This window comes from Burkholderia arboris (genome assembly GCF_902499125.1).
Taxonomy (GTDB): Bacteria; Pseudomonadota; Gammaproteobacteria; order Burkholderiales; family Burkholderiaceae; genus Burkholderia; species Burkholderia arboris.
In genome coordinates, this window is the sequence record NZ_CABVPX010000047.1 from 1 (window position 1) to 46,714 (window position 46,714).

Annotated in this window: 40 protein-coding genes; 29 read left to right on the forward strand and 11 right to left on the reverse strand. The window is 66.9% G+C overall.

Going from position 1 to position 46,714, the window contains the following annotated elements; all coding sequences use genetic code 11:
* Positions 1–168: 168 nt before the first annotated feature.
* A complete protein-coding gene (locus BLA15945_RS35030) occupies positions 169–1,434 on the reverse strand; it encodes an SGNH/GDSL hydrolase family protein (RefSeq protein ID WP_174994512.1) in 1,266 nt (421 codons plus the stop codon).
* 199 nt (positions 1,435–1,633) lie between these two features.
* Between BLA15945_RS35030 and paaA the strand changes: the two genes are divergently transcribed.
* From paaA to BLA15945_RS35070, 8 genes are all read left to right on the forward strand, one after another.
* On the forward strand, positions 1,634–2,632 hold the full coding sequence (gene paaA, locus BLA15945_RS35035; RefSeq protein WP_059232625.1) for a 1,2-phenylacetyl-CoA epoxidase subunit PaaA: 999 nt from the start codon (positions 1,634–1,636) through the stop codon (positions 2,630–2,632).
* 36 nt (positions 2,633–2,668) lie between these two features.
* Positions 2,669–2,953: a 1,2-phenylacetyl-CoA epoxidase subunit PaaB gene (paaB, locus tag BLA15945_RS35040; RefSeq protein ID WP_034188015.1), complete on the forward strand. Its 285-nt coding sequence runs from the start codon at positions 2,669–2,671 to the stop codon at positions 2,951–2,953.
* Between the two features lie 10 nt (positions 2,954–2,963).
* Entirely contained in the window at positions 2,964–3,767 is an 804-nt protein-coding gene (gene paaC, locus BLA15945_RS35045; RefSeq protein WP_059232626.1) for a 1,2-phenylacetyl-CoA epoxidase subunit PaaC, read from the forward strand.
* A gap of 25 nt (positions 3,768–3,792) precedes the next feature.
* A complete protein-coding gene (gene paaD / locus BLA15945_RS35050) occupies positions 3,793–4,356 on the forward strand; it encodes a 1,2-phenylacetyl-CoA epoxidase subunit PaaD (protein WP_174994513.1) in 564 nt (187 codons plus the stop codon).
* A 2-nt stretch (positions 4,357–4,358) separates the two neighbouring features.
* Positions 4,359–5,447 (forward strand): 1,2-phenylacetyl-CoA epoxidase subunit PaaE, encoded by a 1,089-nt coding sequence (gene paaE / locus BLA15945_RS35055; protein WP_059232628.1) that lies wholly within the window; start codon positions 4,359–4,361, stop codon positions 5,445–5,447.
* Between the two features lie 128 nt (positions 5,448–5,575).
* Positions 5,576–6,400: a DUF1835 domain-containing protein gene (locus BLA15945_RS35060; protein ID WP_059232629.1), complete on the forward strand. Its 825-nt coding sequence runs from the start codon at positions 5,576–5,578 to the stop codon at positions 6,398–6,400.
* A 16-nt stretch (positions 6,401–6,416) separates the two neighbouring features.
* Complete coding sequence (locus BLA15945_RS35065) at positions 6,417–7,022, forward strand: TetR/AcrR family transcriptional regulator (protein WP_006482923.1); 606 nt, start codon at positions 6,417–6,419, stop codon at positions 7,020–7,022.
* A 234-nt stretch (positions 7,023–7,256) separates the two neighbouring features.
* Complete coding sequence (locus tag BLA15945_RS35070; protein ID WP_059232630.1) at positions 7,257–7,904, forward strand: GNAT family N-acetyltransferase; 648 nt, start codon at positions 7,257–7,259, stop codon at positions 7,902–7,904.
* 56 nt (positions 7,905–7,960) lie between these two features.
* On the opposite strand, the gene BLA15945_RS35075 is transcribed toward BLA15945_RS35070, so the two are convergent.
* Positions 7,961–8,485 carry an Lrp/AsnC family transcriptional regulator gene (locus BLA15945_RS35075; protein WP_059528294.1) on the reverse strand — a complete coding sequence of 175 codons (525 nt, stop codon included), beginning with the start codon at positions 8,483–8,485 and terminating at the stop codon, positions 7,961–7,963.
* 203 nt (positions 8,486–8,688) lie between these two features.
* Between BLA15945_RS35075 and hppD the strand changes: the two genes are divergently transcribed.
* Positions 8,689–9,786: a 4-hydroxyphenylpyruvate dioxygenase gene (hppD, locus tag BLA15945_RS35080; RefSeq protein WP_059232632.1), complete on the forward strand. Its 1,098-nt coding sequence runs from the start codon at positions 8,689–8,691 to the stop codon at positions 9,784–9,786.
* A gap of 133 nt (positions 9,787–9,919) precedes the next feature.
* Here hppD and BLA15945_RS35085 read toward each other — a convergent pair whose 3' ends face one another.
* Positions 9,920–10,114: a hypothetical protein gene (locus BLA15945_RS35085; RefSeq protein WP_174994514.1), complete on the reverse strand. Its 195-nt coding sequence runs from the start codon at positions 10,112–10,114 to the stop codon at positions 9,920–9,922.
* A 330-nt stretch (positions 10,115–10,444) separates the two neighbouring features.
* On the opposite strand from BLA15945_RS35085, the gene BLA15945_RS35090 reads away from it, so the two are divergent.
* Entirely contained in the window at positions 10,445–14,035 is a 3,591-nt protein-coding gene (locus BLA15945_RS35090; RefSeq protein ID WP_174994515.1) for an indolepyruvate ferredoxin oxidoreductase family protein, read from the forward strand.
* Positions 14,036–14,183: 148 nt separating this feature from the next.
* Here the strand turns inward: BLA15945_RS35090 and BLA15945_RS35095 are convergent, their stop codons facing one another.
* A complete protein-coding gene (locus tag BLA15945_RS35095; protein WP_059232635.1) occupies positions 14,184–16,454 on the reverse strand; it encodes an NADP-dependent malic enzyme in 2,271 nt (756 codons plus the stop codon).
* A 460-nt stretch (positions 16,455–16,914) separates the two neighbouring features.
* On the opposite strand from BLA15945_RS35095, the gene BLA15945_RS35100 reads away from it, so the two are divergent.
* From BLA15945_RS35100 to BLA15945_RS35130, 7 genes are all read left to right on the forward strand, one after another.
* Positions 16,915–17,601 carry an orotate phosphoribosyltransferase gene (locus BLA15945_RS35100; RefSeq protein ID WP_059232636.1) on the forward strand — a complete coding sequence of 229 codons (687 nt, stop codon included), beginning with the start codon at positions 16,915–16,917 and terminating at the stop codon, positions 17,599–17,601.
* Between the two features lie 252 nt (positions 17,602–17,853).
* Positions 17,854–18,450, forward strand: a complete 597-nt coding sequence (locus BLA15945_RS35105) for a YbhB/YbcL family Raf kinase inhibitor-like protein (protein ID WP_174994516.1) — start codon at positions 17,854–17,856, stop codon at positions 18,448–18,450.
* Between the two features lie 210 nt (positions 18,451–18,660).
* Complete coding sequence (locus BLA15945_RS35110; protein ID WP_059232638.1) at positions 18,661–19,233, forward strand: flavodoxin family protein; 573 nt, start codon at positions 18,661–18,663, stop codon at positions 19,231–19,233.
* 163 nt (positions 19,234–19,396) lie between these two features.
* Positions 19,397–20,347: an N-acetyl-gamma-glutamyl-phosphate reductase gene (gene argC, locus BLA15945_RS35115; protein ID WP_174994517.1), complete on the forward strand. Its 951-nt coding sequence runs from the start codon at positions 19,397–19,399 to the stop codon at positions 20,345–20,347.
* A gap of 434 nt (positions 20,348–20,781) precedes the next feature.
* Positions 20,782–22,197 (forward strand): DUF2957 domain-containing protein, encoded by a 1,416-nt coding sequence (locus BLA15945_RS35120; RefSeq protein ID WP_059232640.1) that lies wholly within the window; start codon positions 20,782–20,784, stop codon positions 22,195–22,197.
* Positions 22,198–22,352: 155 nt separating this feature from the next.
* Positions 22,353–23,594, forward strand: coding sequence for a DUF2957 domain-containing protein (locus tag BLA15945_RS35125; protein ID WP_059232641.1), 1,242 nt, complete (start codon positions 22,353–22,355; stop codon positions 23,592–23,594).
* An 18-nt stretch (positions 23,595–23,612) separates the two neighbouring features.
* Positions 23,613–24,446 (forward strand): OmpW/AlkL family protein, encoded by an 834-nt coding sequence (locus tag BLA15945_RS35130; protein ID WP_059232642.1) that lies wholly within the window; start codon positions 23,613–23,615, stop codon positions 24,444–24,446.
* A 184-nt stretch (positions 24,447–24,630) separates the two neighbouring features.
* On the opposite strand, the gene BLA15945_RS35135 is transcribed toward BLA15945_RS35130, so the two are convergent.
* Positions 24,631–25,560, reverse strand: a complete 930-nt coding sequence (locus BLA15945_RS35135) for a LysR family transcriptional regulator (protein ID WP_174994518.1) — start codon at positions 25,558–25,560, stop codon at positions 24,631–24,633.
* Between the two features lie 97 nt (positions 25,561–25,657).
* Here BLA15945_RS35135 and BLA15945_RS35140 point away from each other — a divergent pair, with 97 nt between their 5' ends.
* Positions 25,658–26,941, forward strand: coding sequence for an MFS transporter (locus BLA15945_RS35140; protein WP_059232644.1), 1,284 nt, complete (start codon positions 25,658–25,660; stop codon positions 26,939–26,941).
* 90 nt (positions 26,942–27,031) lie between these two features.
* Here the strand turns inward: BLA15945_RS35140 and BLA15945_RS35145 are convergent, their stop codons facing one another.
* Positions 27,032–27,670 carry a LysE family translocator gene (locus BLA15945_RS35145; protein ID WP_059232645.1) on the reverse strand — a complete coding sequence of 213 codons (639 nt, stop codon included), beginning with the start codon at positions 27,668–27,670 and terminating at the stop codon, positions 27,032–27,034.
* A 71-nt stretch (positions 27,671–27,741) separates the two neighbouring features.
* Entirely contained in the window at positions 27,742–28,818 is a 1,077-nt protein-coding gene (locus tag BLA15945_RS35150; protein WP_320205754.1) for an NAD(P)-dependent oxidoreductase, read from the reverse strand.
* Between BLA15945_RS35150 and BLA15945_RS35155 the strand changes: the two genes are divergently transcribed.
* Complete coding sequence (locus BLA15945_RS35155) at positions 28,708–29,478, forward strand: Mut7-C RNAse domain-containing protein (RefSeq protein ID WP_174994519.1); 771 nt, start codon at positions 28,708–28,710, stop codon at positions 29,476–29,478. The genes BLA15945_RS35150 and BLA15945_RS35155 overlap by 111 nt on opposite strands.
* A gap of 77 nt (positions 29,479–29,555) precedes the next feature.
* Here the strand turns inward: BLA15945_RS35155 and BLA15945_RS35160 are convergent, their stop codons facing one another.
* Positions 29,556–29,789 carry a hypothetical protein gene (locus BLA15945_RS35160; RefSeq protein ID WP_059232648.1) on the reverse strand — a complete coding sequence of 78 codons (234 nt, stop codon included), beginning with the start codon at positions 29,787–29,789 and terminating at the stop codon, positions 29,556–29,558.
* Between the two features lie 358 nt (positions 29,790–30,147).
* Here BLA15945_RS35160 and BLA15945_RS35165 point away from each other — a divergent pair, with 358 nt between their 5' ends.
* The 5 genes from BLA15945_RS35165 to BLA15945_RS35185 all read left to right on the forward strand — a co-directional run bounded on the left by BLA15945_RS35165 (position 30,148) and on the right by BLA15945_RS35185 (position 37,593).
* Positions 30,148–31,353 carry an efflux RND transporter periplasmic adaptor subunit gene (locus BLA15945_RS35165; protein WP_174994520.1) on the forward strand — a complete coding sequence of 402 codons (1,206 nt, stop codon included), beginning with the start codon at positions 30,148–30,150 and terminating at the stop codon, positions 31,351–31,353.
* A gap of 7 nt (positions 31,354–31,360) precedes the next feature.
* Complete coding sequence (locus BLA15945_RS35170) at positions 31,361–32,059, forward strand: ABC transporter ATP-binding protein (RefSeq protein ID WP_059232650.1); 699 nt, start codon at positions 31,361–31,363, stop codon at positions 32,057–32,059.
* A 21-nt stretch (positions 32,060–32,080) separates the two neighbouring features.
* Entirely contained in the window at positions 32,081–33,235 is a 1,155-nt protein-coding gene (locus BLA15945_RS35175) for an ABC transporter permease (RefSeq protein WP_174994521.1), read from the forward strand.
* Positions 33,236–33,243: 8 nt separating this feature from the next.
* Complete coding sequence (locus BLA15945_RS35180; protein WP_174994522.1) at positions 33,244–34,410, forward strand: ABC transporter permease; 1,167 nt, start codon at positions 33,244–33,246, stop codon at positions 34,408–34,410.
* 111 nt (positions 34,411–34,521) lie between these two features.
* Positions 34,522–37,593, forward strand: coding sequence for a metallophosphoesterase (locus tag BLA15945_RS35185; RefSeq protein WP_059232653.1), 3,072 nt, complete (start codon positions 34,522–34,524; stop codon positions 37,591–37,593).
* A gap of 22 nt (positions 37,594–37,615) precedes the next feature.
* Here BLA15945_RS35185 and BLA15945_RS35190 read toward each other — a convergent pair whose 3' ends face one another.
* The 3 genes from BLA15945_RS35190 to BLA15945_RS35200 all read right to left on the reverse strand — a co-directional run bounded on the left by BLA15945_RS35190 (position 37,616) and on the right by BLA15945_RS35200 (position 40,444).
* Positions 37,616–38,947 carry a carotenoid oxygenase family protein gene (locus tag BLA15945_RS35190; RefSeq protein ID WP_174994523.1) on the reverse strand — a complete coding sequence of 444 codons (1,332 nt, stop codon included), beginning with the start codon at positions 38,945–38,947 and terminating at the stop codon, positions 37,616–37,618.
* Between the two features lie 15 nt (positions 38,948–38,962).
* Complete coding sequence (locus BLA15945_RS35195) at positions 38,963–39,586, reverse strand: DUF2239 family protein (RefSeq protein ID WP_059232655.1); 624 nt, start codon at positions 39,584–39,586, stop codon at positions 38,963–38,965.
* Positions 39,587–39,712: 126 nt separating this feature from the next.
* Positions 39,713–40,444 carry a glutathione S-transferase family protein gene (locus BLA15945_RS35200; protein ID WP_174994524.1) on the reverse strand — a complete coding sequence of 244 codons (732 nt, stop codon included), beginning with the start codon at positions 40,442–40,444 and terminating at the stop codon, positions 39,713–39,715.
* A gap of 40 nt (positions 40,445–40,484) precedes the next feature.
* Between BLA15945_RS35200 and BLA15945_RS35205 the strand changes: the two genes are divergently transcribed.
* The 5 genes from BLA15945_RS35205 (at position 40,485) to BLA15945_RS35225 (ending at position 46,172) form a co-directional block, all read left to right on the forward strand.
* Positions 40,485–41,459, forward strand: coding sequence for a LysR substrate-binding domain-containing protein (locus BLA15945_RS35205; RefSeq protein ID WP_174994525.1), 975 nt, complete (start codon positions 40,485–40,487; stop codon positions 41,457–41,459).
* 212 nt (positions 41,460–41,671) lie between these two features.
* Positions 41,672–43,012, forward strand: coding sequence for an MFS transporter (locus BLA15945_RS35210; RefSeq protein WP_059232658.1), 1,341 nt, complete (start codon positions 41,672–41,674; stop codon positions 43,010–43,012).
* A gap of 62 nt (positions 43,013–43,074) precedes the next feature.
* On the forward strand, positions 43,075–44,472 hold the full coding sequence (locus tag BLA15945_RS35215) for an enolase C-terminal domain-like protein (RefSeq protein ID WP_174994526.1): 1,398 nt from the start codon (positions 43,075–43,077) through the stop codon (positions 44,470–44,472).
* Between the two features lie 125 nt (positions 44,473–44,597).
* A complete protein-coding gene (locus BLA15945_RS35220; RefSeq protein ID WP_059232659.1) occupies positions 44,598–44,909 on the forward strand; it encodes a hypothetical protein in 312 nt (103 codons plus the stop codon).
* Positions 44,910–45,113: 204 nt separating this feature from the next.
* Entirely contained in the window at positions 45,114–46,172 is a 1,059-nt protein-coding gene (locus tag BLA15945_RS35225; RefSeq protein ID WP_174994527.1) for a tyrosine-type recombinase/integrase, read from the forward strand.
* Positions 46,173–46,714: the final 542 nt, after the last annotated feature.

The window sequence follows — 46,714 nt, forward strand, 5'->3', positions numbered from 1 at the left end:
AGAGGCGTGATTCTAAGCATCTGCCCCGATCTACGCAAGCCCCTTTGTGAAGAAATTTGAAAAAGCCCCCGTGCGCTGCCGCGCACGGGGGCTTGGGGCTCGGCGGGCCGCGTGACGCCACTGACCTCCTCGCCGCCGGCAACACTTCCCTCTATATATAGAGGCGTGTCACTTGCCGCCCACGGCAGCCTGCAGTTGCTCGACCGGCACCGCGTCGGCCATCGCCGCGTAGCCGGCGTCGCTCGGGTGAATGCCGTCGCCGCTATCGTATCGGCGCTGCAGCACGCTCGGGCGAGCCGGATCGCGCAGCATCGCATCGAAGTCGACCACACCATCGAACCCGCCACCGCTCCGGATCCACCGGTTCACCTCGAGCCGGATCGCCTCGCGGCCGGCCGGCAACGCAGCCGGCGTGAGCGTCGCACCGAAGACCTTCACGCCCTGGCGGTGCGCCGCCTCGATCAACCGGCGATAGCCGTCGATCAGCGACGCAGCCGTGACTTGCGTATGCGGGTGGTCGCAATCGAGCCCCGCGCGCGGCGGCATCGTCGCGAAGTTGATGTCGTTGATCCCGATCAGCACGACCGCCGCCTTCACGCCCGCACGCGACAGCGCATCGCGCTCGAACCGCGACGCCAGCGACGTGCCGTAGCACGCGGAATCGCTGAGCAGCCGGTTCCCGCTGATACCCAGATTCACGACGCCGATCGAACCGGCGCCCGACGTCGCCAGCCGGCGCGCGAGCGCGTCAGGCCAGCGGCGGTTCCGGTTCACGCTGGAGCGCAGGCCGTCGGTGATCGAATCGCCGATCGCGGCGACACTGGCGCGCGCGGGGCCCGCCTCGACCGCCAGCTCGGTCACCCAGGCATATTGGGTAAAACGGGTACGGAACGCAGCCGGCCCCGGATCGCTCACGTGATCGCCCGGCGCCGACACGTAGTTGAACTGGTTCGACACGCGGTGCCAGACCGTCATCCGCTGGTTCGGCCCCATCTGGAGGCTGATCGCATACGGCTGCGCGGACGTCACGTCGATGGCCACCGGATCGCTTTCGAGCTCCTGCCCTGCCGCGAGCGTCACCGACGACTTGCCGCCGAACCGGACCGGCACGGCCGCGCCGCCGGCGAGCGCCGCACCCTCACCGGCGCGCGCGAGGCTCGCCGCCTCGACGACCAGCGGCGCGCGGCCGTATGCATTGCTGACGCGAATCCGCGCGGCGCGGCCCGACACCGCCGGATAGACGATCTGGCGCACCGTCCGCCCGGCCACGTCAGGTGCGCGGTAAAGCGGCGGCGGCGCAGCAAGGTCGGGAATCGGCTGCAGCGCCGTTGCCCACGCGGCAACCCATCCGGCCGGCGCGGCCGACGCAGCAAGCGGCGACACGAAAACGACCGCACCCAGCACGGCCGCGGCGAAACTGCTTCGGAATGACATCGGCAAAATCCTCATCGGAAAGCGGGCATTGTGCCGCAGAAGACGCGAGACTCACGTGCGGGACCACGCTGGCCCCGCTCGATCGCGCCCCGACATCTCTCGTTTACCCGAGCCTCACTGCAAATCCGCAAGAAATTTATTAACCGACCGGTCGGTTGGTTTATACTTCGCACACATTCAACCGGACGAGAACCTCGCCATGTACACGCAATCCCTCGACATCCCCGGCAACGTCGCGCCGCTCGACGCCGCAGCCGAGTCGCCCGAGCAGGCGCGGTTCGACGCGGTGATGGCGGCCGACGGCAAGATCGAACCGCAGGACTGGATGCCCGACGCGTACCGCAAGACGCTGGTGCGCCAGATCTCGCAGCACGCCCATTCGGAAATCGTCGGCATGCTGCCGGAAGGCAACTGGATCTCGCGCGCGCCGAGCCTGAAGCGCAAGGCGATCCTGCTCGCGAAGGTCCAGGACGAAGCCGGCCACGGCCTCTATCTGTACAGCGCAGCCGAAACGCTCGGCGTGTCGCGCGATTCGCTGATCGACGCGCTGCATGCCGGCAAGGCGAAATACTCGAGCATCTTCAACTACCCGACGCCGACCTGGGCCGACGTCGGCGTGATCGGCTGGCTCGTCGACGGCGCCGCGATCATGAACCAGATTCCGCTGTGCCGCTGCACGTACGGCCCGTACGCACGCGCGATGATCCGCGTGTGCAAGGAAGAGTCGTTCCACCAGCGCCAGGGTTTCGACGCGCTGCTGTCGATGATGAAAGGCAGCGATGCGCAGCGCGCGATGGTCCAGCAGGCCGTGGACCGCTGGTGGTGGCCGGTGCTGATGATGTTCGGCCCGAGCGACGCCGATTCGGTCCACAGCAGCCAGTCCGCGAAATGGGGCATCAAGCGGATCTCGAACGACGACCTGCGCCAGAAATTCGTCGACGCGACGGTCGACCAGGCGAAGGTGCTCGGCGTGACGCTGCCCGACCCCGACCTGAAATGGAACGAAGCGCGCGGCCATCACGACTACGGCACGATCGACTGGGACGAATTCTGGCGCGTGGTCAACGGCGACGGCCCGTGCAACAAGGAACGCCTCGCGACCCGCGTGAAAGCGCACGACGACGGCGCATGGGTGCGCGAAGCCGCGCTCGCGCACGAAGCGAAGCGCCAGGCCCGCGCCGAACAGCACGCCGCCTGAGCGGCAAGACTCGAATTCAGGAATCAGGAGAAAGTGATGAACAAGGAATGGCCGATCTGGGAAGTGTTCGTGCGCAGCAAGCAGGGCCTCGACCACAAGCATTGCGGCAGCCTGCACGCCGCCGACGCGACGATGGCGCTGCGCATGGCGCGCGACGTCTACACGCGCCGCCAGGAAGGCGTGAGCATCTGGGTGGTGCCGTCGTCGGCGATCACCGCGTCGGACCCGAACGAGAAGGCCGAACTGTTCGAACCGGCGGGCGACAAGATCTACCGTCACCCGACGTTCTACACGCTGCCCGACGAAGTCAACCACATGTAATGCCCGCGCCATGACGATCACGCCCGAACACCTCTCCTACGTGCTGCGCCTCGCGGACAACGCGCTGATCCTCGGTCAGCGCAACGCCGAATGGTGCGGCCACGGCCCGATCCTCGAGGAAGACATCGCGCTCACCAACATGAGCCTCGACCTCATCGGCCAGGCGCGCATGCTGTACACGCACGCAGCCGACCTCGAGCGCCAGCTCAACGGCGCGACGAAGACCGAGGACGACTACGCGTACTTCCGTACCGAGCGCGAATTCGCGAACTTCACGCTTGCCGAGTTGCCGCACTACGGCCCGGTCGCCGGCACCGCGCACGCCGACAAGGACTACGCGGTCACGATCGTGCGCAACTTCCTGTACGCAGCGCTGATGCTGCACGTGTGGAGCGCGCTGGAAACGTCGACCGACACGCAGCTCGCCGCGATCGCCGCGAAGTCGGTGAAGGAAACCCGCTATCACGTGCAGCACGCTCGCGAATGGCTCGTGCGCCTCGGCGATGGCACCGACGCATCGCACCGCCGTGCGCAGGACGCGCTCGACTACCTGATGCCGTACACGCGCGAATTCTTCGCGGCCGATGCGATCGACGACGCGATCGCCGCGCCGGGCATCGGCCCGGCGCCGGCCGCGCTCGAAGCCGCGTGGCGCGCGGACGTGGACGATGCGCTCGCCGAGGCGACGCTCACGCCGCCGGCACCCGTGAAGCACGTGACGACCGGCAAGCAGGGCGAGCACTCGGAGCACATGGGCTACCTGCTTGCGGAAATGCAGAGCCTCGCGCGCCAGCATCCCGGCGCGACCTGGTAACCGGCCCACGCCACGGAGCCCGACGATGTCCGTCCAGACCGCTGCCCCTGCCCACGCCGAATCCGCGGTGCGCCACGACGATCCGCTGCTCGCCCGCGCGTGGGACGTGCTGGAAGCCGTGCCCGATCCGGAGATCCCGGTCGTGTCGATCCGCGAGCTCGGCATCCTGCGCGATGTCCGCCGCGCGGACGACGGCCAGCTCGAAGTCGTCATCACGCCGACCTACTCAGGCTGCCCGGCCATGTCGCAGATCGCGGAGGACATCGCCGCCGCGCTGCAGGCCGCCGACCTGCCGCCGCACCGGATCGAAACGGTGCTCGCGCCCGCGTGGACGACCGACTGGATCACGCAGGAAGCGCGCGACAAGTTGCGTGCGTACGGTATCGCGCCGCCGGTCGGCCAGTGCGGCAGCGCCGCGCCGCGGGAAAACGTCGTGCGTTTCGTGCCGCGGCCGGTCGCGGCGCCCACCTGCCCACGCTGCGGCTCCGCCCGCACCGAGCGTCTCGCGCAATTCGCGTCCACGGCCTGCAAGGCACTGTATCGCTGCGTCGACTGCCGCGAACCCTTCGACTACTTCAAACCTTATTGACCATGGCGACCCCGCAATTTCACCCGCTGCGTATCCGCGACGTGCGACCCGAGACCGCCGACGCCGTTACCGTCTCCTTCGACGTGCCGCCCGAGCTGCGCGACGCGTACCGCTTCACGCAAGGCCAGTTCGTCACGCTGAAGACCCATATCGACGGCGAGGAAACGCGCCGCTCGTATTCGATCTGCGTCGGCACGACGGACTACGACCGTGACGGCGAACTGCGCATCGGCATCAAGCGCGTGCGCGGCGGCCGCTTCTCGAACTTCGCGTTCGACTCGCTGAAGCCCGGCCACACGATCGACGTGATGACGCCGGACGGCCGCTTCTTCACACACCTGAACGCCGATCACGGCAAGCAGTACGTCGCGTTTTCGGGCGGCTCGGGGATCACGCCGGTGCTCGCGATCGTGAAGACGACGCTCGAGCTCGAGCCGCGCAGCACGTTCACGCTGATCTACGGGAACCGCAGCGTCGACGCGATCATGTTCGCGGAGGAGCTCGAGGACCTGAAGAACCGCTACATGAACCGCTTCGTCCTGTATCACGTGCTGTCGGACGACCTGCAGGACGTCGAGTTGTTCAACGGCGTGCTCGACCAGGCGAAATGCGCGGAATTCCTCGACACGCTGACGCCGGCCGACGCGATCGACGAAGCGTTCATCTGCGGCCCGGCGCCGATGATGGACGCGGCCGAAGCCGCACTGAAGGCAGCCGGCGTGCCGCCGGCGAAGGTGCATGTCGAGCGTTTCGGCACGCCGCTGCCGCAAGCCGGCACGCCGGTCGTCGAAATCACCGACCAGACACCGGCCGCGGATCTCGAAATCGTGCTCGACGGCAAGAAGCGCAAGCTGCGCCTGCCGTATGAAGGCGTGAGCCTGCTCGATGTCGGCCTGCGCGCGGGCCTCGCGCTGCCGTACGCGTGCAAGGGCGGCGTGTGCTGCACGTGCCGCGCGAAGGTGATCGAAGGCGAAGTGCGGATGGAGAAGAACTACACGCTCGAGGAGCACGAAGTGAAGGACGGTTTCGTGCTCACGTGCCAGTGCCACCCGATCAGCGACAAGGTCGTCGTGAGCTACGACGAGCGTTGAGCGGCATCGCGTCGCGGCGCCGGACGGTTTCTCGCCGTCACACATCTCGCTTACACTAGGGGCCGCCGGCCGGCTGGACGTCGCAACGTCCGCCCGGCCGGCGGTTTTCTTTTGTTGACGACAGGCCGATGAGTACCATTCATGTGATTCAGGGCGGCACCGCCGCCGCGTCGCTGCGCGAAGCCCTTGCGCAAGCCGGACGCGACGAGCACGTCGTCGGATTGCTCGACGATCTCGGCGTCGGGCCGCTCAAGGGCGCCGACGAGACGCCCGATACGCGCGCCGCCTTCTGGCAGCACGTGCTCGGCGACCAGATCCCCGACTGGAACGCGGAAATCGAAGGCGAGTTCGCGCGTCTCGACCAGCTCGCGATGGATACGGGCCAGGTGGTCGTGTGGCACGCGCCGAGCGTCGGCGACAAGCTGCTGCTGCGCCGCGTCGCCTATCACCTGCGCAACGTGCCGCAGCGCCTGAACGAGGTGCGGCTGTCGGCCGCCGACCTCGACACCGCGCAGCGCGCGTCGCTGTCGCGCACCGACCAGGCCTGCTCGACCGGGATGTTCTCGCCCGCGGAACTGGCGCGCAAGCGGCCGGTGGCCGCGCCGATCTCGGTACTGCGCATCGGCCGCCTCGCGCTCGAATGGCAGGAGGCGAAACACCTGAACGCCGAATTGCGTTATTGGGTCAGCAACACGATCAAGAGCGGCCATTTCGCCGATCTCGACGCGCTGATCGTCGCGCGCGCGGAAACCGACTGGCTGCCCGCGCGGCGCCTCGTCGGCAGCATCATGGCCGCCGCCGATCGCGGCGGGCTGTTCGTCAGCGATTCGATCGCCTGGTGGCGCTGCCGCGAACTCGCGGCCGCCGGCCGGCTCGAGCTGCAGGACGACACCCCCGACGCCCTTTCCTCCACGCAGGTGCGCGCGGCCCGCGCGGCCACCACGCACCGCTAATCTTCCGCATTCGACCATGGCCCGTACCCGAGCGCCCGATCACGAATCCCAACGCGAACAGATCCTCGATCTGGCCGCCGAGAAATTCGCGCAGACGAGCTACCCGAGCACGTCGATGTCCGATCTCGCGACCGCGAGCGGCACGTCGAAGGCACGCCTCTATCACTACTACGAGAGCAAGGAAGCGATCCTGTTCGACCTGCTCGACCGCTACACGAAACGGCTGATGCTGATCATCGCCGAGGTCGAAGGCGCGAGCCAGCGGCGCGGCCTCAGCGAGCGCGACGCGTTCGCCGAGCTCGTGCGCGCGTTCCTCGCCGAGTACGAGACGTCGCACAGCCGTCATGTCGCGCTGCTCAACGACGTGAAGTATCTCGAGGATGCTCAGCGCGAAATCGTGCTCGACCGCCAGCGCGACATCGTCGCGGCGTTCACGCGGCAGCTCGCCCGCGCGTACCCGGACCGCATCTCGAAGGAAAACCAGACATCGGTGACGATGATGGTGTTCGGGATGATCAACTGGACCTTCACGTGGCTGAAGCCGGGCGGCCGTCTCGGCTACCGCGACTTCGCCGAGCAGGTGATCGACCTGATCGAGCGCGGGCTGTCGACGGCAGCCTGATTGCCGCGCAGCAGCATGCGTTGCGCGACGGGCACACTGCGACCGCCCGCCGCGCATTTCATATGATGAATTTTAAATCTATTAAAAATCAAATAGATAGCCTGACAATTAAGCAGGTTTAGAATTCATCCTCAACGCGAGATACGGGTTTTCCCCAATCCGAGGGGCCGCAGTCGGGTAAAATGCTGTTGCATTGCACAACCCGCTGTACGGTCACACATTGAGGAACCCACGATGAACACGCAATTCAACGGCACTGCCGATGTCGTCGGCAACGCCGGTAGTGCGCCGGTTCTCGTCAGGGAACTGGCTTCCAAAGACCGTGAGCAGATGCTCACCCACTTTCTCTCGCTCGACGAAGAGGACCGCCTGCTGCGCTTCGGCCAGATGGTGCCTGACCACGTGGTCGAGAACTACGTCCGCACGATCGACTTCGGTCGCGACACCGTGTTCGGCGTGTTCGACCACGACCTCGAACTGATCGGCGTCGGCCACCTGGCCTACCTGCCGGCCGAGGGCGACAAGCGTACGGCCGAATTCGGCGTGTCGGTGCTCGAAAGCGCGCGCGGCCGCGGCGTCGGCTCGAAGCTGTTCGAGCGCGCGGCGATCCGCAGCCGCAACACGCGCGTGACGATGCTGTACATGCATTGCCTGTCGCGCAACGCGACGATGATGCACATCGCGAAGAAATCCGGGATGCGGATCGAGTACGCGTACGGCGAAGCCGATGCGTACCTGTCGCTGCCACCGGCCGACCACTCGACGATCATCGCCGAGATGCTGCAGGAACAGGCCGCGGTGTTCGATTACGCGATGAAGCGCCAGACGCGCCGCACGACGAAGTTCATCGAATCGCTGATGCCTGCCGCGCTGACGGCGTAACATCGGCCAGCCGGGCCGCGCCAGTGGCGCGCCCGGCCCCTGCCTTCCCCTCCACGCTAGCGCACCGAGCGAATCGGCAGCGCCGTCGTCTCCTTGAAGCATTCCAGCGAGAAGCTCGTCTTCACGTCGATCACCGACGGGTGATGCAGCAGGTGCTCCTGCACGAAGCGGGAGAAATGCGCCATGTCCTCCACCTGCACGCGCAGCAGGTAATCCATGTCTCCCGTCATCGCGTGACACGCGACCACTTCCGGCCAGGTCTGCACGGCCGCGCGGAACAGCTCCGCATGGGTCGCGCCCGCGCGCGCCGACGTCTCGTCGACCCGCACCGGCGCGAGGCCGCCGCGCTTTTCGAGCCGCACGCTCACGTACGCGAGCAGGTCGAGCCCGAGTTTCTGCGGGTTCAGCAGCGCGACATAGCCGGTGATCACGCCGATCTCCTCGAGCCGCCGGATCCGCCGCAGGCACGGGCTCGGCGACAGGTTCACGCGCTCGGCGATCTCCTGGTTCGACAGGCGCCCGTTCTCCTGAAGAATCGCGAGAATTCGCCGGTCGATGGCATCCAATTCGGCTTGCGCCATCTTCTGCCCTCCAATGATTATTTCAAGACTGGAAATTGCGCCATCGTAGGGGCTGGCGATTAAATTCGCAAATTTCCGCTCGCGGCCGCCCGCTACACTCTGTCGCATGCATCGACTCGCTGCGCACGCGCGGCCGTCGACATCGAACCAGGTCGGGCAGGCGCACGTCGCCCCGGCCGATCGCCCCGCACAGGAGACACGACATGCAGATCCCCAACTGGGACAACCCCGTCGGCACCGACGGCTTCGAATTCATCGAATACACGGCACCGGACCCGAAAGCGCTCGGACAACTGTTCGAACGGATGGGTTTCACCGCGATCGCACGTCACCGCCACAAGGACGTGACGGTGTACCGCCAGGGCGACATCAACTTCATCATCAACGCCGAACCCGATTCGTTCGCGCAACGCTTCGCGCGCCTGCATGGCCCGTCGATCTGCGCGATCGCGTTCCGCGTGCAGGATGCCGCGAAGGCGTACCGGCGCGCGCTCGACCTCGGCGCCTGGGGCTTCGACAACAAGACGGGCCCGATGGAGCTGAACATCCCGGCAATCAAGGGCATCGGCGATTCGCTGATCTATTTCGTCGACCGCTGGCGCGGCAAGAACGGTGCGCAGCCGGGCGCGATCGGCGACATCAGCATCTATGACGTCGACTTCGAGCCGATCGCCGGCGCGAACCCGAACCCGGTCGGCCACGGCCTGACGTACATCGACCACCTGACGCACAACGTGCACCGCGGCCGCATGCAGGAATGGGCCGAGTTCTACGAACGCCTGTTCAACTTCCGCGAAGTGCGCTACTTCGACATCGAAGGCAAGGTGACGGGCGTGAAGTCGAAGGCGATGACGTCGCCGTGCGGCAAGATCCGCATCCCGATCAACGAGGAAGGCTCGGAAACGGCCGGCCAGATCCAGGAATACCTCGACGCGTATCACGGCGAAGGCATCCAGCACATCGCGCTCGGCGCGAGCGACATCTACCGGGCGGTCGACGGCCTGCGCGGCAAGGAAGTGAAGCTGCTCGACACGATCGACACGTATTACGAGCTGGTCGACCGCCGCGTGCCGAACCACGGCGAATCGCTGGACGAGCTGAAGAAGCGCAAGATCCTGATCGACGGCGCGCAGGACGACCTGCTGCTGCAGATCTTCACCGAGAACCAGATCGGGCCGATCTTCTTCGAGATCATCCAGCGCAAGGGCAACCAGGGCTTCGGCGAAGGCAACTTCAAGGCACTGTTCGAATCGATCGAACTCGACCAGATCCGCCGCGGCGTCGTGCAGGACAAGGCCTGACGCATCCGGCCAGCGGCCGCCGCGGGCAACCGGGCCGGCCGCATCATCCGTGCGGTACAACGAAAAAGGGCGGGAATCCGAGGATTCCCGCCCTTTTTTCATTCCGGCGCGGCCTGCTGGCCGCGCGACCGGATCAACGCGCGTTCGCCTTCGACGCGGCGGACCGCACGGCCGACGGCTGCGCGACGGCGTCCTGGGCCGGCACGATCTGACGCATCTGCGCGCCGGCTGCCGCCAGTGCGCTCGCACCTTGCGCGCGCACCGGGCCGGTCATCGCGAAAAACGCGGCGGACACGATCAGGAAACTCTGGATATGACGTGTGTTCATTGCACCTCCTGTAAAACTGCCGGCGCCTCCCCGATTGCGTCGAAACGAACCAACGCGACCGGGCACCTCCGGCAGGCCGACAAGATTAACGGCAATTGCCCGCAGATGGACGCGGCTTTACATGCTTTTACATGATGTAACGCATCATCACGCCCTGTTTTCTGGTGCGCCGCCGCAATTTGACCCGGATTCCAACCGATGGGCGGCGGGTTTGCCCCAGTGCTACCATCGCTTAAAACCGGCGAATATGCCGGCCACTGCCGACGCGTCCACAAGACGCCCGAAGCAGTCGAGTTTTGGTGATCCCAAACTGGGTGGAGGAGACAGTTAATGAATGCCCCGCTAGACGCAGGCCAACGCGCGTCGCTAGAAGCCGCGCTGAAGTCCGTCACGCTAGATGACAAATACACACTGGAACGCGGTCGCGCGTACATGAGCGGCATCCAGGCCCTCGTGCGCCTGCCGATGCTCCAGCAGGAACGCGACCGCGCCGCCGGTCTCAATACGGCCGGTTTCATCTCCGGCTACCGCGGCTCGCCGCTCGGCGGCCTCGATCTGTCGCTCTGGAAGGCCAAGCAGCACCTGGCCGCCCACCAGATCGTCTTCCAGCCCGGTCTCAACGAAGATCTAGCCGCCACCGCCGTGTGGGGCTCGCAGCAGGTGAACCTGTACCCAGGCGCGAAGCACGACGGCGTGTTCGGCATGTGGTACGGCAAGGGCCCGGGCGTCGACCGCACCGGCGACGTCTTCAAGCACGCGAACTCGGCCGGCTCGTCGCAGCACGGCGGCGTGCTGGTGCTCGCCGGCGACGACCACGCGGCGAAATCGTCGACCCTCGCGCACCAGTCCGAACACATCTTCAAGGCCTGCGGGCTGCCCGTGCTGTTCCCGTCCAACGTGCAGGAATATCTCGATTTCGGCCTGCACGGCTGGGCGATGAGCCGTTATTCGGGCCTGTGGGTCGCGCTCAAGTGCGTGACGGACGTCGTCGAATCGTCGGCGTCGGTCGACATCGACCCGCATCGCACCGAGATCGTGCTGCCGACCGACTTCATCGTGCCGGAGGGCGGGCTGAACATCCGCTGGCCCGACCCGCCGCTCGTGCAGGAAGCACGGCTGCTCGACTACAAGTGGTACGCGGCGCTCGCCTATGTGCGCGCGAACAAGCTCGACCGGATCGAGATCGATTCGCCGAACGCGCGCTTCGGGATCATGACGGGCGGCAAGGCGTACCTCGACGTGCGCCAGGCGCTGACCGACCTCGGCCTCGACGACGAAACCTGCGCGCGGATCGGCATCCGGCTCTACAAGGTCGGCTGCGTGTGGCCGCTCGAAGCGCAGGGCGCGCAGGCATTTGCGCGCGGCCTCGACGAAATCCTGGTCGTCGAGGAAAAGCGCCAGATCCTCGAATACGCGATCAAGGAAGAGCTGTACAACTGGCCGGACGGCCAGCGGCCGCGCGTGTTCGGCAAGTTCGACGAGAAAGACGGTGCCGGCGGCGAATGGTCGGTGCCGATGGGCAACTGGCTGCTGCCCGCGCACTACGAACTGTCGCCCGCGATCATCGCGAAGGCGATTGCGACGCGCCTCGAGAAGTTCGAGCTGCCGTCCGACGTGCGCGCGCGCATCGCCGCGCGGCTCGCGGTGATCAACGCGAAGGAAATGGCGCTCGCGAAGCCGCACGTGCAGACCGAGCGCAAGCCGTGGTTCTGCTCGGGCTGCCCGCACAACACGTCGACCAACGTACCGGAAGGCTCGCGCGCGATCGCCGGCATCGGCTGCCACTACATGACCGTGTGGATGGACCGCAGCACGAGCACCTTCAGCCAGATGGGCGGCGAAGGCGTACCGTGGATCGGCCAGGCGCCGTTCACGGACGAGAAGCACGTGTTCGCGAACCTCGGCGACGGCACCTACTTCCACTCGGGCCTGCTGGCCGTGCGCGCGGCGATTTCGTCGAAGGCGAACATCACCTACAAGATTCTCTACAACGACGCCGTCGCGATGACGGGCGGCCAGCCGGTCGACGGCGTGCTGACGGTGCCGCAGATCACGCACCAGCTCGCGTCCGAAGGCGCGAAGAAGATCGTGATCGTCACCGACGAGCCGGAGAAGTACGACAGCCAGAAAGCGCTGCTCGCGCCGGGCGTGACGATCCATCACCGCGACCAGCTCGACGACGTGCAGCGCGAGCTGCGCGAGATCGAAGGCACGACGATCCTGATCTACGACCAGACCTGCGCAACCGAGAAGCGTCGCCGCCGCAAACGCGGCACGTATCCGGATCCGGCCAAGCGCGTCGTGATCAACGACGCGGTGTGCGAAGGCTGCGGCGACTGCTCGGTGCAATCGAACTGCCTGTCGGTCGAGCCGCTGGAAACCGAATTCGGCACGAAGCGCCAGATCAACCAGTCGAGCTGCAACAAGGACTTCTCGTGCGTGAAGGGCTTCTGCCCGAGCTTCGTCACGGTCGAGGGCGGCCAGCTGAAGAAGCCGAAGGCCGTGTCGGTCGACGGCAACGCGCTGCCGCCGATGCCGGAACCGACGCTGCCGGACATCGACCGCGCGTACGGCGTGCTCGTCACCGGCGTCGGCGGCACGGGCGTCGTCACGATCGGCGCGCTGCTCGGGATGGCCGCGCACCTGGAAAACAAGGGCGTGACCGTGCTCGACGTCACCGGCCTCGCGCAGAAAGGCGGCGCGGTGATGAGCCACGTGCAGATCTCGCACGCGCCGACCGACATCCATGCGACGCGGATCGCGATGGGCGAAGCCGACCTCGTGATCGGCTGCGACGCGCTCGTTACGGCAGGCGACGAGTGCACGTCGCGGATGCGGCACGACACGACGCGCGTGGTCGTCAACAGCGCGCAGACGCCGACCGCCGAGTTCATCAAGAACCCGAACTGGGCGTTCCCGGGTCTGTCCGCGGAGAACGACATCCGCGCGGCAGCGGGCGTTGCCGTCGACTTCATCGACGCGAACCGATTCGCGGTCGCGCTGCTCGGCGACGCGATCTACACGAACCCGTTCGTGCTCGGCTACGCGTGGCAGAAAGGCTGGCTGCCGCTCACGCTCGTGTCGCTCGAACGCGCGATCGAGCTGAATGCGGTGTCGGTCGAGAAGAACCGCGCGGCGTTCGACTGGGGCCGCCGCGCCGCGTACGACCTGGCCAGCGTGAAGCAGGCCGCGGCTGGCGACGCACGCCCCGCGCAAGGCGCGACGGTAATCGCGCTGCACACGAAGAAGGCGGTCGACGCGTTGATCGCGAAACGCGTGGAATTCCTCACTGCGTACCAGAACGCCGCGTACGCATCGCGCTATGCGGCGTTCGTCGACAAGGTGCGCGCCGCCGAGCGCGCGCTGGCGGACGGCGATACGGTGCAGGAGCAACTGACCGAAGCGGTCGCGCGCAACCTGTTCAAGCTGATGGCGTACAAGGACGAATACGAGGTCGCACGGCTGCAGTCCGACCCCGCGTTCCTCGCGCGCCTGACCGCGCAGTTCGAAGGCGACTGGAAGCTGAAATTCCACCTCGCACCGCCGCTGTTCGCGAAGACGGACGCCCACGGCCATCTCGTGAAGAAGGCGTACGGCCCGTGGATGATGTCGGCGTTCCGGCTGCTCGCGAAGGCGAAGTTCCTGCGCGGCACCGGGCTCGACCCGTTCGGCCGCACCGACGAGCGTCGCACCGAGCGCGCACTGATCGGCGAGTACGAAGCGCTGATCGGCGAGGTGATGGCCAAGCTGAACGCGGCCAACCGCCCGCTCGCGCTCGAGCTCGCGGCGCTGCCGGACGGCATTCGCGGCTACGGCCACGTGAAGGAGAACAACCTGCGCGCGGTACGCCTGAAGTGGGACACGCTGCTCGCGAAGTGGCGTTCCCCGGCGGGCGGCCAGTCGCACCAGCAGGTCGCGTAACGGCACGCGGCGGGCGAGGCGTTCGCGGCCAGGACGCCCCGCCCGCGCCGCCCGTTACGATTCATGCGAAAAAAAACGCCACGGAACGCAGGTTCCGTGGCGTTTTTCATTGCGCCGCGCCTTGAGCGCGGCGCACGCGGGCGTGGACTTACTTCGTGTTCACGTTCGCGGCGGCAACGGCCGTCATGTTGATGATCCGGCGCACGGTCGCAGCCGGCGTCAGGATGTGGACCGGCTTCGCTGCGCCGAGCAGGAACGGGCCGACCGTCACGCCTTCGCCGCCGACCATCTTCAGCAGGTTGTACGCGATGTTCGCCGCTTCGACGTTCGGCATGATCAGCAGGTTCGCTTCGCCCGACAGCGTCGTGCCCGGGAACGCCTGCTTGCGGATCACTTCCGACAGCGCCGCGTCGCCGTGCATTTCACCGTCGACTTCCAGGTTCGGCGCACGTTCGACGATCAGCTTGCGGGCCTCGGCCATCCGGCGCGACGACGCCGACGGCGCGCTGCCGAAGTTCGAGTTCGACAGCAGCGCGGCCTTCGGCGCGATGCCGAAGCGCTCGATCTCGGCCGCAGCCTGGATCGTCATGTCGGCGAGCTGTTCGGCGCTCGGCAGTTCGTTCACGTACGTGTCGCACACGAACAGGTTGCGGCCCGGCAGCATCAGCAGGTTCATCGCGGCGAAGTGCTCGGCGCCCTTCGCGCGGCCCAGCACCTGCTCGATGAACTTCAGGTGGCTGTGGAACGTGTCGATCATCCCGCAGATCATCCCGTCCGCATCGCCCAGGTGCACGAGCATCGCGCCGATCAGCGTGTTGAACTTGCGCATCGCGGCCTTCGCGACTTCCGGCGTCACGCCGTCACGCGCGCCGATCTCCTGATACGCCTGCCAGTAGCGGTGGTAGCGTGCATCGTCTTCCGGATCGACGATTTCGAAATCGGTGCCGGCCTTCAGCTTCGAGCCGATCTTCTGCAGGCGCATGTCGACGACCGACGGACGGCCGACGATGATCGGCTTCGCGATCTTTTCCTGCAGCACGAACTGCGCGGCGCGCAGCACGCGCTCGTCCTCGCCCTCGGCGAACACGATGCGGGCCTGCTTCTGCTTCGCGGTCGCGAACACCGGGCGCATCACCATGCCGGTGCGGTAGACGGTCGCGCCGAGCTGCTCGCGGTACGCGTCCATGTCCTGGATCGGGCGCGTGGCGACGCCCGAATCCATCGCGGCTTGCGCGACGGCCGGCGCGATCTTGATGATCAGGCGCGGATCGAACGGCTTCGGAATCAGGTAGTCCGGCCCGAATTCGAGCGAGTGGCCTTCATACGCCTTCGCGACTTCTTCGCTCTGGTCGGTTTCCTGGGCCAGTTCGGCGATCGCGCGCACGCACGCGAGCTTCATTTCTTCCGTGATCGTCGTCGCGCCGACGTCGAGCGCGCCGCGGAAGATGAACGGGAAGCACAGCACGTTGTTGACCTGGTTCGGGTAGTCCGAACGGCCGGTCGCGACGATCGCGTCCGGGCGCACGGCCTTCGCGTCTTCCGGGCGGATTTCCGGTTCCGGGTTCGCGAGCGCCAGGATCAGCGGCTTGTCGCCCATCGTCTTGACCATGTCCTGCTTCAGCACGCCCGCGCTCGAGCAGCCGAGGAACACGTCCGCGCCGACGATCGCGTCGGCGAGCGTGCGTGCGTCGGTGGTCGCCGCATAGCGCTGCTTCGACGGATCGAGGTTGCCGCGCCCTTCGTAGATCACGCCCTTCGAATCGGCGACGAGGATGTTCGACTTCGTCAGGCCGAGGTTCACCAGCAGGTCCAGACACGCGATGGCCGCGGCGCCGGCGCCCGAGCACACGAGCTTCACTTCGGACAGCTGCTTGCCGACGACCTTCAGGCCGTTCAGGATCGCGGCCGACGCGATGATCGCGGTGCCGTGCTGGTCATCGTGGAAGACGGGGATCTTCATGCGCTCGCGCAGCTTCTGCTCGATGTAGAAGCACTCCGGCGCCTTGATGTCCTCGAGGTTGATGCCGCCGAGCGTCGGCTCGAGCATCGCGATCGCCTCGACCAGCTTGTCGGGGTCGGACTCCGACAGTTCGATGTCGAACACGTCGATGCCCGCGAATTTCTTGAAGAGGCAGCCCTTGCCTTCCATCACCGGCTTCGCGGCAAGCGGGCCGATGTTGCCGAGGCCCAGCACGGCCGTGCCGTTCGTGATGACGCCGACGAGGTTGCCGCGCGACGTGTACTTCTGCGCGTCGAGCGGATCGGCGTGGATCGCTTCGCACGCAGCGGCAACGCCCGGCGAATACGCGAGCGACAGATCGAGCTGGTTCGACAGCGGCTTGGTCGGGGTGACCGAAATCTTGCCGGGTTTCGGGTTCAGGTGATAAGCGAGAGCGGCCTGCTTCAGTTGTTCGTCCATGATTGACCTGCGAGAGACATGCGAAATATTGACGGCTCAGTACACAGCACCTTCGGCCGCGTCTGCTTGGATCGAGGGGATGGTCGACTGCGAGACGGCACGCGACGCGCCGGGTCGGCACGCCATCGAACCTTGGCGGGTGGCAAGAGGAAAGTACAAAGTACTGAACGATTTCTAAGGGTCGCCTAGTGTACACCCCCTAAATGACGTCCGTTGGTGCAGCGCCGCATCCTTGGCATCAGCGTCGGGTTGGTCGCGCCCCGTTTGTTTCGCCGGTGGTGAGCGGCACGGCGAACCTGCGCGAATTCCGCCGAAAACCGGCCTGAATCGGGTAAAATAGCGGGCTACGCGCGCAGCGATGCGATTGGCCCTCCGATCGCGCCCCCGCCCCCTGGGCAGGTTCCCCTTGCTGCGCCACCGGGCCCGCGCCCGCTCCTCGCTCAACACCCAAGGAATGCCCATGACAGGCTACGATCGTCAGTCGATCTCGGATACGACCGCCAAAATCCTGCTCGAAGTGCAGGCGGTGCACTTCAACGCCGAAAAACCGTTCATCTTCACGTCCGGCTGGGCAAGCCCCGTCTATATCGACTGCCGCAAGCTGATCTCGTACCCGCGCGTGCGCCGGGCGCTGATGGAAATGGCGGAAACGACGATCACGCGCGACATCGGCTTCGAGCAGATCGACGCGGTGGCGGGTGGCGAGACGGCCGGCATCCCGTTCGCGGCCTGGATCGCGGACCGGATGATGGTGCCGATGCAGTACGTGCGCAAAAAGCCGAAGGGTTTCGGCCGCAACGCGCAGATCGAAGGCCATCTGGAAGAAGGCTCGCGCGTGCTGCTGGTGGAAGACCTGACGACCGACAGCCGCAGCAAGATCAACTTCGTCAACGCGCTGCGCACCGCAGGCGCGACGGTGAACCACTGCTTCGTGCTGTTCCACTACGACATCTTCAAGGAAAGCGTGTCGGTCCTGAAGGACATCGACGTCGACCTGCATGCGCTGGCGACGTGGTGGGACGTGCTGCGCGTCGCGAAGGCTTCGGGCTACTTCGAGACGAAGACGCTCGACGAAGTCGAGAAATTCCTGCACGCACCGGCCGAGTGGTCGGCGGCGCACGGCGGCGCGACGTCCCCGAAGGATTGACGCCGCGCCGGCCCGCAGGCCGGCGTCCTGGCTGAAAAAGCCGCCTGCTTCATCGCAGGCGGCTTTTTTTTCGTCCGCCGGGCCTCGGCCCGGCCGCGCGATGACCGAGCGCAATCGCGGGTTGCGGCGTGCATCGCTCATCGAACCCTAATGCTAGACTTGATCCATCGCCGCCATCAGCGGCACGGGCAACGCACAACGCCAACCACGCCGGGAGCATCGGCCCGGCCCACGTGACGGGAGAAGCGCCATATGCGAGTGGATTGCCGGATCACTCTGCCTGCGCCATCGGGTCGCCCGTCTCCGTTCCTCCGCTTCGTTTTCCTCTGCGCCGCCGTCTTCGCGGCGCTGCCCGCGCATGCAGAAGGCCCGTTCACCGTGACGAGCGACGACCTGACGCCCGGCGCTCGCGTACGTGCCGCGAACGTATTCGACCGCGGCGACTGCAAGGGCGCGAACCGCTCGCCGCAGCTCACCTGGCACAACCCGCCGCCCGGCACGCGCGGCTACGCGGTCACGCTCTTCGATCCCGACGCGCCCGGGCACGGCTGGTGGCACTGGGCCGTCGCGGGTATCCCGGCCACCGTGACGAGCCTGCCCGCCGACGCGAGCGCATCCGGCTTCCTGCGGCGCATCGGCGCGAGCGAGGCGCGCAACGACTTCGGAATCGATGGCTACGGCGGCCCGTGCCCGCCACCCGGCAAGCCGCACCGCTACGTGATCACCGTCTACGCGCTGAAAGGCACCGACCTGCGCGTGTCGCAGGGCCGCCCCGCGCCGATGTTCGAACACGAGATCGGCACGCTCGCGATCGGCACCGCGCAACTCACGGTCACGTACGGGCAATAGCGGGCGCCGGGCGGCTGGGCCGCCGCGATTGCCGGCCGCAGCGAATTTCAGTGCGTCTCACGCGCACGTTGTCCCGTCATTTCGGCTTGCTAGACTCGTCGTCACCGGTCGCGGCATCCCCCGCCGCGCATCCGTCGCGCCGCCCGCCGGCGACGCGTGACGCGGCGAGCCTGCGGTCCGCCGTTCCCGTCCCTTTCCGGAGAACGCTTCATGTCGAACATCGTCATCGTCTATCACAGCGGCTACGGTCACACGCAGAAACTGGCCGAGGCCGTGCATGCCGGCGCGCAGGACGCCGGCGCGAACGTGCGCCTGATCGCCGTCGGCGACCTCGACGACGCAGGCTGGGCCGCGCTCGACGCGGCCGACGCGATCGTCTTCGGCGCGCCGACCTACATGGGCGGCCCGTCGGCGCAGTTCAAGCAATTCGCCGACGCCACGTCGAAAGCGTGGTTCACGCAGAAGTGGAAGGACAAGATCGCCGCGGGCTTCACGAACTCCGCGACGATGAACGGCGACAAGTTCTCGACGATTCAATATTTCGTCACGCTCGCGATGCAGCATGGGATGGTGTGGGTCGGCACGAGCCTGATGCCGGCCAACTCGAAGGCGGCCACGCGCAACGACATCAACTACCTCGGCGGCTCCACGGGCCTGCTCGCGCAATCGCCGGCCGATGCGACGCCCGACGAAGGCCCGCTGCCGGGCGATCTCGAGACCGGCAAGGCGTTCGGCCGGCGCGTGGCCGAAGCAGCCGCACGCTGGGACGCCGGCGCCCGCTGAGCCGGCCCCTGCGCCCGCGCGCTCGCACCGGCGGGCGTCAAAGGGACACAAGACGGCCCGCCGGCCGTCCTTTTTTTCGCCCCGCGCGGTGCAGGCCCGCCGGATGACGTCTTAAAATGGCGGTTTCCGGGCGCGGGCCCGCGTTTCATTCAGTGAGAGCGAAATGAGCACCAAAGTTTTTGTCGACGGCCAGGAAGGCACGACCGGCCTCAAGATCTTCGAATACCTGTCGGCACGCAGCGACATCGAGATCCTGCGCATCGATGAAGCGAAGCGCAAGGACGTCGAAGAGCGCCGCCGCCTGATCAACGCGTCGGACGTCACGTTCCTGTGCCTGCCGGATGTCGCGTCGCGCGAATCCGCCTCGCTCGTCGAGAACCCGAACACGATCCTGATCGACGCGAGCACCGCGTTCCGCACGAGCGCCGACTGGGCCTACGGCCTGCCGGAGCTGACCCGCGCACAACGCGAGAAGATTCGTACGTCGAAGCGCATCGCGGTGCCGGGCTGCCACGCATCGGCGTTCGTGCTCGCGATGCGTCCGCTCGTCGATGCCGGCATCGTCGCGCCGACGTTCGCCGCGCACAGCTACTCGATCACCGGCTACAGCGGCGGCGGCAAGTCAATGATCGCCGACTACGAGAATGCGGCGCCGGGCGGCAAGCTCGCGAGCCCGCGTCCGTATGCGCTCGGCCTCACGCACAAGCACCTGCCGGAAATGGCCGCACACACGGGCCTCGCGAACGCACCGATCTTCACGCCGATCGTCGGCCCGTTCCTGAAGGGGCTCGCGGTGACGACCTACTTCACGCCCGAGCAGCTCGCGAAGCGCGCAACGCCGCAGGACGTGCAGCGCGTGTTCGCCGAGTACTACGCGGACGAAGCCTTCGTGCGCGTCGCCCCGTTCGACGCGGACGCGAACCTCGACGGCGGTTTTTTCGACGTGCAGGCGAACAACGATACGAACCGTGTCGACCTGTTCGTGTTCGGCAACGCCGAGCGCTTCGTCACGGTCGCGCGCCTCGACAACCTCGGCAAGGGTGCATCGGGCGCCGCGATCCAGTGCATGAACCTGAGCATCGGCGCGGCCGAGGACGCAGGTCTCAAACGCTGATTCAGCATCGCATGCAATGCAAAGCCGGCCACTGGCCGGCTTTTTATTTACCCGTATCAGGCAATATATAAAAAAGGCCGCATCGCGTATTTACAATTATTTACAAGCTTTCCATTGCGCGATTACCAGTGAATTAATCCCCCCCTCCTTTATCCAGTGAATCCCGAATAGGGATAAACCGGATACCGTCGCTTTAAACGCTGCCGTTATACGCAGGAAGGCGCTCCGAGAGCGTGCCGGGCGTCGCACATCCCCCACTCCGGCAGCTTCCGGCCGCCTGCCGTACGTTTAAATTCTTACCGAATGCCTTATCCGGCAAGGATTCAAAACACGATTCCCGTTTCAATCGCCTTTTTTAGACGGGTTCATCAATTGACAGCAAAAATCAAGGCGGCGACATTAGCTCGCACAATTAAACGATTGGAGACAGCGGCATGTCGCACGCCTTATCGAAGGGGGTGGCAACGGCCTTTGCCATTGCCCCTTTCCTGGTTGCATGTGGTGGAGGGGACGGCGGCGCACCCGCGCCGATCAATGCGCCCCAATGTTCCGGATCGAGTTGCGGCACGCAAGGGCCGCCGCCGTCGCAGCCCGTCAACGGCGCGCTGTGCCCGGCCGATGCCGACATCGTGAAGAGCACGTATCTCGGCGGCGCAGGTAGCGGCGAGATCGTCAGCGTCAACATCGACGCGGTCGCGATGACGTACACGCTCAAGTGGCTCGAATCGCCGATTCCGCTCGCGACCGGCACGGTCACGCCGAGCCGCGTCGGCACGACGATCGCCGGCAAGGTCATGCATCCGCCGACCGGCACGCTGCCGACCGCCGAACAGACGCGCTGCGCGTTCGTGCTCACGCCGGGCACGGGTACCGCGCCGAACGGCTCGACGTATTCGACCGCCGCCGACTTCAACCCGGCGAACCCGCCGATGCTGCTGGTCGGCATGGGCGTCGCGGGCGGCGGCATTCCCGGTGCGACGGTTCAGTTCGATGGACTGACGATCGCCCTCGGCCCGGTCACGCTGTACAAGAACGTCGGTCAGGTGCCGAACCGCCACTTCGATTTCTACCCGTTCCTCGGCTTCGCGAACACGACGACCGACCTCACGAAGCTGCCGGGCACGTACAACGCGCTGCTCTATCACCTCGTGCCGTCGGGCAACTATGCGACGAAGGGCGTCAACTCGAGCGAGACGTTCGACGCGAACGGTGCGTGCACGTCGACCTCCGGCAGCTGCCAGACGACCGGCAATCCGTGGACGGTGAATGCCGCGGGCGGCTATCTCAACAGCACGCAGGCACCGCAGATCCTGCCGCAGACGTCGCTGCCGCTCATCGGCACGACCGGCAAGTCGGCGACCGCGCACATGGTGATCGGCCAGCTCAACGGCGCGACGGTGCCGGTGATCGTGCGCACGGGCGACGTGAACCTCGGCACGGCGCCGCTGCATGCCGACGCAAAGGTCGACGACGAATCGGGCATCGCGGTGCTCGGCGCGGCGACGGCGATCCAGTCGGGTGCGGTCGACGGCGGCTACGCGGGCGCGGACTCGAACTTCAAGTACACGGCTGCGCTGATCCGCGGCAGCAACGCGTCGTTCATCAACCCGACCACGCAGGCCGAGGAAGACGGCTTCACGCTCGACTACGGCCAGACGACGCCGGGCCTGCTGAACGCGACGACGATACCGAAGAGCGGCACGGCGGCATCGGGCGTAGTGATCGCGACGGGCGGGCTTTATGCGGCGCTGATCCAGGGCACGGTGAACGGCGGCGTCACGTCGACGTCGGCGAACTCGACGACTTCGTCGACACCGTACTTCGGCGTGGGCGCACAGATCAGCAAGTAACGGTCGAGGACGCGGCGGCGAACGATGCGCCGCCGCGGCATGCAGGGAAGGCTCGAAACGACGGCGTCCGGCACGGCGCGGGCAGCACGAGCACAACGAACAGAAGCGGCCGACAGGGAGCTGGCCGCCGCACAAGACAAATCTGGAGGAGCAACATGAAGCGCAACCTCATTCTGGCGGCGGCCCTTGCCGCCCCCCTTCTTTCCGCTTGCGGCGGCGGCAGCGACAACCCGCCTCCGCTCGTCGAAGACCGGCTCTGTCCCGCCTCGCTCGACTACAGCACCGTGTTTACGGGCGGTGCGGGCAGCGGCGAACTCGCGAAGGTGCAGCTCGACACGACCAAGATGACCTGGCAGGTGACGTACGTGGAATCGGCCGTGCCGCGCACGACCGGCACCGTCACGCCGACCCGCGCGGGCACCGTCGACAGCGGCACGCTCACGCAGGAAACGCTGCTGCCGACCAACAAGCTGAACCAGTGCGCATTCCGGCTGAACGGCGCGAGTCTCGATCCGTCGCGTCCGGCGCGGATCTTCGTCGGCGAAGGTGTCGCGGGCGGCACGATCCCCGGCAAGGAAATCCAGTTCAATGGCGTGCTCGGCCAGGCCGCGGTGCCCGACACGAAATTCCCGTATTACCCGTTCATCGGCTTCTCGTCGATCGAAACCGACATCACGAAGGTCGCGGGTACGTACAGCCATGTCGGCTTCGGCGAAGTGCCGTCGCAGAACTTCGCGCCGGCGTCGATCGACGCGAAGGTGACGATCAACGCGGACGGCTCGTGGACCAAGTGCGACTCGACCGGCCAGTTCGCCGGCGGCGCGTGCACGCAGCAGGGCTCGAACTTCGCGCAGTCCGCGGACGGCAGCGGCGCGTTCCAGTCGAACAACTACACGAGCCAGCTGAAGCCGACGCTGTCGGCGACGCCGCAGGGCAAGGGCTTCATGATCGTCGGCAAGCTGCGCAACCAGCTCGTGCCGATCCTCGTGCGCACGGGTGTCGCGAACCCGAACCCGACGCCCGACAGCAACGGCGTGCCGGGCCTCACCGCCGACGACGAATCGAGCATCTCGATCCTCGCGCCGCAGACGGCCATCGCGGCCGGTTCGCAGAACGGCGAGTACGTGGGCGTCGACAGCCAGTTCAATTACCGGACCACCGCGCTGATCAACAACCAGGCCACGCTGCTCGATCCGTTCCAGCCGTCGCAGGCATCGCTCGCGACCGCGCTCGACCTCGACTACACGCAGAAGGTGCCGGGCGTGGTCACGACGATCCACACGGGTTCGGGCAGCACGTCGCCGACCGGCAAGTTCATCTTCACGGGTGGCGTGTTCGGTTTCCTCGACAACGCGGGATCGACGCCGTATTTCACGATCGGCGCATTCGTCCAGTAAGCGGAGGGGAAAGCCGTGATGAAGAAAACCCTTCTCTGCGCGGCGGCCGGCGCCGCCGTGCTGGCGCCGCTCGCGGCGCACGCACAGAGCGCCGGCAGCAACGTCGTCACGCTCGGCTGGTTTCACGTGATGCCGCAGCAGAGCAGCACGCCGATGACGACCAACGTCGCGCCGACGCCGATCAACACGCCGCTGCGGCTGCCGCCGTCATTCACGTCGCCGGGCACCGGGCTGCGCACGAGCGGCGCCGATACCGTCGGCCTGACGGTCAGCCACTTCCTGACCGACCACATCGCGGTCACGTCGGTGGCCGGCGTGCCGCCGGTGTTCAAGGTGTCGGGCCAGGGCACGATCAAGCCGCCAGGCCCTGCCGGCGCGCTCGGCACGCAGAACATCGGGCTGGGGTCGGTCAACCCGATCGTGAAGAGCGTGCGGCAGTGGAGCCCCGCGGTGATCCTGCAGTACTACTTCGGGCAGGCCACCGCGAAGTTCCGGCCGTTCCTCGGTCTCGGCGTGTCGTACAACTGGTTCAGCGACCTGCAGCTCAACACGAACTTCATCAAGCAGACGCAGGACAACCTCGGCGCGATCCTCGCGGCGGGCGCGGGCAAGCCGGGTACGACATCGGTGGAGGCGAAGGCGTCGTCGTCATGGCAGCCGGTGTTCAACGCGGGCCTGCAGTACAACATGACGGAGCACTTCGGGCTGGTTGCGTCGGTGACCTACATTCCGCTGAAGACGACGTCGACGGTAACGATCAAGGCGGCCGACGGTTCGGTGCTCGCCGAGTCGAAATCGGACCTGAAGGCGGACCCGATCATCAGCTACGTCGGGATGACGTACAAGTTCTGACGCCGGCGAGCGCAGGCGAATGAACAGCCACGACAAAATCGCAGGCAAAAAAAAGCCCGCCTAAGAGGCGGGCTGAATCCATATCAGAGGAGACATGGAGGAGACAGGTGCAACTATAGCGAATCGGTTTCCGCAATGCAACATTTCCGTAGAGAAAATAAGGATTTTCCCTCGAATGCTGCCTCTAGTTCGCCATTACCGCATCTGACCCCCTTCCGTTCTCCCGCTCGAGCACCTCACCCAGCGCGTCGCGCAGCAGCGCGACGGGCCGCACCAGCCGGCCCGGCAACGAGCCGTGCACGATCCACACGTTGATCCGCGTTTCCAGCCCGGCCGTTTCCACCACCCGCAGTGCCTCGCGATGCGCGCTGCGCGCCAGCGCATTCGGCGCGGCGATGCCGATGCCGGCGCCGCGCGCGACCAGCGACAACTGCAACTCCGAGCCGAACGCCTCGACCGCGACGTCGAACGGCAGCCCGGCCGCGCCGAGCGCACGGCTCAGCGCCGAACGCATCCCGCAGCCGTCCTGGCTCAGCACCCACGGAAAGCCCGACAGCATGTCGAGCGACAGCGGACCGTCCGGCAGCGGGAAGTCGCGCGCGGCGACGAGCACCGTCGGCTGCGTGGCGAGCAGCGTCGCGGTGAACGCGTCGGGCAGCACCGAACTGGCCGGCACCATCACGGCCGCGACGTCGAGCGCGCCGCGCTCGATGCCCTGCATCAGTGCCGGCGACCAGCCGGCCGTCACGCGCAGCGTGAGGCGCGGGAACGCGTCGCGCAGCCGGTCGATCGGCCGCTCGAGCGCCAGCTCGGACAGGAACGGCGGGACGCCGATGCGCAGCTCGCCGGACGGCTCGCTGTCCGGCGCGCCCGCCGCCATCAGTTCGTCGACCGCGCCCAGCACGTTGCGCGCAAGCGTGTAGACGTCGCGCCCGGCGGCGGTCGGCTTCAGCGGCTTGCTTTGCCGTTCGAGCAGCGGCACGCCGAGCAACGTTTCGAGGTTCTGCACGCGCCGCGTCAGGCCCGGCTGCGTCAGGTGGAGCTTCGTGGCCGCGGCGACCATCGACCCGCTGTCGACCACCGCGACGAACGCCAGGAGATCACGCGTATTCAAAACAAACTCGCATAATCATGTTAGACATATTTCAATTGTCGCATAAACATCGGGCACCTACGATGGGGATTCCTTCGACCCGTCTCCCAGGCTTCCGATGAACTGCCCTGCCAACCGTTGCCCCGCCTCCGTTCCCGCGCCTGTCGCCGCGCCGCCCGCGCTGAGCGCCGGGATGACGCTGTTCTTCGCCGCGACGGTCGGCGTGATCGTGATGGACCTGTTCGCCGCGCAACCGCTGACGGGCCCGATCAGCGCGGACCTGCACCTGCCGCCCGGTCTCGCCGGCCTCATCGCGATGCTGCCGCAGCTCGGCTACGCCGCCGGGCTCGTATTGCTCGTGCCGCTGGTCGACCTGCTCGAGAACCGCCGCCTGATCGTCGCGACGCTCGCCGCATGTGCGGCCGCGCTCGCGCTGCCCGCGTTCACGCGATCCGGCACCGTATTCCTGCTGGCGACGCTGGCCGCCGGCGCCGCGTCGAGCGTGATCCAGATGCTCGTGCCGATGGCCGCGTCGATGGCCCCCGAAGCGCAGCGCGGCCGCGCGGTCGGCAACGTGATGAGCGGGCTGATGCTCGGCATCCTGCTGTCGCGGCCGCTCGCGAGCCTGATCGCGGGCTCGGCCGGCTGGCGCGCGTTCTACCTGCTGGCCGCGGTCGCGAACACGGCGATTGCCGTCGTCCTCGCGCTGCGCCTGCCGTCGCGTACGCCGTCGATCACGGCCGGCTACCGCGCGCTGCTCGCGTCAATGGGGCGCCTGATCTCCGACGAGCCGGTGCTGCGCCGGCATGCGCTGTCGGCCGCGCTCGCGATGGCTGCGTTCAGTGCGTTCTGGACCGCCGTCGGGCTGCGGCTCGCGCAACCGCCATTCGGGCTCGACCTGCACGGCATCGCGCTGTTCGCCTTCGCCGGCGCCAGCGGCGCAATCGTCACGCCGCTCGCCGGCCGCGCCGGCGACCGTGGCCACGGCCCGGCCGCGCAGCGGATCGCGCACGGCACGATGCTCGCCGCGCTCGTCGTGCTCGGCATCGCCGGTGCCGGCTGGTTCGGCTTCGACGCGCACGCGCATCGCGGTGTCGCGCTCGCGCTGCTGGCCGGCGGCGCAGCGCTGCTCGATGCGGGCGTCATCGTCGACCAGACGATCGGCCGCCGCGAGATCAACCTGCTGAACCCGGCCGCGCGCGGCCGCCTGAACGGGCTGTTCGTCGGACTGTTCTTCGTTGGCGGCGCGCTCGGCGCGGTGCTCGCGGGCAGCGCATGGGCATGGGGCGGATGGGGTGCGGTGTGCGGCGTCGGCTTCGCATTCGCAGGCGCGGCCGCCGTGTTCGGGGTGGCGGCCGGACGCCGGATCGGCGCGGCGGCGTTGACGCGCCCGCGGGCGTAAGCGGCCGCGTCGTGAAGCAGCCGCTCAAAACCGAACGCCCCGCCCGCTTGCGAGGGACGGAGCGTTCGGCGCGCCGGTGTCAGCGTGAAATCAGTGACGAACCAGCGCCATCATCGCGCCGAAGCCAACGAACAGCCCGCCCGTCAGCCGGTTGAAGACCTTTGCGACGCTCTGGCTCTTCAGCGTTGCGCCGATGCGCGTGCCGAACGACGCGTAGACGAGATACCAGCTCACCTCGATCACCGCGAACGTGACGACGAGGATGCCGAACTGCGGCAGCGTCGGCTCGGCCGCGTTGATGAACTGCGGCAGCAGCGCGGCCGCGAACAGGATCGCCTTCGGGTTGCTGCCCGACACCAGGAAGCCGTTGCGGTACAGCGCCCAGCGCGACGTGGCGGCCGCCTGGCGTGCGGCCGGCTCGGCGTCGCCCGCCGGGACCTCGTCGGCGCCCGAGCGCCACGCCTTCACGCCGAGGTAGACCAGATAGGCCGCACCCGCGAAGCGCAGCGTGTTGAACATCGCCGGCCACGCTTCGAGCACCGCGCCGAGGCCTGCCGCCGACACCGACAGCATCAGCACCATCGCGGTCAGGCAGCCGGCCATCGTCGACGACGAGCGCCGCAACCCGTGCCGCGCACCGTGCGTCATCACGAGCAGCATGTTCGGGCCCGGAATCGCCGATACGACGAACACCGTCGCCACGAAAAGCCACCACGTATGCAAGTTCATGACCACCTCTGCCTGAATGTCGGGAAAACCAAATGCCGATTATGCCGTGAGCGCGGCGCTTCTGTCGCGCGTCAGCGGCCGGCGCGGCGCAGCGCCACCTCGCCGAGCACCGCGAAATCCTGGTCGCCGCCGCCGTGCGCGAGCGCATCGAGCAGGCTGTCGCGCACGACGCTCGCCACCGGCAGCGGCACCGACGTCGCGTCGCCGGCTTCCAGCGCGAGCCGGACGTCCTTCAGCCCGAGCCGCGCCTTGAAGCGCGCGGGCTCGTAGCGACGCTCGGCGATCATCGAGCCGTAGCCTTCGTAGACGGGCCCCGGAAACACGCTGTTGGTGATCACGTCGAGGAAGTCGCGCATCGCGACGCCGTGCGCACCCAGCAGCGCCGACGCCTCGCCGAGCGTCTCGATTGCCGACGCGAGCGTGAAGTTCGCGGCGATCTTCGCAACGTTCGCGTGCTGCGGCAGCGAACCGAACCGCCAGGTCTTCTGGCCGATCGCGTCGAACAGCGGCTGCACGCGGTCGATCGCCTCGGCCGGGCCGCCCGCCATGATCGTCAGGCGCGCGGCGGCCGCCACGTCGGGCCGCCCCATCACCGGCGCGGCGACATAGTCAATGCCGCGCGACGCATGCGCGTGCGCGAGCGATTCGGCGAGCGCGACCGACACCGTCGCCATGTTCACGTGAATCAACCCGCGCGGCGCCTGCGCGAGCAGCGCATCGTCGAACACGGCGCGTGCGGCGGCATCGTCGCCGAGCATCGAAAACACCGCGTCACCGCGAAACGCATCGGCCGGCGTGTCGACGATCTGCGCGCCGAACGCCGCGAGCGGCTCGGCACGCTCGCGCGAGCGGTTCCAGACCCGCACCGAGTGGCCCGCCTTCAGCAAGTTCGTTGCGATCGCCTGCCCCATTTCGCCCAGCCCGATAAACCCGAGATCCATTGCCTGCTCCTTCGCTCCATGAAGCCGCGAGTTAACCACAGATGACGGCCGCCTGCAGCGCCTGCCGCCGGCCGGGCGCGGTGCGATACTGGACGGATGGCGACCGCGACCTTCCGCTTTCACGGCGAACTGAACGCCTTTCTCCCGCGCGCGCAGCGTGACCGCGCGTTCGGGCATGCGTGTGCGCGCGACGCGACGGTGAAGCATGCGATCGAGGCGCTCGGGGTCCCGCATACCGAAATCGGCCGGCTTTGCGTGAACGACGCGCCGGCCGCACTCGACCGGCCGCTCGGCGACGGCGACCGCGTCGAAGCGTTTCCGGAGCGCTCTCAGCCGGCGGCGAACGGCGCAGCCGCGCCGCAACCGGCGCGGTGGCGCTTCGTCGCCGACGCGCATCTCGGCGGCCTCGCGCAATTGCTGCGCCTTGCCGGCTTCGATACCTGCTACGACAACCATTATCGCGACGACGAACTCGCGGCGCTGGCCGGGCGGGAGGGCCGGATCGTGCTGACGCGCGACCGCGAACTGCTCAAGCGGCGCGCAGTCGTGCGCGGCTGCTACCTGCATGCGCTGCAGCCGGCCGACCAGTTACGCGAACTGTTCGAGCGGCTCGATCTCGCGCCGCACATGCGGCCGTTCCGGCTCTGCCTTCGCTGCAATGCGCCGCTGCATCCGCTCGACGCGGCCGCCGCCGCGCCGCGCGTGCCGGCAGGCATCATGCAGCGGCACCGGCGCTTCGCCGCGTGCGACGTGTGCCGGCGGGTGTTCTGGGAAGGCTCGCACTGGCGGCGCATGCGCGCGGTGGTCGACGCGATGCGCACGACGCCGCTACCGACACCGCCGCCGCCCGGCGAACGCGACGCCTGAAAAAACAAAACCCCGCATGCCGAAACATGCGGGGTTCCGCGACGCGTGGCCGGCAGTGCCGGCCCGGTGCGAAGCGCTTAGTTTGCTGCGCCTGCGTCGTTCGTGCCAGCTGCCGAAGCGGCGGCAGCCTTCGCCTTGCCCTTGGCCGAACCGTGGTGCTTCAGCGTGTGCTTCGGCTTGCTGTGATCCTTCTTGGCCGGTGCCGGAGCTGCTGCCGACGTGTCGGCTGCCGGCGCGGACGCCTGTGCGAATGCCGAAACCGATGCGAGTGCGAATGCTGCGGCGATGATCGAAGCGAGCGTCTTCTTCATTGTTCTTCCTTTAGCGGAGAAAAAATCAAACGTACCGGTAAGTAAAGATGCGAGGCATTCGCATCGGAGCCCCAGGCCGCGAGGCCGGCTTTCGCCGTTCCGTCGCGACAAAACCTGACGCACTGGTTCCATAACGCGCCGACTTCGCGGCCAGTTGACACGTTGCTTGCGCCCTCGGGTTTCCCCGGAGGCGAGCGCTTCGTCCTGCGCCGGCGCCCCGGCCAGACTGCCGCCGCATGGCGCCGCAAACCGGCTCGCGCGCCGTCGGGGCGACGCTTATACTGGCGACCATCCGTCCCTTCCCGGGAAACCGGATCGCGGCCGGTCGCCAGACCGCCGCCGTCTCGAGGCGCTCAAATTGCCCGATCACAATCTGGACAAACTGAAAATCGACCGGCGTCCGATCGCACCGGTGCCCCGCCGGCGCCGGTGGGTCCGCTATGCGGCCGCCGCCGCGATCCTCGTCGTTGCGATCGTCGCCGGCCTCGCGCTCACCGGCCGGCCGGCCGTCGAAACCACGTCCGTCACGTCCGCCTACCCGTACCAGAACGACACGCAGCTCAATGCGACCGGCTACGTCGTGCCGCAGCGCAAGGCCGCGGTCGCGTCGAAGGGCCAGGGGCGCGTCGAATGGCTCGGCGTGCTCGAAGGCACGCGCGTGAAGAAGGACGACATCATCGCGCGCCTCGAAAGCCGCGACGTCGAGGCATCGCTGTCGCAGGCGCTCGCGCAGGTGAAGGTTGCCCGCGCGAACCTCGGCGTCGAACAGGCCGAGCTGAAGGACGCCGAGATTGCATTGCGCCGCACGTCCGCGCTCGCGCCGCGCGGCGCCGTGCCGGCCGCGCAGCTCGACACCGACACGGCCCGCGTGAACAAGGCGCGCGCGACGCTCAGCAGCGACCAGGCCGCGATCGCGTCGGCCGAAGCGAACGCGCAGGCAGCGCAGGTCGCCGTCGACCAGACGGTGATCCGCGCGCCGTTCGACGGCATCGTGCTCGCGAAGCACGCAAACGTCGGCGACAACATCACGCCGTTCTCGTCCGCGTCGGACAGCAAGGGCGCCGTCGTGACGATCGCCGACATGGACACGCTCGAAGTCGAGGCCGACGTCGCCGAATCGAACATCGCGAAGATCCGCGCCGAGCAGCCGTGCGAGATCCAGCTCGACGCGCTGCCCGACATGCGCTTCGCGGGCCGCGTGTCGCGCATCGTGCCGACCGTCGACCGGTCGAAGGCCACCGTGCTCGTGAAGATCCGCTTCGTCGACCGCGACGAGCGCGTGCTGCCCGACATGAGCGCGAAGATCGCGTTCCTGTCGAAACCCGTGTCGGCGCAGGAGCGGCAGCCCGTGACGGCCGTGCAGGCGAGCGCGGTGGTCGAGCGCGACGGCCGGCCGGTCGTGTTCGTCGTGAAGGACGACGCCGTGCACGCGGTGGCCGTGATGCGCGGCATGCGGATCGGCGAACTGGTGGCGATCCGCGGCGTGAAACCCGGCGACACGGTCGTGCTCGCGCCAGGCGTGAAGCTGAAGGACGGCGCGAAAGTGACCGTCGCGAAGAAGTAGCGCGCGCGTGAACGACGCATCGCCGCCCCTCGTCGAGCTCAGCCACGTCGCGAAGTCGTACCGGCGCGGCAACCAGATCGTGCCTGTGCTGACCGACATCACGCTCGACATCGGCGAAGGCGACTTCGTCGCGCTGATGGGGCCGTCCGGCTCCGGCAAGAGCACGCTGCTGAACCTCGTGGCCGGCATCGACCGGCCCGACAGCGGCGAGCTGCGCGTGGGCGGGCTCGACATCTCGCTGCTCGCGGAGGCGCAACTGGCCGAATGGCGCGCGGCGAACGTCGGCTTCATCTTCCAGTTCTACAACCTGATGCCGGTGCTCACCGCGTTCGAGAACGTCGAGCTGCCGCTGATGCTCACGCACCTGTCGCGCCGCGAGCGGCGCGAGCGCGTCGAACTCGTGCTCGACATGGTGAACCTCGGCGACCGGACCAGCCATTACCCGTCCGAGCTGTCGGGCGGCCAGCAGCAGCGCGTCGCGATCGCACGCGCGCTGATCACCGATCCCGTGCTGATCGTCGCCGACGAGCCGACCGGCGACCTCGACCGCGCGTCGGCCACCGATGTGCTCGCAATGCTGCAGCGGATGAACGCCGAGCTCGGCAAGACGATCATCATGGTGACCCACGACGCGCACGCGGCCGGCGCCGCGCGGTCGCTCGTGCATCTGGAAAAAGGGGAGCTGATCGATGGGCACGCCGGCTGACCGGCGGCGGGAGCGCGCGCGATGTACGTGCTGAAGCTGATCGCGCGCAACGCGCTGCGGCACCGGCTGCGCACGCTGCTGACCGTGCTCGGGCTGACCATCGCCGTGCTCGCGTTCGGGCTGCTGCACACCGTGGTCGACGCGTGGTACGCGGGCGCGGCCGCCGCATCCAGCGGGCGGCTCGTCACGCGCAACGCGATCTCGCTCGTGTTTCCGCTGCCCGTCAGCTACGAGAACCGGATCCGCGGCGTCGAAGGCGTGACGGCCGTGGTCCGCTCGAACTGGTTCGGCGGCATCTACCGCGACCCGAAGAACTTCTTCGCGAGCTTCGCGGTATCGGACAACTATCTCGACCTGTACCCGGAATACATCGTCCCGGATCAGCAGCGCGCCGATTACAACCGCGACCGGCGCGGCTGCCTGGTCGGGCGCCAGCTTGCGACGCAATTCGGCTTCAAGATCGGCGACGTGATCCCGCTGAAGGGCACGATCTATCCGGGCACCTGGGATTTCGTCGTGCGCGGGATCTTCGACGGCCGCGACGACTCGACGATCACGCGCCAGCTGGTGTTCCACTGGGACTATCTGAACGAGACGGTGCGCCAGCGCACGCCGAAGCAGGCCGACCAGGTCGGGGTATTCGTGCTCGGCGTCGCGAACCCCGACGACGGCGCGTCGATCGCGCGCAACGTCGACGCGGTGTTCAAGAACTCGCTCGCCGAGACGCTGACCGAGACCGAGCAGGCGTTCCAGCTCGGCTTCGTCGCGATGTCGAACCAGATCATCGCGGCGATCCGTCTCGTGTCGTACGTGGTGATCCTGATCATCATGGCCGTGATGGCCAACGCGATGGCGATGAGCGCGCGCGAGCGCACGGCCGAATACGCGACGCTGAAGGCGCTTGGCTTCGGCCCCGGCTTCCTCGCGCTGATCGTGTTCGGCGAATCGGTCCTGATCGCGGTGGCCGGCGGCGGGCTCGGGATCCTCGCGACGCCGCCCGCCGCGAGCCTGTTCAAGCAGGCGGCCGGCGGTATCTTCCCGGTGTTCATGGTGTCGACGGAGACGGTCGCGCTGCAGGCCGCATGCTCGGTCGCGGTCGGCCTCGCGGCCGCGATCGTGCCGGCATGGCAGGCGGCGCGCGTGCGCGTGGTCGAAGGCCTCAGGGCAATCGGTTAGGTTTGCACATGGCGATCCCGCTCAACTACATCGCGCGCAACCTGTGGACCCGGCGGCTCACCACCGCGCTGACCGCCGGCGGGATGGCGCTCGTGATCTTCGTGTTCGCGACCGTGCAGATGCTCGACGCGGGCCTCACGCAGACGCTCGTGTCGACCGGCGAACCCGACAACGCGGTGGTGATCCGCAAGGGTGCCGAGACCGAGATCCAGAGTTCGATCGACCACCAGCAGGCCAACGCGCTCGAGATGCACCCGGCCGTCGCGCTCGGGCCCGACGGCCGGCCGCTCGTGTCGAAGGAAGCCGTCGTGCTGATCTCGCTCGTGAAGACCTCGACCGGCAAACCGTCGAACGTCGTGATCCGCGGCGTGTCGCAGTCCGGGCTCGCGCTGCGTCCGCACGTGAAGCTCGTGGCCGGCCGGATGTTCGCGCCGGGCTCGTCGGAGATCATCGTCGGCAGCGCGATCGCGAAAGGCTTCAGCGGTACGCAGCTCGGCGACAGCCTGCATTTCGCGCAGCGCGACTGGAGCGTCGTCGGCATCTTCGACGCGGGCGGCAGCGGCTTCGATTCGGAAATCTGGGGCGACGTCGACCAGCTGATGCAGTCGTTCCGGCGCACCAGCTATTCGTCGATGGTGCTGCGCATCCCGAGCGCCGACGGCTTCGCGCGCTTCAAGGCCGACATCGACGTCGACCCGCGGCTGACCGACGAGGCGAAACGCGAGCAGACCTTCTACGGCGACCAGTCGAAGGCGTTGTCGACCTTCATCAACATCCTCGGCATCACGCTGTCGACGATCTTCTCAATCGCCGCGATGATCGGCGCGATGATCACGATGTATGCGTCGGTCGCGAACCGCGTGGCCGAGATCGGCACGCTGCGCGCGCTCGGCTTCAAGCGCATGAACGTGCTCGCCGCGTTCCTGCTGGAAGCGCTGCTGCTCGGCTTCGTCGGCGGCGTCGCGGGGCTCGCGTGTGCGTCGCTGATGCAGTTCGCGTCGTTCTCGACGACCAACTTCCAGACCTTCTCGGACCTGTCGTTCCGCTTCGTGCTGACGCCCGCGATCGTCGTCAAGACGCTGCTGTTCTCGCTCGTGATGGGGCTCGTCGGCGGGTTCCTGCCGGCGATGCGCGCCGCGCGGCTGAAGATCGTCGACGCGCTGCGCGCGCAGTGACAGAATATCGAGATAGCGAGCCGGGGTGATCGAACTCGATCAGGTGCCAACCTGCAAGCCTGCTGTCGATCAAGCGCGCTTCACAAACAATTCTCGTACAAGCAAGTCGTCATGCCACATAACAACGATCTAATCTGGCTGCACATTTCCGATATTCATTTTCATCCGAAAACGTCGTGGAGGGATAACGCGACGCGCCGGGAACTGCTGGACTTCCTGCGTGCCGAGTTCGACAACGGATTGCCGCGACCGCACCTCGTGTTCTGCACGGGTGACATCGCCTTCGGCGAAACCAGCGGCGCCCCGCTCAGCGAGCAATACAAGGACGCAGCACAATTTTTCGACGACTTGCTGGCCTGCTGCCAACTCCCCAAGGATCGGCTGTTCATCGTGCCCGGCAATCATGACGTGAACCGTAGGGAAATATCGGGTGATCAGCAAGCGCGCCTTTTCGAAATGGCGCAGACCAACCCGCTCGCTCATGTCGACGCGATCAATCAGCGTTTCGCCGATCGCACTCGGGACCATCGCTCCGCGATGGAGCGCTTGAAGGACTACGGTGCGTTCGTGAAGGAATACCGCCCCGAACTGCATCGCGAAGATCTCCATCTGTACGCCCATACGCTCGAGGTGAACGGATATCGTGTCGGCATTGCGGGCTTCAACTCGGCATGGAGCTGTGCCGGTGACGAAGACGATCGTCACATCTGGCTGGCCAGCAAGTGGCAGTTCAACCATATGGCCGAAGGGCTGCGCGACGCCGGCCTGAAGATCGGACTCATTCATCATCCGTTCGACTGGCTGAACTCGGCCGAACAGCACGACGCCGATGCGAATGCCAGCACCGGATTGCATTTCCTGCTGCATGGACACACGCATACCGCATGGGTTCGCACGAGCGAAGCCTGTACGCAACTGGCGGCCGGCGCAGTAGGCGCCGATACGCCGGACCAGTTCGGCATCAATCTGGTGCACCTCGATCCGAGGAGCGGCAAAGGCAAGGTTCACCTGTTCGGCTACAACCGCGGCTGGATGATCCAGCCCGTCCCCAAACATGCGCCGACGGCGCAGTGGCCATTCCAATCGTCAGTGCGACTGACGCCGGACCTCGTCGCCGCGCCGCCAGGCACGGACCGGACCGGTTCGCAATCGCCGGCCACGCCAACTCAAGCGGCAGGTCCGGCCGGAGAAGCGCTGTACGGGCGCGACAAACTGCTTGGCCAGCTCGTCGCCCGACTCAAGGACAAATCCGGCCTGGTGCTGCACGGCCTGAGCGGCAATGGCAAGACCACGCTGATCAAGGCACTGCACGGGCACGCGCCATTCCAGGGCATGCAATTCGTCGATGTGCACGGCAGCCGCCAGATCGTGGTCGGCGAGTTTTTCCGCAGATTCCTGGGGGTGCTGCAGAATCGGCGCGAAGATCCGTCCCCGCCCAGCGGCAAGCTCGAGGAGCAGATCGCCGAGCTGAGACGGCAATACCCGAATGCCCAGCCAGCGTTCGTCTGGATCGACGACGCGCACCTGCTGATGAGCGGCGCGCAATGGTGCAACCCGGAGCTTCGAGTCCTGCTGCGTGCAATGTCCGCGGCCTTCCCGAACTGGAAGTGGGTCTACGAGTTCAACGACAAGCCCGCCGACGGGAGCTTCGGCAGCGAATCACCCGCATTCGAAATTCCCGGGCTCGACAAGGCCGGCCTCGCGGAACTCCTTGCAAACAGTGCGCCGCCGGATCGGAAGGCCGACTGGACATATGCCGGCTCCGATCTCAAGGCCCTCTTCCAGTGGCTGGGTGGCGGGCATGGAGGCGCGGCCCATACGCTGGCTGCCGAGTTGCTCGCCACTGTCGCCAGAGAGCAGGGCAGCACGCCCATGCAGGTCTATCGGAATCTGCGCAAGGAGCTCATTGACCGCCTCGACGAACGGCTGCTCGGGATCCTGCACAACGAGGTCCTCGGAACGGCCGAGCGCAAGCTGCTGAAAGTCATTGCGCTTTACCGCCGGGCGATTCCACAGGACCATGCCGACGGACTCGAAGACGGCATCGGTGTCCAGGATGCCTGGCAAAAGCTGCGTGGGCGCGGTCTCCTTCCGCTCGACAACAACAGGGATCACTACCTGCACGGCTTCATCGCCAGTTGGGTGCGCCAGACGCAAATGGGGCTGCGCGACTCGGGGCTCGCCATCGACTACGCCGATGCCATCGACCCGGCCGTCGCCGATATGCATGTATTGATCGCGCGCTGCTGGCAGCGCCAGATCGGCCGCCAGAGGGAAGAGATCAACTTCCAGCGAGCCAACGAAGCCTTTTACCACCTGCTCTGCGCCAACGAGCTCGGCGCAATGGAGGAATGGATCGGCCATCTGACCGGCAAGGAAATCGGCTGGAGCAATGAAGCACTGTGGGCCATTTATCATCGCCGGCGTGACGGTGGGGAGTCGATCGCCCGTCAGCAGGAGGTGCTGCAACTGCTGGTCAATATCCACCCGCGCGAACACAAGGCGCTGCGTTTTCTCGGAGAATGCCTGCGAGTAACCAGCGGCGACGCATGCGACGAAGCGTTACAGGCTTTCGAACGGGCGCTGGAACTGCACCCCGGATTCCCGCCCTATCTGGCCAATCTCGGCAAAGCGTTGCTCTCTCGCGGCAAACCTGGCGCGGAAGCTTTTCTGCGCCGGTTCGATGAGCACCAGAAGCGTCATCCGCAGGCGGTTGACGGGCACGTTGATCACATCCGGGCCGATTGCCTGAGCCTCGTCGGCAACGCACACGAAGCGTCGCGCCAGCGTCAGCAGGCGATTGCCAGCGACACCCGCGACCCCGTGTTCTATAACGACGAAGCCAAGTATCAGCTCGACCACGACAACGCTCCTGAAGCATTGAGGTTGCTGGACCTTGCCGGCGATCGCCAGTGCGCGGACGACTACTCCGACGCCATGCGGATCCATACCCTCGAAAGACTGGGGCGCGGCCCGGAAGCCTCCGTACTTCGAATGGCCAAAATCGACGCGGGTAGTAGCAACCCGGTGTTCTATGCCGACGAGGCAAGGCACCAGATGGTCCAAGGCAACCTGTCCGGAGCACTGGACCTTCTGAATCTGGCCCACGACCGTCAAAGCTGGGACAACTACTGCGAAGTCATCCGGCGCCAGATCCAGGAAAAGACGCGGCAAGGCTCGTAAGCCTCCAGCCGGCCAGCCCGACTCAGCGTGCGCGCGGCACCCACGCGCCGTGGAACCCGGCGGGCACGCGACGCGGCAGATGCACGGTCGCGACCGGCCCCGCATCGATCGCGCGCGCATCGAGGATCACGACGTCGCTCGTATCGGTCGCCGCACGGTAGACCACCACCAGCAGCCAGCCGTCGTCCTCGTCGGTGCCGCCCGGACGCGGCACGAACACGGGCTCGCCGTTCTGGTCGCCGGCCGGCACCGCGTAGTGCATCGTCGTGCCGCGCACGTGATCGAAGCGCATCACGCCGCGCATTTCCGCGTTGTTCGGCTGCTCGACCGCATACAGATAGCGGTAGCGGCGCCCCGTCCGGCTTTCGTTGATGCGCGGCAGCTCGATACCGCCGTCGGCGAGCGGCCCTTCGTCGATCAGCCCGTTCGCCGTGTCGATCACGTAGCGCCACAGCTCGCCGACCGGGTTGTCGGCGAAGCGGCCCGTGCGCGCGTCGAGCCGCAGGAACGACGGATAGCGCACCGCATCGAGCACGATGCACGACGCGTCGCAGTCGTAGGCGTTCACGACGTGCTGGATGAAGCACGGTTCGACGTCGAACCAGTGCACGTCGCCGCCGTGGCGCGCGATCACCCCGATGCGCGCCGGCCGGTCGTCGTGCCAGCGCAGCGGCATCCGGTGGCCCTGTTTCAGCAGCGAGAAGTCGTAGCCGACGTTCAGGTCGAGCAGCAGGCTGCGGGTTTCGGTGATCGCGAGGTCGTGCATCATCGACGGCGCGCTCAGGCCGATCTCGACGTCGACGCGTTGCACGCCCTGCGCATCCGCCACGCCGTAGCGCAGCCACGGCGCGCGCCAGTCCGCGCGGAACGCGATCAGCTCGCCGGTCACCGGGTCGACCTTCGGATGCGCGGTCATCCCGCCGCCGAAGCCCGCGTGCCGCGCCGGCGCGCCGAGCGTATCGAGCGCGGCGGTGATCGCGAGCGGCGCCCCGCCCTCGGCCAGCGCGAGCAATTCGCCTGCATGCTGCACCACGTTCACGTTCGGATTGGTGTCGGGCAGATGCGGCACCTGCTCAGGCGCATGCACGACGGCCCAGCGCTGCGTGCGCGCCCAGCGGTTCCGGTAGCCGGTCGCGCGGCCGTCGTCGAACGCGATCGCATGCAGCATCGCGGCTTCCGGCCACCACGACAGCATGTCGCTCCCTTCGAAGCGGCCACCCGGCGGATTCGGGCCGTTGCGCAGCAACGTGCCGTCGAGTTCGCGCGGAATGGCGCCGGTCACGCGCAGATCGACGACATCGGTTTCGTCGGCGACCGGCGCGAGCGCGCCGCGGTTCAGGTCGAATACGGTCATTGTGTCGGGGCTCCGTCAGCAGTCGTCGGCAGACGGCGGCAGGTCGCCGCGCGCCAGGGCAAGCGCATGGTCGCGCACGTCGTCCGGCCAGCCGGCAACCAGCTCGGCCAGCCGCGCCGCGTCGTTCGCATACAGCGCCCGCGCAGCTTCCTCGAAACCGGGCAAGTCGCCCGCCATCGCCGACATGAAGTGGTAGGCGCGGGTTTGCGCATCGCGGTGCCGGTCGGCCGCCGCATGCGTGCGCCGTGCGTCCTCGACGAGCTTGCGCAGTGCAACCGACGCGCCGCCCGGCTGCGCGCCGAGCCATTCCCAGTGACGCGGCAGCAACGTGACTTCGCGCGACACGACGCCGAGTTTCGGCCGGCCGCGGCCGCGCTGTTCGCCCGCGCCGGCCGGCTCGCCGGCGGCCCCGGGCGCGTCGCCCGGCGGCGCGTAGCGCGTGCGGATGTCGTCCGCCGTGCCGCGCAGGTCGAGGTCGATCGAGCGGCCCGTCGCATCGTCGAAGATCAGGATCGTGCCGGGCATCGCGTCGCCGGCAGCCTGCCGGACCGCGAGCGCGACCGTCGCGAGCGGGCCTGACGCGAGCCGCCGGTGGCCGTCGAAGGCCGTGTATGAAGGAAAAAGCGTAGAAGTTGTCATCGTGGTCGCCCGTGGGCAGGAATCGGAATGACGCTATTTTTATCCGGGTATTAATTGGATGTCAATATTATCCGGGTAAAAATTGTCGTTGCCGTCTTCCGCCCCGTCGGGCGACCACGACGCCGGTCAGAGCACCCGGGCCGGAAACGCGAGGTCACGTGCGCTTGCCAGCGCGTCGTCGAGCGACACATGCCCTTCGAACGCCAGCGACGCCGGCAGTGGCAGCTCTTTCTCGATCGCGTGCGCGAACTCCACGCCCGCATCGTCGGCGAGCCGTGCGCGCAGCGCGGCGATGTGCGGGAACGCATCGCGTTCGAACACCGCGTGATAGTCGGCCCAGCGTGCGATCCCGGAGAAGTAGGCATCGGCCAGCGTGCGCCGCGCGCCCAGCAGCCACGGGCCTTCGCTGCGCTCGAGCATCGCTTCGAGCTGGCGGTGCGCCTTCAGCACCTTGCCGCGGCCGTACGCCTGCAGCGCCGCTTTCTCGGCGCCCTCGGTGTCGTGTTCATACACATACCAGAGCGCGCCGAACGCGTTGAAGAACGTCGTGTTCAGCCACGCCAGCATCCGGTTCAGCCGGTCGAAATCCGCGCTGCCCTGGCGAAAGGCGAGGCCGTTGTCGAGCGCCTGCGCGCCGATGTGGCCGAGGATCGCGAGGCTTTCGGTCAGCACGTCGCCATTCGCGGTCACGAATGCCGGCGTTTCGGCGACCGGGTTCAGCGCGAGATACGCGTCGCTCGTCGCGACGCTCGGCATCGCGATGCGCGACAGACGGTACGGGCGGCCGATCCATTCGAGCGCGACGATCGAGCCGAACGAGCAGCCGGCGGGAATGCCGTAGAGAAGGATGGGAGACATCGGAGGATTCCGCATAAGTTGAACGAGCGATCATGCTCCCATGACGAACGATGACGCAGTAGCCGCTAAAATTGAAACCCGTCGTTTCCTCATGTGGACGCTGAAAGTGAATCTGAACGATCTCTACCTGTTCGTGCAGGCAGTCGACGCCGGCAGCATGTCGGCGGCGGCGCGCCAGCTCGACCTGCCGAAATCGACGGTCAGCAAGCGCGTGGCCGAGCTCGAGCGCACGCTCGGCGCGCGGCTCGTGCATCGCACGTCGCGCAGCTTCCGGCTCACGCCGGTCGGCACCGAATTCTTCGAGCATGCGCGTGCGGCCGTGATCGAGGCCGACAGCGCACGCGACGCGGTGCTGCGGCAGGCCGCCGAGCCGGCCGGCATCGTGCGGATCACGAGCTCGGTGCCGGTCGCGCAGCACATCCTCGCGCCGTGCCTGCCGGCGCTGGCGATCGCGCACCCGAAGCTGCTGCTGCAGATTCATGCGAGCGACCGCCTCGTCGACATCGCGCAGGAAGGCTTCGACATCGCGGTGCGCAGCCATTTCGCGCCGCTGCCCGATTCCGCGCTCGTGCAACGGCCGCTCGCGGCCTCGCCGATCATCGCCGTGGCGTCGCCGGCCTATCTCGCGCATGCCGGCATCCCGGACGAGCCTGCCGATCTCGCGCGGCATGACGGGCTGCATCCGGGCCAGCAGCCGTGGCGGCTGCAGCGCGGGGGCGACACCGTCGACGTGGCGCCGCGCATCCGCCTGCAGGCCGACGAATCGACGCTGCTGCTGCAGGCTGCGACAGCCGGCCTCGGCATCGCCTGCCTGCCCGACTGGATCGCCGGCGCCGCGCTCGCCTCCGGTGCGCTCGTGCGCGTGCTGCCCGGCTGGCGCGCGGGCACCGTCACGACAACGCTGCTGATGCCGCACCGGCGCGGCCAGTTGCCCGGCGTGCGCGCCGCCGTCGAGTTTCTCGCGCAACACGTGGCGCGCCATCACGGTGCCGGCGCGGACGACGCGCACGCCTGACCGATCGACTCGCCGATCGATTCAAATGCTGAATCGATCAAGTCAGCAATTGGCATGAAAGCGCAAATTTCGACATGACAGAATGGTCCGGACGCCCTGCCTGCATCGGCGTCCGGTGCCCGGCCTCGAACCGGCGGCACCCACGCACACAACGCGCGCATCGACGCGCCTGCCGCACGACGGCACCTTCCGCCCTTCGGAGGAGACAAGTCATGAATCCGCTTCACGCGCTGCCGGCGTCCGCGTCGGCAACGGCCCGGCGCACGCGCGTGCGCTGGCTCGTGCTGACCGTCCTGTTCGCGGTCACGACGATCAACTACGCGGATCGCGCGGCGATCGCGATCGCCGGCCCGAGCCTCGCCCGCGCGCTGCACCTGAGCCACGTGCAGATCGGCTTCATCTTCTCCGCGTTCGGCTGGTCGTACGTGGTCGCGCAACTGCCGGGCGGCTGGCTGCTCGACCGCTACGGGTCGCGCATCGTCTATGCGTTCAGCATCTTCTTCTGGTCGCTGTTCACGCTGCTGCAGGGCTCGATCGGCTTCTTCGGCGGCGCGGCCGCGTTCGCGCTGCTGTTCGGGCTGCGCTTCCTGGTCGGCGCGGCCGAGGCGCCGTCGTTCCCGGCCAACAGCCGGATCGTGTCCGCGTGGTTCCCGGCCGCCGAGCGCGGCACCGCGTCGGCGATCTTCAACGCCGCGCAGTACGCGGCGACCGTCGTGTTCGCGCCGCTGATGGGCTGGCTCGTGCACGCGTTCGGCTGGCAGTCGGTGTTTGCGGTGATGGGCGTGCTCGGCTTCGCGTTCGTCCTGGTGTGGAACCGCACGATGTACGACCCGAAGGACCACCCGAACATCAACCGTGCGGAACTCGACTACCTCGCCGAAGGCGGCGCGCTCGTCAACATCGACCAGGCGACCGGCGGACGCGACGGCGGCCCGTCGATGCATCATGTGAAGGCGCTGCTGAGGAACCGGATGCTGATCGGCGTGTACGTCGCGCAGTACTGCATCAACGCGCTCACCTATTTCTTCATCACGTGGTTCCCCGTCTATCTCGTGCAGGCGCGCGGGATGTCGATCCTCAACGCGGGGCTCGTCGCGTCGATCCCGGCCGTGTGCGGGTTCCTCGGCGGGATACTCGGCGGCGTCGTGTCCGACGCGCTGCTCAAGCAGGGCCGGTCGCTGTCGGTCGCACGCAAGGTGCCGATCGTGTTCGGCATGTTGCTGTCGATGTCGATGATCGTCTGCAACTACACCGATTCGCACGTGCTCGTCGTACTGTTCATGGCGCTGTCGTTCTTCGGCAAGGGGCTCGGCGCGCTCGGCTGGGCCGTCAACGCCGACACCGCGCCGCGCCAGATCGCGGGGCTGAGCGGCGCGCTGCTCAACACGTGCGGCAACCTCTCCAGCATCACGACGCCGATCGCGATCGGCTATATCGTCGACCGCAGCGGCTCGTTCAACGGCGCGCTCGTCTATGTCGTCGCGCACGCGCTCGTCGCCGTGATCTGCTACCTGTTCGTCGTCGGCGAGATCCGCCGCGTCGAGCTTCAATGAACGGCGCGGGCCGCGCCGGCGCGTCCGGCGGCCCGCGCGCCACCGGAACCAGGAGCGAACCGATGTCCGAACCCAGCCGTGCCGGCACGCCGCGCGTCACGCGCATGCAGGTGATTCCCGTCGCCGGCCGCGACAGCATGCTGCTCAACCTGTGCGGCGCGCATGCGCCGTATTTCACGCGCAACCTCGTGATCCTCGACGACAGCAGCGGGCATACGGGCGTCGGCGAAGTGCCGGGCGGCGAAGGCATCCGCCACGCGCTCGAGCGCATGACGGATCGCGTGGTCGGCCAGCCGATCGGGCGCTACCAGGCGACGCTCAACGCGGTGCGCGCGGCGCTGTCCGGTGCCGACGCGGGTGCGGGCCGCACGATCCGGCACGAAGTGACGTCGGCTGGCGAGGCTGCGGTGCTGCGCCAGCCGCACGAGATCAACCTGCGGCTCGACAACGTGATCACCGCGATCGAGGCCGCGTTGCTCGACCTGCTCGGCCAGTATCTCGACGTGCCGGTCGCGGCGCTGCTCGGCGAAGGCCAGCAGCGCGACGCGGTGCCGATGCTCGCGTACCTGTTCTACATCGGCGAGCGGCGTCGCACCGACCTGCCGTATCGCGACGAGACGCGCGCAGTGGATGCGTGGTTCCGGCTGCGCAACGAGGCGGCGCTCACGCCGGCCGACATCGCGCGGCAGGCCGAGGCCGCGGTCGAGCGCTACGGGTTCACCGATTTCAAGCTGAAGGGCGGCGTGATGGCGGGCGCCGACGAGATGGAAGCGATCGCCGCGATCAAGGCGCGCTTTCCCGACGCGCGCGCGACGCTCGACCCGAACGGCGCGTGGTCGCTCGACGAAGCCGTCGCACTGTGCCGCGGGCAAGGCCAGCTGCTCGCGTATGCGGAAGATCCGTGCGGGCCGGAAGGCGGCTATTCGGGCCGCGAGGTGATGGCCGAATTCCGCCGCGCGACGGGGATCCCGACCGCGACCAACATGATCGCAACCGACTGGCGGCAGATGGATCACGCCGTGCGGCTGCAGGCGGTCGACATCCCGCTCGCCGATCCGCATTTCTGGACGATGCAGGGCTCGGTGCGGCTCGCGCAGCTGTGTCGCGACTGGGGGCTCACATGGGGCTCGCACTCGAACAACCACTTCGACGTGTCGCTCGCGATGTTCACGCATGCGGCCGCGGCCGCGCCCGGCACGATCACCGCGATCGACACGCACTGGATCTGGCAGGAAGGCGACGCGCGGCTCACGCGCGAACCGCTCGCGATCGTCGGCGGCAAGGTGGCCGTGCCGGAACGGCCGGGGCTCGGGATCGAGATCGACATGGCACAGGTCGAGGCCGCGCATGCGCTGTACAACGCGGTGGGCGGCACCGCGCGTGATGACGCGATCGCGATGCGCTATCTGGTGCCGGGGTGGACGTACGATCCGAAGCGGCCGAGTTTCGGGCGCGGGTGATAGCGCGGCAGGCGGCGGGCGGTTGTTGCCAAACGCGGAAAACGCCCGCATCCTGCCGGCTGCCTGAGCCGGCCCGCGTGGCGGGCGGCTCGGCGCCCCGTTCACCCGAAGGAAAAGCGCTCGTCATGACGTCTCCCGACCCGACACCGCGGCAGATCATCGTCTTCGTCCTGTATTCGGTGCTGTGCCTGCCCGCGAGCATGACCGTTGCGGGTTATGCCGCGACCCGGATCACGCAGAACGTATCGAATTTCGAAGGCGGTGCAGGCTACGCGGCGCTCTGGTGGATCATCATTCTGACCTGCGTGTTCTACGGACTGTCGATCGCCCTCTTCGCGCTGCTGCGGAAGAGGATCGCGATCCTTGCGGCCATCACGGTGGCGTTCGCCGTGTTGTCGGTGCCGGCGATCAGGGTGATCTACGAGTTGGCGACCTAGTCCGCCGGACTATGGGCCCGCAGAAAACAAAAAGGCCCGATCTTGCGATCGGGCCTTTCGAATTCCGTTGGTGGAGCGGAGGAGGATCGAACTCCCGACCTTCGCATTGCGAATCAGAAGGCCGGCTCAATAAAATAAGGGCTTCTTGACCATAATCTGCCTTTTTGGGACACTCTTGAGACAGTCACGTCCCGAAAATGGCCCATGGCAACCATCACCAAGCGCGGCGACCTTCAATGGCAAGCCAAGGTACGCCGGAAAGGCTACCCCCAGCAATCGAAAACATTCGATACCCGAGCTGACGCCGAAAAATGGGCGCGCGCCATCGAAAGCGAAATGGACAGAGGCCGCTTCGTGAGCAGTGCAGAGGCTGAAAGTACGACGTTCACAGAGGCACTCGACCGCTACGAGCGCGAAATTGCGTCGAATAAGCGAGGCGCAGTCCAGGAAAAATCAATCATCCGGATGCTGCGAAACTCGTTGCTGGCCGAGCGACCACTCGCCGGAATACGGCGTGTCGACATCGCGAAGCTGCGCGACGAATGGTGCGAGACGCATAGCCCGGCAACCGTTGTCCGCCGCCTTGCGGTCATTTCACATCTCTTCACGATTGCGCGTAAGGAATGGGGCCTGGAGAGTCTTTCCAATCCCGTCGAACTGGTTCGCAAACCTACAGTCAAGAACGAGCGCACCCGGCGCATATCCAACATCGAACCAGATACCCAGAGATGCACGTCGACCGACGAGCTTGCTTACGTAAAAGCAGCATCCGCGTCTGCTTTCTTGCCAGCCCTGATCGACATTGCAGTCGAAACGGCAATGCGACGAAGCGAGTTGATCTCGCTCGGCCCAGCTCAAGTTGATTTAACAAAGCGCGTTGCACGACTCGCCATGACGAAGAATGGCACCGCGCGAGACGTTCCGCTCTCGAGCAAAGCGGTTGCCGTCTTTGAAGAGCTAAGCAAAGATGGACGTGAATTGTTTTTCCCGCTTCGCGCCGACGCAGTGACCCGGGCCTTCGAAAGAGCGGTCGCACGAGCTCGGAAAACTTACGAGGAGGATTGTGCTCGCAATGGCGCACCGCATGACCCAAAATTTCTGATCGACTTATGCTTTCACGACTTGCGACATGAGGCCACGTCTAGGCTTGCTGAAAAGTTTCCTCTTCATGAGCTGGCGAAAATTACGGGCCATCGCGACACGAAGATGCTGATGCGGTATTACCATCCCAAAGCCGAAGACCTCGCCAAGAAGCTTGATTAGCTCCAGATTGAGGCAATCTCAACCCGGGTCGGCTCCGGCGCTGTCCTAGAAACACGAAGGATCGAACTCCCGACCGCAATACAGGTAACCTCGCCCGAACCAAGAAGGCGGAGATGCCCCCAAAGTTGCCCCCCACTTTGCTCCCCTACGCCAGAGTTACCGCTAGGTCTCGTGCCGCCGAGGCAAGCTGTGCCCACACTCACCGCAGCCCGCCTCATACGCCGATCCTTACGTTGTAGCCAAGCGCCCGCAGCCCCTTGCTAGTACGCATGTTCCGCGGCGGGAACTCGTCCGGCCGGGCCCAACCGACGACCTCGCCGAGGCTGCTTAGTCCGATGTGTGGAATTGCCCACTGGTCGCTACGGATGGAGTTCCAGAGCCGTGCGGCGACGCTCCCATTTCCCCAGACAACGTAATTCAACAACTCAAGAACCGTCTTGCCATCGCGAGACCGCTGTCGCCAAATCGTAAGCGTCAATCTGAGGCCGTCTTGACGATCAGAACTTGACCTCTGAGAGGCGCTGATTCGCGAGCACGAGATC

Coding starts and splice junctions, on each gene's coding strand:
- BLA15945_RS35180 (WP_174994522.1), top strand. CDS start 33,244: ATGGCGATCCCGCTCAACTACATCGCGCGCAACCTGTGGACCCGGCGG.
- BLA15945_RS35225 (WP_174994527.1), top strand. CDS start 45,114: ATGGCAACCATCACCAAGCGCGGCGACCTTCAATGGCAAGCCAAGGTA.
- BLA15945_RS35095 (WP_059232635.1), bottom strand. CDS start 16,454: ATGGACGAACAACTGAAGCAGGCCGCTCTCGCTTATCACCTGAACCCG.
- BLA15945_RS35160 (WP_059232648.1), bottom strand. CDS start 29,789: ATGAAGAAGACGCTCGCTTCGATCATCGCCGCAGCATTCGCACTCGCA.
- paaA (WP_059232625.1), top strand. CDS start 1,634: ATGTACACGCAATCCCTCGACATCCCCGGCAACGTCGCGCCGCTCGAC.
- BLA15945_RS35150 (WP_320205754.1), bottom strand. CDS start 28,818: ATGCTTCACCGTCGCGTCGCGCGCACACGCATGCCCGAACGCGCGGTC.
- BLA15945_RS35105 (WP_174994516.1), top strand. CDS start 17,854: ATGCGAGTGGATTGCCGGATCACTCTGCCTGCGCCATCGGGTCGCCCG.
- BLA15945_RS35200 (WP_174994524.1), bottom strand. CDS start 40,444: ATGTCTCCCATCCTTCTCTACGGCATTCCCGCCGGCTGCTCGTTCGGC.
- BLA15945_RS35190 (WP_174994523.1), bottom strand. CDS start 38,947: ATGACCGTATTCGACCTGAACCGCGGCGCGCTCGCGCCGGTCGCCGAC.
- BLA15945_RS35140 (WP_059232644.1), top strand. CDS start 25,658: ATGAACTGCCCTGCCAACCGTTGCCCCGCCTCCGTTCCCGCGCCTGTC.
- BLA15945_RS35120 (WP_059232640.1), top strand. CDS start 20,782: ATGTCGCACGCCTTATCGAAGGGGGTGGCAACGGCCTTTGCCATTGCC.
- BLA15945_RS35110 (WP_059232638.1), top strand. CDS start 18,661: ATGTCGAACATCGTCATCGTCTATCACAGCGGCTACGGTCACACGCAG.
- BLA15945_RS35075 (WP_059528294.1), bottom strand. CDS start 8,485: ATGGCGCAAGCCGAATTGGATGCCATCGACCGGCGAATTCTCGCGATT.
- BLA15945_RS35215 (WP_174994526.1), top strand. CDS start 43,075: ATGTCCGAACCCAGCCGTGCCGGCACGCCGCGCGTCACGCGCATGCAG.
- BLA15945_RS35220 (WP_059232659.1), top strand. CDS start 44,598: ATGACGTCTCCCGACCCGACACCGCGGCAGATCATCGTCTTCGTCCTG.
- paaB (WP_034188015.1), top strand. CDS start 2,669: ATGAACAAGGAATGGCCGATCTGGGAAGTGTTCGTGCGCAGCAAGCAG.
- BLA15945_RS35090 (WP_174994515.1), top strand. CDS start 10,445: ATGAATGCCCCGCTAGACGCAGGCCAACGCGCGTCGCTAGAAGCCGCG.
- BLA15945_RS35085 (WP_174994514.1), bottom strand. CDS start 10,114: ATGAACACACGTCATATCCAGAGTTTCCTGATCGTGTCCGCCGCGTTT.
- BLA15945_RS35125 (WP_059232641.1), top strand. CDS start 22,353: ATGAAGCGCAACCTCATTCTGGCGGCGGCCCTTGCCGCCCCCCTTCTT.
- BLA15945_RS35060 (WP_059232629.1), top strand. CDS start 5,576: ATGAGTACCATTCATGTGATTCAGGGCGGCACCGCCGCCGCGTCGCTG.
- paaC (WP_059232626.1), top strand. CDS start 2,964: ATGACGATCACGCCCGAACACCTCTCCTACGTGCTGCGCCTCGCGGAC.
- BLA15945_RS35100 (WP_059232636.1), top strand. CDS start 16,915: ATGACAGGCTACGATCGTCAGTCGATCTCGGATACGACCGCCAAAATC.
- BLA15945_RS35155 (WP_174994519.1), top strand. CDS start 28,708: ATGGCGACCGCGACCTTCCGCTTTCACGGCGAACTGAACGCCTTTCTC.
- BLA15945_RS35065 (WP_006482923.1), top strand. CDS start 6,417: ATGGCCCGTACCCGAGCGCCCGATCACGAATCCCAACGCGAACAGATC.
- BLA15945_RS35030 (WP_174994512.1), bottom strand. CDS start 1,434: ATGTCATTCCGAAGCAGTTTCGCCGCGGCCGTGCTGGGTGCGGTCGTT.
- BLA15945_RS35210 (WP_059232658.1), top strand. CDS start 41,672: ATGAATCCGCTTCACGCGCTGCCGGCGTCCGCGTCGGCAACGGCCCGG.
- BLA15945_RS35070 (WP_059232630.1), top strand. CDS start 7,257: ATGAACACGCAATTCAACGGCACTGCCGATGTCGTCGGCAACGCCGGT.
- BLA15945_RS35195 (WP_059232655.1), bottom strand. CDS start 39,586: ATGACAACTTCTACGCTTTTTCCTTCATACACGGCCTTCGACGGCCAC.
- argC (WP_174994517.1), top strand. CDS start 19,397: ATGAGCACCAAAGTTTTTGTCGACGGCCAGGAAGGCACGACCGGCCTC.
- BLA15945_RS35175 (WP_174994521.1), top strand. CDS start 32,081: ATGTACGTGCTGAAGCTGATCGCGCGCAACGCGCTGCGGCACCGGCTG.
- paaE (WP_059232628.1), top strand. CDS start 4,359: ATGGCGACCCCGCAATTTCACCCGCTGCGTATCCGCGACGTGCGACCC.
- BLA15945_RS35205 (WP_174994525.1), top strand. CDS start 40,485: ATGACGAACGATGACGCAGTAGCCGCTAAAATTGAAACCCGTCGTTTC.
- BLA15945_RS35130 (WP_059232642.1), top strand. CDS start 23,613: ATGAAGAAAACCCTTCTCTGCGCGGCGGCCGGCGCCGCCGTGCTGGCG.
- BLA15945_RS35185 (WP_059232653.1), top strand. CDS start 34,522: ATGCCACATAACAACGATCTAATCTGGCTGCACATTTCCGATATTCAT.
- hppD (WP_059232632.1), top strand. CDS start 8,689: ATGCAGATCCCCAACTGGGACAACCCCGTCGGCACCGACGGCTTCGAA.
- paaD (WP_174994513.1), top strand. CDS start 3,793: ATGTCCGTCCAGACCGCTGCCCCTGCCCACGCCGAATCCGCGGTGCGC.
- BLA15945_RS35145 (WP_059232645.1), bottom strand. CDS start 27,670: ATGAACTTGCATACGTGGTGGCTTTTCGTGGCGACGGTGTTCGTCGTA.